The 51,912-nt window shown below is 72.2% G+C and carries 45 protein-coding genes, 2 pseudogenes and 1 riboswitch; of the genes and pseudogenes, 23 read left to right on the plus strand and 24 right to left on the minus strand.

Annotated features, from left to right (window positions below; translation table 11 throughout):
• Positions 1-660 precede the first annotated feature (660 nt).
• Positions 661-786, minus strand: coding sequence for a hypothetical protein (locus tag AB0G35_RS19115; protein WP_360950256.1), 126 nt, complete (start codon positions 784-786; stop codon positions 661-663).
• A 766-nt stretch (positions 787-1,552) separates the two neighbouring features.
• Here AB0G35_RS19115 and AB0G35_RS19120 point away from each other — a divergent pair.
• Both AB0G35_RS19120 and AB0G35_RS19125 read left to right on the plus strand, forming a co-directional pair.
• Positions 1,553-2,656: an aminopeptidase P family protein gene (locus AB0G35_RS19120; RefSeq protein ID WP_360950259.1), complete on the plus strand. Its 1,104-nt coding sequence runs from the start codon at positions 1,553-1,555 to the stop codon at positions 2,654-2,656.
• A gap of 727 nt (positions 2,657-3,383) precedes the next feature.
• Positions 3,384-4,028, plus strand: coding sequence for a pentapeptide repeat-containing protein (locus AB0G35_RS19125; protein ID WP_360950407.1), 645 nt, complete (start codon positions 3,384-3,386; stop codon positions 4,026-4,028).
• A 371-nt stretch (positions 4,029-4,399) separates the two neighbouring features.
• On the opposite strand, the gene AB0G35_RS19130 is transcribed toward AB0G35_RS19125, so the two are convergent.
• The 3 genes from AB0G35_RS19130 to AB0G35_RS19140 all read right to left on the minus strand — a co-directional run bounded on the left by AB0G35_RS19130 (position 4,400) and on the right by AB0G35_RS19140 (position 7,627).
• The gene (locus AB0G35_RS19130) at positions 4,400-4,897 is read right to left on the minus strand and encodes a hypothetical protein (protein WP_360950262.1); all 498 of its coding nucleotides are present in this window, start codon (positions 4,895-4,897) and stop codon (positions 4,400-4,402) included.
• 505 nt (positions 4,898-5,402) lie between these two features.
• Positions 5,403-6,254 (minus strand): response regulator, encoded by an 852-nt coding sequence (locus AB0G35_RS19135; protein WP_360950265.1) that lies wholly within the window; start codon positions 6,252-6,254, stop codon positions 5,403-5,405.
• Complete coding sequence (locus AB0G35_RS19140) at positions 6,251-7,627, minus strand: sensor histidine kinase (RefSeq protein WP_360950410.1); 1,377 nt, start codon at positions 7,625-7,627, stop codon at positions 6,251-6,253. The genes AB0G35_RS19135 and AB0G35_RS19140 overlap by 4 nt, the downstream gene beginning before the upstream one ends.
• Before the next feature lie 543 nt (positions 7,628-8,170).
• Between AB0G35_RS19140 and AB0G35_RS19145 the strand changes: the two genes are divergently transcribed.
• Positions 8,171-8,842 carry a heme-binding protein gene (locus AB0G35_RS19145; protein WP_360950268.1) on the plus strand — a complete coding sequence of 224 codons (672 nt, stop codon included), beginning with the start codon at positions 8,171-8,173 and terminating at the stop codon, positions 8,840-8,842.
• Positions 8,843-9,169: 327 nt separating this feature from the next.
• Here AB0G35_RS19145 and map read toward each other — a convergent pair whose 3' ends face one another.
• Positions 9,170-9,937 (minus strand): type I methionyl aminopeptidase, encoded by a 768-nt coding sequence (gene map / locus AB0G35_RS19150; RefSeq protein ID WP_360950271.1) that lies wholly within the window; start codon positions 9,935-9,937, stop codon positions 9,170-9,172.
• 104 nt (positions 9,938-10,041) lie between these two features.
• Here map and AB0G35_RS19155 point away from each other — a divergent pair, with 104 nt between their 5' ends.
• Complete coding sequence (locus AB0G35_RS19155) at positions 10,042-10,329, plus strand: helix-turn-helix transcriptional regulator (RefSeq protein ID WP_360950274.1); 288 nt, start codon at positions 10,042-10,044, stop codon at positions 10,327-10,329.
• 182 nt (positions 10,330-10,511) lie between these two features.
• Here AB0G35_RS19155 and AB0G35_RS19160 read toward each other — a convergent pair whose 3' ends face one another.
• Complete coding sequence (locus AB0G35_RS19160) at positions 10,512-11,087, minus strand: TerD family protein (protein WP_360950277.1); 576 nt, start codon at positions 11,085-11,087, stop codon at positions 10,512-10,514.
• A 287-nt stretch (positions 11,088-11,374) separates the two neighbouring features.
• Between AB0G35_RS19160 and arfB the strand changes: the two genes are divergently transcribed.
• Positions 11,375-11,803: an alternative ribosome rescue aminoacyl-tRNA hydrolase ArfB gene (arfB, locus tag AB0G35_RS19165; RefSeq protein WP_360950280.1), complete on the plus strand. Its 429-nt coding sequence runs from the start codon at positions 11,375-11,377 to the stop codon at positions 11,801-11,803.
• 282 nt (positions 11,804-12,085) lie between these two features.
• Here the strand turns inward: arfB and AB0G35_RS19170 are convergent, their stop codons facing one another.
• Positions 12,086-12,700, minus strand: a complete 615-nt coding sequence (locus AB0G35_RS19170) for a flavin reductase family protein (RefSeq protein ID WP_360950283.1) — start codon at positions 12,698-12,700, stop codon at positions 12,086-12,088.
• A gap of 323 nt (positions 12,701-13,023) precedes the next feature.
• Here AB0G35_RS19170 and cdgB point away from each other — a divergent pair, with 323 nt between their 5' ends.
• Entirely contained in the window at positions 13,024-14,694 is a 1,671-nt protein-coding gene (gene cdgB, locus AB0G35_RS19175) for a diguanylate cyclase CdgB (protein ID WP_360950286.1), read from the plus strand.
• 428 nt (positions 14,695-15,122) lie between these two features.
• Positions 15,123-16,037 carry a carbohydrate-binding protein gene (locus tag AB0G35_RS19180; protein ID WP_360950289.1) on the plus strand — a complete coding sequence of 305 codons (915 nt, stop codon included), beginning with the start codon at positions 15,123-15,125 and terminating at the stop codon, positions 16,035-16,037.
• 20 nt (positions 16,038-16,057) lie between these two features.
• Here AB0G35_RS19180 and pfkB read toward each other — a convergent pair whose 3' ends face one another.
• From pfkB to AB0G35_RS19195, 3 genes are all read right to left on the minus strand, one after another.
• On the minus strand, positions 16,058-16,984 hold the full coding sequence (gene pfkB, locus AB0G35_RS19185; protein ID WP_360950292.1) for a 1-phosphofructokinase: 927 nt from the start codon (positions 16,982-16,984) through the stop codon (positions 16,058-16,060).
• A gap of 129 nt (positions 16,985-17,113) precedes the next feature.
• Positions 17,114-18,325 carry an N-acetylglucosamine-6-phosphate deacetylase gene (nagA, locus tag AB0G35_RS19190; protein ID WP_360950295.1) on the minus strand — a complete coding sequence of 404 codons (1,212 nt, stop codon included), beginning with the start codon at positions 18,323-18,325 and terminating at the stop codon, positions 17,114-17,116.
• Positions 18,325-19,281 (minus strand): ROK family protein, encoded by a 957-nt coding sequence (locus AB0G35_RS19195; protein WP_360950298.1) that lies wholly within the window; start codon positions 19,279-19,281, stop codon positions 18,325-18,327. Before AB0G35_RS19195 ends, nagA begins: the two co-directional genes overlap by 1 nt.
• A 279-nt stretch (positions 19,282-19,560) precedes the next feature.
• Between AB0G35_RS19195 and AB0G35_RS19200 the strand changes: the two genes are divergently transcribed.
• From AB0G35_RS19200 to otsB, 3 genes are all read left to right on the plus strand, one after another.
• Positions 19,561-20,781, plus strand: a complete 1,221-nt coding sequence (locus AB0G35_RS19200) for an extracellular solute-binding protein (protein WP_360950301.1) — start codon at positions 19,561-19,563, stop codon at positions 20,779-20,781.
• 70 nt (positions 20,782-20,851) lie between these two features.
• A complete protein-coding gene (locus AB0G35_RS19205) occupies positions 20,852-21,133 on the plus strand; it encodes a DUF3263 domain-containing protein (RefSeq protein WP_360950413.1) in 282 nt (93 codons plus the stop codon).
• A gap of 99 nt (positions 21,134-21,232) precedes the next feature.
• Positions 21,233-22,096, plus strand: a complete 864-nt coding sequence (gene otsB / locus AB0G35_RS19210; RefSeq protein WP_360950304.1) for a trehalose-phosphatase — start codon at positions 21,233-21,235, stop codon at positions 22,094-22,096.
• A gap of 231 nt (positions 22,097-22,327) precedes the next feature.
• Here the strand turns inward: otsB and AB0G35_RS19215 are convergent, their stop codons facing one another.
• The 3 genes from AB0G35_RS19215 to AB0G35_RS19225 all read right to left on the minus strand — a co-directional run bounded on the left by AB0G35_RS19215 (position 22,328) and on the right by AB0G35_RS19225 (position 25,584).
• A complete protein-coding gene (locus AB0G35_RS19215; protein ID WP_360950307.1) occupies positions 22,328-23,017 on the minus strand; it encodes a hypothetical protein in 690 nt (229 codons plus the stop codon).
• A gap of 114 nt (positions 23,018-23,131) precedes the next feature.
• Positions 23,132-24,574 (minus strand): trehalose-6-phosphate synthase, encoded by a 1,443-nt coding sequence (locus AB0G35_RS19220; protein ID WP_360950310.1) that lies wholly within the window; start codon positions 24,572-24,574, stop codon positions 23,132-23,134.
• Between the two features lie 47 nt (positions 24,575-24,621).
• On the minus strand, positions 24,622-25,584 hold the full coding sequence (locus AB0G35_RS19225) for a glucosyl-3-phosphoglycerate synthase (protein ID WP_360950313.1): 963 nt from the start codon (positions 25,582-25,584) through the stop codon (positions 24,622-24,624).
• A gap of 186 nt (positions 25,585-25,770) precedes the next feature.
• A riboswitch (SAM riboswitch) is annotated at positions 25,771-25,916 on the plus strand.
• A gap of 17 nt (positions 25,917-25,933) precedes the next feature.
• On the opposite strand from AB0G35_RS19225, the gene thrC reads away from it, so the two are divergent.
• From thrC to AB0G35_RS19255, 6 genes are all read left to right on the plus strand, one after another.
• Positions 25,934-27,226, plus strand: coding sequence for a threonine synthase (gene thrC, locus AB0G35_RS19230; protein WP_360950316.1), 1,293 nt, complete (start codon positions 25,934-25,936; stop codon positions 27,224-27,226).
• A gap of 55 nt (positions 27,227-27,281) precedes the next feature.
• Entirely contained in the window at positions 27,282-27,560 is a 279-nt protein-coding gene (locus AB0G35_RS19235; protein ID WP_360950319.1) for a MoaD/ThiS family protein, read from the plus strand.
• Positions 27,561-28,054: 494 nt separating this feature from the next.
• Positions 28,055-28,258, plus strand: coding sequence for a cold-shock protein (locus tag AB0G35_RS19240; RefSeq protein ID WP_003986833.1), 204 nt, complete (start codon positions 28,055-28,057; stop codon positions 28,256-28,258).
• 389 nt (positions 28,259-28,647) lie between these two features.
• The gene (gene groL / locus AB0G35_RS19245) at positions 28,648-30,270 is read left to right on the plus strand and encodes a chaperonin GroEL (protein ID WP_030810521.1); all 1,623 of its coding nucleotides are present in this window, start codon (positions 28,648-28,650) and stop codon (positions 30,268-30,270) included.
• Positions 30,271-30,802: 532 nt separating this feature from the next.
• Positions 30,803-31,435, plus strand: coding sequence for a DUF998 domain-containing protein (locus AB0G35_RS19250; protein ID WP_360950323.1), 633 nt, complete (start codon positions 30,803-30,805; stop codon positions 31,433-31,435).
• Positions 31,436-31,607: 172 nt separating this feature from the next.
• A complete protein-coding gene (locus tag AB0G35_RS19255) occupies positions 31,608-31,886 on the plus strand; it encodes a hypothetical protein (RefSeq protein WP_360950326.1) in 279 nt (92 codons plus the stop codon).
• Between the two features lie 19 nt (positions 31,887-31,905).
• Here AB0G35_RS19255 and AB0G35_RS19260 read toward each other — a convergent pair whose 3' ends face one another.
• The 3 genes from AB0G35_RS19260 to AB0G35_RS19270 form a co-directional block, all read right to left on the minus strand.
• Complete coding sequence (locus AB0G35_RS19260) at positions 31,906-33,612, minus strand: PTS transporter subunit EIIC (RefSeq protein WP_360950329.1); 1,707 nt, start codon at positions 33,610-33,612, stop codon at positions 31,906-31,908.
• 111 nt (positions 33,613-33,723) lie between these two features.
• The gene (gene murQ, locus AB0G35_RS19265) at positions 33,724-34,671 is read right to left on the minus strand and encodes an N-acetylmuramic acid 6-phosphate etherase (protein WP_360950332.1); all 948 of its coding nucleotides are present in this window, start codon (positions 34,669-34,671) and stop codon (positions 33,724-33,726) included.
• Positions 34,672-34,727: 56 nt separating this feature from the next.
• On the minus strand, positions 34,728-35,660 hold the full coding sequence (locus AB0G35_RS19270; RefSeq protein WP_360950335.1) for a MurR/RpiR family transcriptional regulator: 933 nt from the start codon (positions 35,658-35,660) through the stop codon (positions 34,728-34,730).
• A gap of 123 nt (positions 35,661-35,783) precedes the next feature.
• On the opposite strand from AB0G35_RS19270, the gene AB0G35_RS19275 reads away from it, so the two are divergent.
• Entirely contained in the window at positions 35,784-36,155 is a 372-nt protein-coding gene (locus AB0G35_RS19275; RefSeq protein WP_360950338.1) for a hypothetical protein, read from the plus strand.
• 8 nt (positions 36,156-36,163) lie between these two features.
• Positions 36,164-36,439 (plus strand): DUF4031 domain-containing protein, encoded by a 276-nt coding sequence (locus AB0G35_RS19280; RefSeq protein WP_360950341.1) that lies wholly within the window; start codon positions 36,164-36,166, stop codon positions 36,437-36,439.
• 171 nt (positions 36,440-36,610) lie between these two features.
• Here the strand turns inward: AB0G35_RS19280 and AB0G35_RS19285 are convergent, their stop codons facing one another.
• Positions 36,611-37,891: a Cmx/CmrA family chloramphenicol efflux MFS transporter gene (locus tag AB0G35_RS19285; protein ID WP_360950344.1), complete on the minus strand. Its 1,281-nt coding sequence runs from the start codon at positions 37,889-37,891 to the stop codon at positions 36,611-36,613.
• A 201-nt stretch (positions 37,892-38,092) separates the two neighbouring features.
• Entirely contained in the window at positions 38,093-38,800 is a 708-nt protein-coding gene (locus AB0G35_RS19290; protein WP_360950347.1) for a hypothetical protein, read from the minus strand.
• Positions 38,801-38,920: 120 nt separating this feature from the next.
• Here AB0G35_RS19290 and AB0G35_RS19295 point away from each other — a divergent pair, with 120 nt between their 5' ends.
• Positions 38,921-39,649 (plus strand): copper homeostasis protein CutC, encoded by a 729-nt coding sequence (locus AB0G35_RS19295; RefSeq protein WP_360950350.1) that lies wholly within the window; start codon positions 38,921-38,923, stop codon positions 39,647-39,649.
• Between the two features lie 101 nt (positions 39,650-39,750).
• Here AB0G35_RS19295 and AB0G35_RS19300 read toward each other — a convergent pair whose 3' ends face one another.
• Complete coding sequence (locus AB0G35_RS19300) at positions 39,751-40,965, minus strand: MFS transporter (RefSeq protein WP_360950353.1); 1,215 nt, start codon at positions 40,963-40,965, stop codon at positions 39,751-39,753.
• Positions 40,966-41,155: 190 nt separating this feature from the next.
• On the opposite strand from AB0G35_RS19300, the gene AB0G35_RS19305 reads away from it, so the two are divergent.
• Positions 41,156-41,536 (plus strand): transcriptional regulator, encoded by a 381-nt coding sequence (locus AB0G35_RS19305; protein ID WP_360950356.1) that lies wholly within the window; start codon positions 41,156-41,158, stop codon positions 41,534-41,536.
• 249 nt (positions 41,537-41,785) lie between these two features.
• On the opposite strand, the gene AB0G35_RS19310 is transcribed toward AB0G35_RS19305, so the two are convergent.
• On the minus strand, positions 41,786-43,861 hold the full coding sequence (locus AB0G35_RS19310) for an AAA family ATPase (RefSeq protein ID WP_360950359.1): 2,076 nt from the start codon (positions 43,859-43,861) through the stop codon (positions 41,786-41,788).
• Positions 43,862-44,493: 632 nt separating this feature from the next.
• On the opposite strand from AB0G35_RS19310, the gene AB0G35_RS19315 reads away from it, so the two are divergent.
• On the plus strand, positions 44,494-44,721 hold the full coding sequence (locus AB0G35_RS19315) for a hypothetical protein (RefSeq protein WP_360950362.1): 228 nt from the start codon (positions 44,494-44,496) through the stop codon (positions 44,719-44,721).
• A 431-nt stretch (positions 44,722-45,152) separates the two neighbouring features.
• Positions 45,153-46,457: a glycosyltransferase 87 family protein gene (locus AB0G35_RS19320; protein ID WP_360950416.1), complete on the plus strand. Its 1,305-nt coding sequence runs from the start codon at positions 45,153-45,155 to the stop codon at positions 46,455-46,457.
• Positions 46,458-46,719: 262 nt separating this feature from the next.
• On the opposite strand, the gene AB0G35_RS19325 is transcribed toward AB0G35_RS19320, so the two are convergent.
• Entirely contained in the window at positions 46,720-48,369 is a 1,650-nt protein-coding gene (locus tag AB0G35_RS19325) for a DNA repair helicase XPB (protein ID WP_360950365.1), read from the minus strand.
• A gap of 108 nt (positions 48,370-48,477) precedes the next feature.
• On the opposite strand from AB0G35_RS19325, the gene AB0G35_RS19330 reads away from it, so the two are divergent.
• Positions 48,478-50,037, plus strand: a complete 1,560-nt coding sequence (locus tag AB0G35_RS19330) for a recombinase family protein (RefSeq protein ID WP_360950368.1) — start codon at positions 48,478-48,480, stop codon at positions 50,035-50,037.
• A 76-nt stretch (positions 50,038-50,113) separates the two neighbouring features.
• Here the strand turns inward: AB0G35_RS19330 and AB0G35_RS19335 are convergent, their stop codons facing one another.
• The 3 genes and pseudogenes from AB0G35_RS19335 to AB0G35_RS19345 form a co-directional block, all read right to left on the minus strand.
• Complete coding sequence (locus AB0G35_RS19335) at positions 50,114-50,623, minus strand: hypothetical protein (protein ID WP_360950371.1); 510 nt, start codon at positions 50,621-50,623, stop codon at positions 50,114-50,116.
• Positions 50,620-51,537: pseudogene (locus AB0G35_RS19340) on the minus strand (replication initiator); the annotation flags it as partial. The gene AB0G35_RS19335 and the pseudogene AB0G35_RS19340, both read right to left, overlap by 4 nt.
• 174 nt (positions 51,538-51,711) lie before the next feature.
• Positions 51,712-51,912 (minus strand): annotated as a pseudogene (locus AB0G35_RS19345) (IS5/IS1182 family transposase); the annotation flags it as partial.

Below are 51,912 nucleotides of genomic sequence, written 5' to 3' on the forward strand. Positions count from 1 at the left end.
CCCGGCCGCAGGCCGACCGGCACCGGCACCGGTACCCGCGCCCGAAGCCGACCGCCGGCCGCTCCGCTGCTCCGACATGTCGGGGGACTCGCCCGCCACCGATGCCTCCTCAGAATTCCCGTGCCGTACACCCGGAGCCTTCGGACGCCAACGCGCCCAAAGCCCGGAATTCACTCAACGTCTACCAGTGTCCTCTGTGATCGTCGCGCGACTGCGCACCCGCACCCACAGAGGTCTTCACCTGGGTTCACCCACGTGCTAGACGAGACGACATACCTAGCGGTTCCCACGAAACCACCACACGCTCTCGACAGGCCGATGTGAGAGGGGTCACCTGTCACTCATCCTCGTGGGTGACATGGGTGGGCAGTAGCCGCAGAACGATTCCGGAGGAGCTGCTGCTGCTCGCCCTGGACCCGGCCGCGGGTACCACGGCGCAGTCGCAGTCGCAGTCGCTCGATCTCGGTCTTGCCGGAGTGCGGCTAGCAGGGCTTTGTCAGCCGAGATGGTCCTTGAGTTCGCGGTAGCCGTGTTCAACTCTCCATAGGATCTGGGGTATTCGCACCGGCTCGCGTAGCGGGGTGTCGGCGGGCAGCGTCGAGAGCCGGTATCGGTGGGCTCGGCGCTGTCGGGGCGGCCCCCTCCACCAGCAATCAGCAGTCAGCAGCCGGCAGTCAGCAGCCGGCAGTCGGGCAGCCAGCAGTCGGGGAAGGAGCCGTCGTCGGCGACGCGGCGGATCGTGCGGTTGGCCGGACGGACGCGCAGGGCCAGGAACGGGGAGTGCATCTCGGCGGTGGGGGGAGGTGTGCTTGGTGGCCTTGCTGCCCTGGCGCCAGGTGACGGTGCGGGTGGACGCCTGTCCGGCGGCCAGGGCCGGCGCACGCAGGGTGGTGTACGGCTTCGGTTAGCCGCACGAGGGAGGGCAGCCCCGCCTGGAACACGGCGGGCGCTCGGGTATGGCGTCGCCCGGGTGGGCGGGGGGCCTTGACCGCGACCGCGTAGGCCAGGACCCGGCGGTGGCGGATCGCCTCGGCCAGCAGCGCATCGTCGGTGTTCTCGGCGTCGTCCCAGCTCTCGGGTTGGCTGGGCCCGTGGATCTCCAACGCGCGGCACGGCTGCGCCAGGGACCACGCCCGAGTGCGCCCTCGCCCGCGGCGCTGACGGAATGCGGCGGAGACAGTGAGCCGGGAGCAAGAGGGAGGGGGGCTCTTTGGCGCGGTCGGTGAGGGAAGTTGATGGCGATCAACCGGTACTCCGGTGGGAGGAGCGATATCGGGGTGGACCTCCAGTTCGTCGAGTTCCTCAAGGCCCAGGTCAAACGCCTGCTGCCGCGGTTCGGGCCCGTGGCGCCGGATCAGGTCCGCGCGGAAGCCGACGGCCCGAGGCAGTCGCGCCGAGGTCACGGGGAGGTCCCTCGTTGCGTACCTGATCGGATGGGGGTGCGCGCTGAGGTGCCGGTCGGGTGGGGGAGTCGGAGGCGTGTCGGTGCTGCGGCGGGTTTTGGGCGGGGAGGCGGGGTGGGCGGCGTAAGTTCGCCGGCATGGTGACTTCGATGACGCAAGAGGACTACGAGCAGCGGCTGGAGCGGGCGGGGCGGGCGGCGGCCGATGCCGGGCTGGCCGGGCTGCTCGTGACGCCCGGGCCGGATCTGGTGTGGCTGTGCGGCTACCGGCCGCCCGCGGCCACCGAGCGGCTGACGGCCCTGCTGGTCGAGCCCGGCCGACGCTCGCGGCTGCTGGTGCCCGTATTGGAGCAGCCGGACGCGGAGCACTCCGCCGGGGCGGGCGCGCTGGAGATCTCCGGGTGGAGCGACGGCGCGGACCCGTATGGGGCGATCGCCAAGTGGATGCGTCCTCAGGGGCGTTACGGGGTGTCCGATGCCACCTGGGCGCTGCATCTGCTGGGCCTCCAGCGGGCGGTGCCGGGGGTGGCGTACGCGGGGCTGACGGAGGTGCTGCCGATGCTGCGCGCCGTCAAGGACGCCCACGAGGTGGCGCGGCTGGCGGCGGCGGGGGCGGCCGCGGACGCGACGTACGAGGAGATCCTGCAGGTCCGCTTCGAAGGGCGGCGGGAGTCGGAGGTGGCCGCGGACCTGGCCCGGCTGCTGATCGAGCACGGGCACAGCCAGGTGGACTTCACGGTCGTCGGGTCGGGCCCCAACGGTGCGAACCCGCACCACGAGGCGGGGGAACGGGTCATCGAGGACGGCGACATGGTGGTGCTCGACTTCGGCGGCCTCAAGGACGGCTACGGGTCGGACACGACGCGCACGGTGCACGTCGGGGAACCGGGGGCCGAGGAACGCAAGGTGCACGACATCGTGCGGGAGGCGCAGCAGGCGGCCTTCGAGGCGGTGCGGCCGGGCATCGCCTGCCAGGACGTCGACCGGGTGGCCAGGAGGGTGATCAAGGCGGCGGGGTACGGCGAGTACTTCATCCACCGGACCGGGCACGGCATCGGGGTCACCACGCATGAGCCGCCGTACCTGGTGGAGGGCGAACATCTGCCGCTCGTACCGGGGATGTGCTTCTCGATCGAGCCGGGGATCTATCTGCCGGGGCGGTTCGGGGTGCGGATCGAGGACATCGTGACCTGCACGGAGTCGGGCGGCCGGCGGCTGAACGGGACGGATAGGGAGATGGCCGTGGTTCGGTAGGTGGTGGGCGGTAGGTGGTAGGTGGCGGGCGGTCGGCGGGGCGGCGGGTCGGCGGTGGGCGGGTCCGCTCGGCGGTGAACGGGTGGGCGGGTCGGCGGTCGGCGGTGGGCGGCAGGCCGTAGGCGGTAGGTGGTGGGCCGAGGGCGGGGGCGGGGTCCAACTTGGCTTGCTCGGATTCGGCTTGCCCGTATTACGGCGCCAGGGTCCCCTCGCCCAGGGGGGCGCGGGTCTCCAGGGCGCGGATCAGATCGTCGCCCCCGGCCCGGGCCGGCATCGGCGGGCCGATCACCTGCCGGGAGGTGATGCCGTGGGCCGCCGGCTCGCCGTCGCTGGACCATCGGCGGGCCGTCGGCGGGCCGTCGGGGGTCCAGCCGATGACCAGATGGCGGCCCCCTTCGGCGAGCAGGTCGCCGGTCGCGCGCCACCTTGGCGGGGTCGCCGGCTAGTCCGATGGCCGTCGCGCCGGTGTTCTTGAGCTGCTGGACGAGCGGCGAGCCGGTGCTGACGGCGGCTGTGGGGCGAGGGGCGATGGCGTCGAGCGGTTCGGTCGAGCGGCTGAAGGGGGCTTTCGCGCTGGTCAGGGGGCGTTGTCAGTGGGGTGGTTCAGGATGGGTCGCGACGCTTCCGACGGATTCCGGTGGATGGTTGCGTAGGTGCGGGACGTGCGAGGCGTATGCGGGCCGAGGGTGAAAGGGGTGATCGCGTGGCCGGGCGTGGTGAGGCGACGGTGCGGGCGGTACGGCGGCCGGAGGTGCGACTGCCGGAGCTCGTGGCGTACGACGGCGGGGAGCTGGAGGAGGAGGGGGATTACGACGGGCTGGAGTTCGCGGACGCCGACTGGGCGGGGCAGTCGGCGCGGGGCGCGCGGTTCATGGACTGCGGGCTGCGCCGCTGCGGGCTCGACGAGACGGTGCTCGGCCGGGCCCGGATCATCGACAGTGAGCTGAGCGGGGTGCGCGGGATCGGGACGGACCTGTCCGGGGCGACCCTGCGCGATGTCGAGGTCTCGGACGCCAGGCTCGGTGGGACGCAGCTGCACGGGGCGGTCCTGGAGCGGGTCGTGGTGCGCGGCGGGAAGATCGACTTCCCGAACCTGCGGAGGGCGAAGCTGCGGGACGTTGCCTTCGAGGGGTGCGTGCTGATCGAGGCGGACTTCGCGGGGGCCGAGCTGGAGCGGGTCACGTTCGACGACTGCACCCTGACGCGGATCGATTTCTCCGAGGCGCGGATGAAGGACGTCGATCTGCGCGGCGCGGCGGTCGTGGACATCGCGCGGGGGATCGACCGGCTGTCGGGAGCGGTGATCAGTACGGCCCAACTGATGGATCTGGCACCGGCGTTCGCGGCGCAGATAGGGGTGCGGGTGGAGTAGGGGGAAGGGAGGGGGCGTCCTGGCCTGAACTGGCTTGTACTATCTTGTCGGGTTCCGTCACGTTCCGTCGCGTTTTCCGTCCCGTCCCGTCTCCTCGCGTCCTGTCCCGTCGCGCTATGGGCCGGGCAGGTGGGCGGTTGGCTGACGGCGCGGCGGCCGGTCATCGGCCGGGTGGGCGGCGTTCGGCTTGGGGGGCGACGTTCGGTTCGGTGGGGGGCGGTTCGGGTGGGGGCGTTCGGTTCGGGTGAGGGGCGTTCGGTTCCGGTGGGCGATGTCCGGACAAGGCGTCCGGACCAGGCATCCGGGCCAGGCATCCGGGCGAGGCCGTCCGGAGCAGGCCGTCCGGACCGCTCGGACCGGGCTGGCCGTGGTCAGACGCGGGGGAAGCGGGCCTGGAGGTCCCAGATGACGGGGTTGTCGCCGAGGCCGTCGTGCATGTCCGTGAGGTCGGCGATCAGATCGTGCAGGAAGTCGCGGGCCTCGCGGCGGAGTGCGGCGTGGTTGAAGGTGAGTGGGGGTTCGTCGGCCGGCATCCAGTCGGCCTCGACGTCCACCCAGCCGAAGCGCCGCTCGAAGCGCATCCGGTCGGCGGATTCCGTGAAGTCCAGCTCGGCGTGGATCGGGCGGGCCGAGCGGCTGCCGCGGGGATCGGTGTCGAGCTGCTCGACGATGTCGCACAGCGCCCAGGCGAAGTCGAGCACCGGCACCCAGCCCCAGGCGGTGGACAGTTCGCGGTCCGCCGTGGTGTCCGCGAGGTAGACGTCGCCGCAGAAGAGGTCGTGGCGGAGCGCGTGCACACCCGCGGTCCGGTAGTCGGTCTGCGGGGGGTCCGGGAAGCGGCGGGAGAGGGAGTAGCCGAGGTCGATCACGCCTTGATGGTGTCACGGCGGTCAGCGGACGGATGTCCGCACCGGCTTTGAGCGGAGCCCGCGGCCGAGCTTTGGGCCGCCACGGCCTTGGCCACCGGGCTTTTGGCCGGGGAGGGGGGCTGCCACGGCCTTGGCCGCCGGGCTTTTGGTGGGGGACTCGGGCCGTCACGGGCAGGCTTCGGTCGCCGGGGCTTTTGAGCGGCCTCTGAGCTGCCTCTGAGCGGCGGCCTCTGAGCTGCCTCTGAGCTGCCTTTGAGCGGGGCCTTTGATGGTGGCTTCGGCTGGCGATTTTGACCGGGCGGGCCGCGCGGAGTCCGGAGAGCGTGAGGGAGTGGCAGGCGACGCCGGGCCATTGCGCTGCGTTGCGCGCCTCGTGCTGTCTCGTCGTACCTCGTGCTGTCTCGTCGTACCTCGTGCTGTCTCGTGGTGCCTCTTGCTGTCTCGTGCTACCTCGCGCTGTCTTCGAAGTGCCTCTTGTTGCCTTGGCTCGTGGGGTGGGGCGTGGTCAGGGCAGAAGGCGTTGTTCCTTGGCTACGGAGACCGCGCCGGCCCGGGTGTCCACGGACAGCTTGTCGTAGATGCGGCCGAGGTGGGTCTTGACCGTGGCCTCGCTGATGAACAGGGCGCGGGCGATCTCCCGGTTGCTCAGCCCGCGGGCGAGCTGACCGAGGATGTCGAGTTCGCGGTCGGTGAGGGTGGGGCGCGGGCTGCGCATCTGGGCCAGTACCCGGTGGGCGACCGGCCCGGAGAGCGTGCTGCGCCCCGCGGCCGCGGCCCGGATGGCGGCGAAGAGCTCCTCCGGCCGCTCGGCCTTGAGGAGGTAGCCGGTGGCACCGGCGTCGATGGCGCGGGTGATGTCGGCGTCGGTGTCGTAGGTGGTCAGGACGAGGACGTGGGGGATCGGGCTGGTGGGAGGAGGGGCGGGGCTGGTCGGGCTGCCGTCCTTGGTGTCCTTGGTGCCCCTGCTGTCCTTGGCGCCCCTGCTGACCTTGGTGTCCTTGCCGCGCAGGGCGTCCTGGCCGCGCAGGGCGTCCTTGCCGTTGTTGCCATTCATGGCGTCCTTGCCGTTCTTGGTGTCCTCCCTGGCGTGGGCGGTGATACGGCGGGTGGCTTCGATGCCGTCGATGCCTGAACCGAGTTGGAGGTCCATCAGGACGACGTCGGGGCGGAGCGCGGCGGCCAGTGCCACCGCCTCCTCGCCGTCGCCGGCCTCGGCGATGACCTCGATGCCGGGGGCGCTGCTGAGCAGGGCGAGCAGTCCGGCGCGGACCACCGCGTGGTCGTCGCAGAGCAGGACGCGTACGGGAGTGTGCGGGGCTTCACCTGCGGGGGAGGAGGTGGAGGCGGAGGAGGTCATGGCGTGCGCTCCAGGGGGACGGCGGCGGACAGGACGGTGCCCTCGCCCGGTGCGGATTCAATGGTGAGGGTGCCGCCGAGCTGCCGCATCCGGGCGTGCATGGCGGGCAGGCCGTGGCCGCGCCCTTGCGCGGCAGCGGTGGTGAAGCCCTGGCCGTCGTCGGCGATGTCGAGGACGACCTGGTCGCCCAGGTAGCTGAGGGTGAGGGTGACGGTGCGCGCGGCGGCGTGCTCGCGGACGTTCGCGAGGGCGCCCTGCGCGATGCGCAACAGCGCGGACTGCACCCGGTCCGGGAGCGGTACGGGGGTGCCGTCCTGGTGGAGGCGCACGCTCAGCCGCCCGCCGGCACCGCCGCCGCCCGGCCCGTCCGTAGTGGCGCCGGTCGTGGGGCCGGTTGCCGGACCGGCTGTGGGACCGGCTGTGGGGCCGGTTGCCGGACCGGCTGTGGGAGCGGTTGCCGGGCCGCTCATACGGGTGGCCAGCCGGCGGAGGGCCTCCGGGAGGGGGGTGCCGCCGGCCAGGTCGGCGGGGGCGAGGTCGTGGACGAAGCGGCGGGCCTCGGCGAGGTTGCGGGCGGTGATCTCGGTGGCCGTACGGAGGTGGCCGCGGGCGGTGTCCGGGGCGCTGTCCCAGGTCCGGTCGGCGGCCTGCAGCAGCATCTGCTGGCTGGACAGGCCCTGGGCGAGGGTGTCGTGGATCTCCATCGAGAGCCGCTGCCGCTCGGCGAGCGTGCCCTCGCGCCGCTCGGTCGCGGCCAGTTCGCGGCGGGTACGCAGCAGGTCGTCGATCAGTGCACGCTGGCGGGCCGCCTGCCGCTCCATGTGGACGAAGACGGCGGTGGCGAGCGCGGCGACGGCCGGCGGGGCCAGCACCAGGATCGGGTCGAAGTCGGTGGACAGCCGGAGTTGGGCGGCGACGACGAAGGCGGTGAGCAGGCCGACCAGCACCGATGCGGCGCCGGCCGGCAGCGTCCGCAGGCCCGTGTAGAAGAGCGGCACGGCGCACCAGGCGAAGCTCGGCGCGAGCAGGACCACGACGACCCAGACCGTCACGACCGCAGCCAGCCAGAGCAGCCGGCAGGTATTGGTCTGGTCGGTCTGCCGGGTGTCCTGCGTGTCGGGCCTATGGGGCCTATGGGGCCGACGGGGCCTACGGGGCCTATGGGGGCTACGGGGGACACGCGCCGTATGGGGGCTACGGGGTGCACGGGGGGCACGCGCCGTATGGCGGCCGAGGTGCGGGCCGAGTACGTAGAGCACGGCCAGGGTGATGCTGAGGGCGATGATCCACGGGGTGCGGGGCTCACCCGGGTGCCGGAGCAGGAAGCGGGCGAGCGAGGCGGCGAGCAGCAGGAAGAACGTCAGGTGCAGCACCGGGACGAACCAGCGGGCGTCGGGGTCGCGTCCGGGGACGGCGGCCGGTCCCGTGTCCGGGAAGGTGGCCGGTCCCGTGTCCGGGAAGGCGGTCGAGCCCGCGTCCAGATTGGCGGTCGAGCCCAGGGTCGGGACGGCGGTCGATTCCGCGGCCGGGGCCACGGCCGGTCCCGTGTCCGGGTCGGTCGGTGCTTCCCGGCCCGCGTCCCAGCCCGCGCCCCTGTCCTTGCCCGCGGCCCTTTCCCTGCCCGCGGCCCTTTCCCTGCCCGCGGCCCGGTCCCTGTCCGCGGCCCGGGGCCGGTCCGCGTCCCTCTCTCGGTCCGCGTCCCCGTCCGGGGGCTGCTGAGTGATGTGCACCGTGGTCTCCTCGTAGGCCGACGTCCGTCAGACGGGCCCTGGCCGGGCGCCGACCTCGTAGTCGTAACCCGGGCGGAGCGGCGCCCGCATCAACCGATCGGCCGACACCGGTATCCCCCATCATGCACGGCGATCCCGGCCGGACCGCCGATCCGGCCGGGCCGCTCGCCCTCCGACGATGGGGGCATGAATCCGAGAACTCCGTTCCGCTCCCACAAGGTCTCCCACAAGGTCTCCCGCATGGCCTCCGGCGAGGACTCCCGCAAGGTCTCCGGCGACGCTTCCCGCACGGTCTCTCGTAAGGTCTCCGCGGTCGGTGCCGTCGCCGCGTCCGCCGCCGTCGCGATCGCCCTGGTGGGCGCGGGTGTCCTCGGCGGTGCCTCCGCGACCGCCGCACCCTCGTCCACGAACTCCGTTGCCACGCCCTCGTCCGTGAACGTCGGCAAGGGCCTCACCCGTACCACCACCCACCTCACCCTCGACGCCGCCACCAAGGCCGCCCAAGCCGCGCTGAAGGCGGCCGAGAAGGCCGGACAGCGAGTCTCGGTGGCCGTCGTGGACCGCAACGGCAGCACGCTCGTCGCACTGCGGGGAGACGGCGCCGGGCCGCAGGCGTACGAGTCGGCGGAGCGCAAGGCATTCACCGCGGTCTCCTGGAACGCCCCCACCTCCGAGCTGGTCAAGCGGCTCGACCAGGCGCCCACGCTCAAGGACATTCCCGGCACCCTCTTCCTGGCGGGCGGCGCGCCGGTCCGGGACGAGGACGCGCCGATCGCGGGCATCGGGGTGGCGGGGGCGCCGAGCGGCACCCTCGACGAGCAGTTCGCCCAGGCGGGCGTGAACGCTCTCGACGGGTAACACCCTCCACGGGTACTCGACGGGTAACACCCTCCACGGGTAAACGCCTGCCACAGGTAGCCGAACGGATCGGAGGGACGGACGGACCGCAGGTGCCGGAGAGGCCGTGGGCTGAACGGGCCGACGCGGGCCGCGATCAGCCGCACGGCCCGGCTACGGCAGTGCCAGCACCCGTGCCCCGGCTACCCCGGCTACGGCAGTGCCAGCACCCGCGTTCCGGCTTACGGCAGTGCCAGCACCCGTGCCCCGGCTACCCCGGCTACGGCAGTGCCAGCACCCGCGTTCCGGCTTACGGCAGTGCCAGCACCCGCGCCCCGGCTACCCCGGCTACGGCAGCGTCAGCACCCGCGGCCCGTCTTCCGTCACCGCGACCGTGTGCTCGAAGTGGGCGGCCCGGCCGCCGTCCGCGGTGCGCAGGGTCCAGCCGTCGTCGTCCGTGACGTAGGCGTCCGCGCCGCCGGCGAGGAACATCGGCTCGATGGCGATCACCAGGCCGGGGCGCAGCAGGAAGCCGCGTCCCGGTCGGCCGTCGTTCGGGACCGGCGGGTCCTCGTGCATCTGCCGGCCGATGCCGTGGCCGCCGAAGTCGCGGGGGATGCCGTAGCCGGCGGCGCGTCCGATGCTGCCGATCGCATGGGAGACGTCGCCGATCCGGGCCCCCGGTACGGCGGCCGCGATACCGGCCTCCAGCGCCCGCCGGGTGGTGTCCAAGAGCCGCTCGTCCTCGGGGCGCGGGGTGCCGACCGTGAAGCTGGTGGCGGCGTCGCCGGCCCAGCCGTCCACCACCGCGCCGCAGTCGATGCTCACCAGGTCGCCGTCGCGCAGCCGGTACCCGTCCGGGATGCCGTGCACGATCGCGTCGTTGACGGACGCGCAGATGACGGCCGGGAACGGGGTGGGCGCGAACGACGGGCGGTAGTCGAGGAAGGGCGAGGCGGCGCCGGCCTCGCGCAGCACGGCCCGGGCGACCTCGTCGAGGTCCAGGAGGCGTACGCCCGGCGCGGCGGCCGCGCGCACCGCGGCCAGCGCGTCGGCGACGACCCGGCCGGTCAGCCGCATGGCGTCCACCGCGGGCTCCGTCTTGATTTCCACCATGGATGACCTCCGCAGGGCAGGGGAGCGCCGGTAGTGCTCCACCGGGGTTGCTCCGACCGGTATTTCTTTACCGGTAATTGTTTACCGGTATTAGTATCACGGGCATGGTGCGGACTCCACTGACTCCTTGGGAGCGGGAACGCGGTGAACGGCTCGGCGCGCTGCTGCGGGCGGCGCGTGGCGGGCGGAGCATGGTCGAGGTCGCGGCGGCGGCCGGGCTGTCCGCCGAGACGCTGCGGAAGATCGAGACCGGCCGGGCGCCGACCCCGGCGTTCTTCACGGTCGCGGCGCTGGCCGGCACGCTCGGACTGTCGCTGGACGAGGTGGCGGTGCTGGCCACCCCGCCCGAACCGGCGGACGGGGCGGGGAGCGGGAGCGGCGCCGCCGCCTGACCCTGCCTGCCCCGCCTGACCCCAGCCGACCTCGCCTGACCTCAGCTGATCTCGCCCGGCCCCGCCTGACCCCACCCCACCCTGCTGACCTGAAACGCATGAAGGGCCGGCCCCCCCGAAGGGGACCGGCCCTGAAGCAAGCTTGCGTCCACCGGCCGCACGGGCCGGCGGACCTCGACGACTCAGACGTTGACGCCGAAGTCCTTCGCGATGCCGACCAGGCCCGACGCGTAACCCTGGCCCACCGCGCGGAACTTCCACTCCGCGCCGTTGCGGTACAGCTCGCCGAAGACCATGGCGGTCTCGGTGGCGGCGTCCTCGCTCAGGTCGTAGCGCGCGATCTCCGCGCCACCGGCCTGGTTGACGATGCGGATGAAGGCGTTCCGCACCTGGCCGAAGTTCTGGCTGCGGTTGTCGGCGTCGTAGATGGACACCGGGAACACGATCTTGTCGATGTCGGCAGGCAGCGCCGCCAGGTTGACGTTGATCTGCTCGTCGTCGCCCTCGCCCTGGCCGGTGACGTTGTCACCGGTGTGGACGATCGACTGGTCCGGCGTGCTCTTGTTGTTGAAGAAGACGAAGTGCTGGTCGGAGTAGACCTTGCCGGTCGGGTTCACCGCGATCGCGCTGGCGTCGAGGTCGAAGTCCGTGCCGGTGGTGGTGCGGACGTCCCAGCCGAGGCCCACCGTGACGGCGGTCAGGCCCGGTGCCTCCTTGGTGAGCGAGACGTTGCCGCCCTTGGACAGGCTTACAGCCATGGGGATGTCCCTTTCCTAGTCAACGCGTCGAGTCGTCGGGCTCCGTGCTGGCACGAAGCTACCGTCACCCACCAGAACGTCGTCGGGGGACCGTGAGGTTCCAGCTCCCTTTACTTTCTTTGCCCAATCCTGATGCCGGTGGCCGTGCGGCAATCCGGTGTCCGTGCGGCGGACCGTGCTGTTCGGCCTCCCCGGCGCGGAATCTGATGTGCGGCCAGGTCAACGGCCAGGTCAACGGGCGTGAAAAGCGGGTGACGGTGCGGCCGGATCCGCGGGATCATAGGACCATGTCCGGGCCCCATGTCATCCGCGGTTCGGTCGTCCTTCCCGAGGCCGAGCTCGTCTGGCGATTCTCGCGGTCCTCGGGTCCGGGCGGCCAGCACGTCAACACCAGCGACAGCCAGGTCGAGCTGCGCTTCGACCTCGGCAGCACCCAGGCGCTGCCGCCGGTGTGGAAGGAACGTGCGCTGGAGCGGCTGGCCGGCCGGCTGGTCGACGGCGTGCTGTCCGTACGCGCCTCCGACCACCGTTCCCAGTGGCGCAACCGCGAGACCGCAGCCGTCCGGATGGCCGCGCTGCTCGCCGAGGCCACCGCGCCGCCGCCCAAGGCGCGCCGGAAGTCGCGGATCCCGCGGGGTATCAACGAGCGCCGGCTGCGCGAGAAGAAGCAGCGCAGTGAGACCAAGCGCGGCCGTTCGGGCCGCGACTGGACCTGAGCGAGCCGCGGCCCCAACTGCCTCCCGCCGGGCGCCCACCCCCACCGCCGGCCCCTCAGTCCACTGCCGGCCCCTCATCCCACTGCCCCTGACCGGCCACCGGGCCCGCAGTCCATCCACCCACGACCGGCACCGGCTCAACCACCCACGTCCCACCGGCTCAACCGCCCACGACCGGCACCGGCTAATCCACCCACGGCCAGCCCCAGCCCAACCACCCCCCGCGGCCGGCCCCAACCCAACCACCCACCCGAGGCCGCCCCCGGCCCGACTGGCGTGCCCTCACCTCAACTGCCGGTAACGCCCCCGGAAGTACGTCAGCGGCCCGTCGTCCTCGTTCCGGATCGCGGTGGACAGGACCCGTCCGATGACGAGGGTGTGGTCACCGGCCACGACGCGCTGTTCGGTGCGGCACTCCAGGGTCGCCAGCGCACCGGTGATGAGCGGAGCACCGGACGCTTCGCCCTGTTCGTGTGCGATGTCCTCGAAGAGCAGTCGGTCGCTGATGCGGCCTTTCATGGCGAATCGTCCGGCAATCTGCCGTTGATGCCCCGAGAGCACGGAAACGGCCCACAGCGGCTGCTCCGTCAGCAGGTCGTCCATCCGGGAGCCATTGCGAACGCTCACCATCACGAGCGGCGGATCGAGCGACACGGAAAGGAACGCCGTGGCGGTCATGCCGACACCCTCGCCACGCGGCCCGGCGTCCGGGTCGTGGGCGGTGATCAGTACGACGCCGGCGGCGAGCCGGGACAGGGCGGCGCGGAACTCGTCGTCACTCACCCCCACAGCATGCGGGATCGGCGCGCCACCCGGCGTGGAGGCCGGCGCGACGGTGGGGGCGGCGGTGGCGGCGGGCCCGGTGGCCGCCGCATCGACAGGGGTTTCCGTGAACACGCCATGAACGCTAACTTCCCGCCGTCCCGGCTCGCATCGGGCCCCGGGACCACCCGCGTCCTAGGACCATCGACGGAGGTCGTATACAGGCGGCGAACCCCTCGGAATTTGCGTTCAGAAAGTGTAGAAAGAGTGAAGGCGGGTCTGCTGCGGCAGGATGGTACGGCACGGTCAACGCTCGCTCACCGTCTGTGACTTGAGTCACAGACGCTTCTAATTGTTGACCCTGTGTACCGAGTGAAGAGCTCACTGTGATTCAGTGAGCGTGGAATCGGACGACAAGAATCGTGGAGTCTGCTGTCGAGGTCTCAGGGGAGCGAGCGATGGAGACCGAGTCGGAGCCATACGTCCGTCTTGCGACCCTGCGGCAGCTGCACCAAGTGGTCGCCGAACTGAACACCGCACGCAGCCTGGCGGACACCTTGCAGACGGTCGCCGACGGCGCCGTCAACGGCCTCGGCTACGAGCTGTCCGCGGTCAACCTCGTGCGGCCCGACGGCGATCTCGTGGTGGCCGCCGTCGCCGGCAGCGCGGGCGCCGAGGCCCTGATGGCCGGCCGGGTCGGCTCGCGCGCCTCCTGGGACCGCCGGCTGTCCATGGGGGAGCGGTGGGGCGACCTGTGCTTCATCCCGCACACCGAGGGCTGGGTGCTGGATGACGACGACGTACCCCAGTGGCACACGGCCGGGCCGGCGCCGCGCTTCCCCGACGAGTGGCACCCGATGGACCGCCTCTTCGCGCCCATGTACACCGCGGGCAACGGCGGCGGCGAGCTGCTCGGCGTGATCTCCGTCGACCGGCCGCGCAACGGCCGGCGCCCGGGCCCCTGGGGGCAGGAAGCACTGCAGATGTACGCCTTCCAGTCCGCGATCGCGATCAGCAACGCCCGGCTGCGGGCGAACATGCAGCGTGCCCTGGTCCGGCTGGAGCGCGAGCAGCAGGCCCTGCGCGCCAGCGAGGAGAGCTTCCGCCAGGCCTTCGAATACGCACCCAGCGGGATGGCCGTGGCCGAAATGGGTGGGGACCAGCACGGGCGGCTGCTACGGACCAACGACGCGCTGTGCCGGCTGCTCGGCCGTACGGCCTCCGGGCTGCGCCGGTACTCGTTCTCCGACCTGGTCCACCCCGAGGACATCGGCACCCTGCTGCGCACCTCCGCCGAGGGCGGCCGCGCGGAGCTCCGGCTGGCCCGCCGCGACGGCACGTACGTGTGGGTCTCGCTGCGCAACTCCGTCGTCGCCGACACCGCCGACGGCCCCCGCTATCTGCTCACCCACGTCGAGGACATCGAGGAGCGCAAGCGGCACGAGCTCCAGCTCGCGCACCGGGCCAGCCACGACTCGCTGACCGGCCTGCCCAACAGCGCCGAACTGCGGGCCCGGCTCGGCGCCCGGCTGTGCTCCCGGCCGGCCGGCTCGCTGGCGGACGCCTACGCCTCCTCGGGCGGCGCGGACCCGCGGGACCCGCACGGCTTCCGGCCGGACGGCAAGGAACCCTTCGACGGCGTCGACGGCTTCGAGGGCAACACACCGGTCCCGTTCGACCACCACGTGCACCTCGTCGCCCCTACGGACGGGCCGGCCGACGACGGCTCCAAGGGGCTCGCGGTCCTCTTCTGCGACCTCGACGGCTTCAAGTCGATCAACGACCGCTTCGGGCACAACACCGGGGACGCGGTGCTGATCGAGGTCGCCCGCCGGCTGACCAGCGGCGTGCGGGACGGCGACACGGTCGCCCGGCTCGGCGGCGACGAGTTCGTGGTGCTCGCCGACGGTCTCGGCACGGCCGACGCCCAGGACCTCGCGGTGCGGCTGCGCAACGCGATCATCCCGCCGATCCGCGTCGAGGGCCGGGCGGTCCGGGTGGGCGCCAGCTTCGGCATCGGCTGGGCCAGCTGCGGGATGACCGCCGAGGAGGTCCTGGAGTCGGCGGACCAGCGGATGTACGTAGAGAAGCGCTCCCGGTCGAAGGCGAACCGGCGGGCGGTGGGCTGACACCGGGCGCCGGCCCGGGCGGGAGCTGCGCGGACGGACCGCACGGGTGCTGTGCGGACGGACGACCGCACGGGAGCTGCGCGGCGGACCGCACGGGTGTTGCGCGGACGGACGACCGGACGGGTGCTGTGCGGACGGAGCGCACGGGTGGTGTGCGGCGGGCCGGACGGGAACCGGCCGGGGGGGGCGCGGGCGCCGCGCGGCGCATCTCACATCGGCGGTCCGCCGGGCCCTGCACCAGCAGTTCACCGATCCGTAGCGATCTCGTGGCCCGCCGGGCTCGGTGTGGCCCGGACATGAGGGGGTAGGCTGCGCCGATGCGGCGCGGCGCCGCGGGGGCCCGGACCTGAGATTCGCGCAGACGTCTGCGCACGCGTACCGACCGACGCGTTCACGACGCGCACACATCGCTTTGGGAGTGACACGGAATGACGGCCGGCAACAACGGCGCGGACACGCCGGAGAACGACGACCCCTTCGCCTACCTCTACCGCGCGGAAGGCGGCGAGGGCGGGGCACCGGGCTCGGCGGGCGCCGGCGGGGCGGCCCGGCAGCCGGGGGTGCCGCGCACGTCGTACAACCAGGTGCGGGCGGTCGGCCAGCGCCAGTACGGGCAGCAGGCCCAGCAGCAGGTCACCTACGGGCAGCCGAACGCCACCTACGCCGCGCCGGAGACCCTGCCCGGCGGTGACCGCACCCGGGCCGTGCCGGCGTCCGGCCACGGCGGCGAGCCGGAGCCGCGGCGCCGCAACGGCCTGCTGATCGGCGCGGTCGCGGTGGTCGCGGTGGTCTGCATAGGCATCGGCGTCGCGATGCTCACCAACAACGGCGGTGACGCCAAGGACACCAACGCCGGCAAGTCCGGCCCGACGGCCGGCGACACCGTCAAGCCCAGCGACCGGCCCACCACCAAGCCCAAGCCGGGCGAGCTCCCCAAGGAGGACGCCGGCAGCCTGCGGCTGGACGGCGGCGCGACCACCGCGAAGGACGTCCCGGGGGCGCGCTCGGCCGGCGGGACGTACGTGGCCGGGATGAACACCCCCGGCGCGTCCGCCACTTGGACGCTCGACGTCGAAGCGGCCGGCAAGTACAAGCTCTGGGTCGGCTACGGCGTTCCCGGCAAGGACGCCAACCTCACGCTGAACGTGAACGGCACGGCCGTCCCGCGCCCGGTCAACATGGAGAACTTCGCCCACGCGCCCGAGGGCGCCTGGGACAAGGGCTGGACCAAGACCTGGTCGTACGTCCAGCTCAACAAGGGCACCAACACCGTCAAGCTGTCCTGCGAGAGCGGGAACCAGTGCGACGTGAACCTCGACCAGGTCTGGCTGGCCCGCGACTGAGACCCGCCGGGGCGGCCTCATCAGGCCGCCGGCGGATGGTCCGTCACCACCACGCTCTCCCGCAGCTCCTCGTACGTCCCCGGGTCGAACTCGCCGGCCGCCGGCGCCCGGACCGTGGCGGCCGACAGGGCCACCGCGCGGGCGAGGCGGGCCGGCCACGGCAGGTCCTCCACCAGGCCGGAGAGCAGTCCGGCGACCGCGGAGTCGCCGGCGCCGGTGGGATTGCCGGCGAACCGGCGGGGCGGGGCGGCCTGCCAGGCGCCGTCCGCGGTGACCGCCAGCATCCCGTCCGGGCCCAGTGAGGCGGCCACCGCGTGCGCGCCGCGGCGGCGGGTGTCGCGGGCGGCGCGCAGCGGCTCGGTGCTGCCGGTCAGGGCGGCCAGCTCGTCGGCGTTGGGCTTGGCGAGGTCGGGGCGGGCGGCCAGGCCCCGGCGCAGCGGTTCGCCGCTGGTGTCCAGGAGGACGGGGACGCCGGCGGCGCGGGCGGCGCGGGTGAGGCGGGCGTAGACGTCGACCGGGACGCCCGGCGGCAGGCTGCCGCACAGCGCCACCGCCCGGGCCTCGCCCAGCAGTTCGCGGTAGGTGCCGAGGAAGGTGTCCCATTCGGCGGGGGAGACGGTCGGGCCCGGCTCGTTGAGCTGGGTGGTGTCCCCGGTGGTCTCGTCGACGACGGCGACCGTGCGGCGGGTGGCGCCGCCCACGGGGACCAGCGCGTCGGTGACCGCCGTCTCGGCGAGCAGGGCGCGCAGCGCGTCCCCGGTGCCGCCGCCCGCGAAGCCGGTGGCGACCGTGCGGTGGCCGAGCGCGGCCAGCACCCGGGCGACGTTCACGCCCTTGCCGCCGGGGCGCTCGGACACCTCGGTGATCCGGTTCGTGCGGTGCGGGCGGAGCCGGGGCACGCGGTAGGTGATGTCCAGGGCGGCGTTCAGCGTGACCGTGAGGATCATGGTCGCCCCTCCGGGCAGTCATGGCCGGGCGGCCTGGGGCGGGCAACCGCGCACGGCGGTGGCATGCGGACAAGTGCGCGAGCGATCATGCCATCGTCGGTGGCGGTTGGCCCAGACCCGCAGCTCACCTCACGCGCTCTGCGGGCGCATCACCCACTCGCCCCTGCGCATGACCCCGACCAGCGCGAACGCCGCGTCCAGCACCACCAGGTCGGCGTCCTTGCCGGCCGCCAGCGAGCCGGTCCGGTCGTCGATGCCCAGCAGGCGGGCCGGGGTGGCCGACAGGGCCTGGACGGCCTGGTCCACCGTCAGGCCGTCGACGAGGACGGCCCGTTGGAAGGCGCGGTCCAGGGTGAGCGTGGAGCCCGCGATGGAGCCGGCCGTGGGGCCGTCGCTGATCCGGGCCACCCCGTCCCTGACCTCGACCTGCATGGGCCCGAGCGGATACATCCCGTCGTCCATGCCGGCCGCACCCATGGCGTCCGTGATGAACGCGACCCGGCCGCCTCCCGCCTCGCGGACGGCCAGCTGGAGCATCGCGGGGTGCAGATGGGTGCCGTCGTTGATCAGCTCGACGGTGATCCGCTCGTCCTCCAGGAGCGCGGCGACCGGCCCCGGCGTTCGGTGGCCGAGCGGCGGCATCGCGTTGAAGAGGTGGGTGGCGACGGTGGCGCCCGCGTCGATGGCCTGCCGGGTCACGTCGTAGGGCGAGTCGGTGTGGCCGACGGCGGCGATCACCCCGGCGTCGGAGAGCAGCCGTACGGAGGCCAGGCCGCCGGGGAGTTCGGGGGCGACGGTCATCATCGCGGCGGTGCCGTGCGCCGCGTCGAGGAGCTTGCGGACGTCGGACGGGTCCGGGTCGCGCAGCAGCCCCGGCTGGTGGGCGCCGCAGCGGTTCGGGGAGATGAACGGGCCCTCGAAGTGGATCCCGGCCAGTTCGCCCTGCTGGACGAGCTCGGCCAGCACCCCGGCCTGCCGGGCGAGTTCGGACAGTTCGCCGGTGACGGTGGAGGCGACCATCGAGGTGGTGCCGTGCCGGCGGTGGGCCTCGATGACGGTCATGCACTCCCCGGGGTCGGCGGACGAGAACGAGCCGCCGCCCCCGCCGTGCACATGCATGTCGACGAAGCCGGGCACGACGAGGTGGCCGGTGAGGTCCACGGCGTCGGCGCCGCGGTCCTCGGTCAGGTCGGCGTCGCGGCTGTGGACCGCGGCGATCCGGCTGCCCTCGACGGTGATCCGGCCGCGCTCGACGACACCGGACGGGCGGGCGATCCGGGCGCCGGACAGGACGGTGCGCCGGGGACCCGCGGCCGGCTGCGCCAACTGTTGCTGTGCCATCAGGCGGTTACCTCCGTGGAGAGAAGATCCCAGGCGAGGAGTCCCGCGCCCAGGCACCCGGCGGCGTCCCCGAGAGCCGCCGGAACGATCGAGGGGAGCCGCTGGAACGTAACGCGCCGCCGGACCGCTTCCCGCAGAGGCGCGAACAGCGTGTCGCCCGCCTCGGCCAGTCCGCCGCCGACGATCAGCATCTCCGGGTCGAGCAGGGTCAGCCCGGTGACCAGCCCGTCGGCCAGCGCGTCCACCGCGTCCCGCCACACCGCCCGGGCGCGTTCGTCGCCGGACGCCACGGCCTTGGCCGCGTCCGCCGCGCTGGCCTCGGGATCGCCGCAGGCCGCTGCCCAGTCCCGGCCCACCGCGGCGGCCGAGGCCAGCGTCTCCAGACAGCCCCGTTGGCCGCAGCCGCAGGCCCGCCCGCCGGGCCGTACGACGATGTGGCCGATCTCGCCGGCGCTGCCGTGCGCCCCGGCCTCGATGCGGCCGCCGATGCCGATGGCGCCGGCGATGCCGGTGCCCAGCGGGACGAACAGGAAGCGGCCGGCGTCCCGGCCGGCACCGATCCGTCCCTCGGCCAGGCCGCCGGTGCGCACGTCGTGGCCGAGCGCGACCGGGACCCCGCCGAGCCGCTCGGACAGCAGCGCGCGCAGCGGGACGTCCCGCCAGCCGAGGTTGGCGGCGTAGACGGCGGTGCCGGAGGTCTCGTCGACGATGCCGGGGACGGCGACGCCGGCGGCCTCGGCGGGGGTGCCGAAGCGGGCGGTGCCGAGGTCGCGGAGCTCGGCGGCGAAGCCGAGGATCGTCTCCACCACGGCGTCGGGGCCGCGCTCGCGGCCGGTGGGCCGCCGTGCCTCGTAGAGCAGGGCGGGCGGTGTCTTCCCGGACGGCGCGGGATCGACCCCTACGAGGGCGGCCTTCATCCCGGTGCCGCCCACATCAAGGGCGATGACATGTCTCACGGGAACAGTTTCGCGCGATGCGCCCCGAAAGGTCTAGTCCACTCACCGGCCCTGTCCCGGGTGAAGGAATTGTGGGAGCCCGATACCGAAGAGCAACCGCGGGTGGTGTAGACCTTGTATCGGACGCGGGTGGAAACCCGCTGTTCACGCCGGGCGAGGGCGATCCCCGAAGCGGCGTTGAGGAACCCGGCAGCACGGGAATTCGGGACAGGAAAAGGGCGGTAACAGCGGGTGCAGCGGCGGTACTTGAGCCTGGCGGCGGCGGCAACGGCCACCACCATGACACTGACACTCACCGGCTGCGGCGGCGGACCGGGTGACGACGACGTCACCCTCAAGCTGATCGCCGCGGACTACGGGGACAGCGAGGCCAACAGCTCCCAGCACTACTGGGACCAGCTCGCCCGCGCCTTCGAGAAGAAGAACCCCGGCATCAAGATCGACGTCGAGGTCGACAGCTGGACCAATGTCGACAAGCACGTCGAGGACCTGGTCAAGGACGGCAACGCCCCCGACCTCGCCCAGATAGGCGCCTACGCCGACTACGCGGCCAAGGGCAAGCTCTACAGCGCCGACCAGCTGCTCTCCATACCGGTCCAGGCCGACTTCACGCCCGCCCTCGCCGAGGCCGGCGAATACCACCGCGTCCAGTACGGCATGCCCTTCGGCGCCAGCACCCGGCGGCTCTTCTACAACAAGAAGCTGTTCGCCCAGGCCGGCATCACCAGCCCGCCGAAGACCTGGGACGACATCGCCCACGACGCCGCCCTGCTGAAGGCACACGGCGTCAAGATGCCCTACGCACTGCCGCTCGGCCCCGAGGAGACCCAGGCCGAGACGCTGATGTGGATGCTCAGCGGCGGCGGCAGCTACACCGACAGCATCGGCAAGTACCAGATCAACTCGCCGCAGAACATCAAGACCTTCAACTGGCTGAAGAACGACCTGGTCGGCAAGGACCTGACCGGCAGCGACCCGGCCAAGCTCAACCGCGAGGACGCCTTCGCCGGCTTCGCCGCCGGCGACGTCGGCATGCTCAACGGCCACCCCACCCTCATGAAGCAGGCCGAGGCCAAGGGCATCGACTACGGCACCGTCGACCTGCCCGGCGTGCACGGCCCGGCCAAGGCCACCATGGGCGTCGCCGACTGGATGATGGCGTTCAAGCAGAAGGGCCACCGCAAGGAGGCCGGCAAGTTCCTCGACTTCGTCTACAGCGACAAGAACGTGGTGAAGTTCTCCGGCCAATACGGACTGCTGCCCGTCACCACCTCCGCCTCCCAGCAGATGCTGGCCGACGACCACTACGCCAAGCTGCACAGCTTCCTCAAGCAGCTGGCCGGCGCCGAGTTCTACCCCGCGGACAAGACCTCCTGGCCGATGGTCTCCAAGACCATCAAGGCCAAGATGGGCGCCGTGGTCGGCCCGAACGGCAACCCGTCCGGCGTGCTCACCGACATCCAGAACGCCGCGGACGCCGAGGACAACAGCAGCCAGTGACGCCCGCGCGGGGCCGGGCCACCCGCCCGGCCCCCACCCCGTCCGACCGTGCGCTTATCGTGGGAACGTGATGACGAGCGGCCCCGGCAGTACGGACGACCCGCAGGCCACCGGCGGCGCGGGCGGCTCCGGGCTGTCCGCCCGGGACGAGGCGGTGCTCGCCGTCGAGCGCCGCTCCTGGCCCGGCCCCGGCCCCAAGGAACGCGCCATCCGCGAGCGGCTCGGCCTCTCCCCGACCCGCTACTACCAGCTCCTCAACGCCCTCCTGGACGACCCCCGGGCGCTCGCCCACGACCCCGTCACCGTCAACCGGCTGCGCCGGATCCGCGACGCCCGCCGGGCCCGCCGCTGACCGGGCGCGCTGCCGCGGCACGGGCGGTACCGCGACCCGTCGGCCCGATGCGCCCGTGCACCGGCCGTGCGCCCGCCTGCCGCCGGTAGGGTCGGCGGCATGGGCAGCCCCCCGAACGTGCCGACCCCCGTCACCCCCGCCGGCCGCGACGGCCTCGCCGCGCTGCTGGCCCACCCGGAACGCGCCGTCGTCGCCCTCGACTTCGACGGCACCCTGGCCGACATCGTCCCCGACCCGGAAAAGGCCCGCGCCCACGACGGCGCGGTCACCGCCCTCGGCCGCCTCGTACCGCACCTGCGCGCCGCCGCGGTGATCACCGGCCGCCCGGCCGCCGTCGCGGTCCGCCTCGGCGGTTTCGCCGACGTCCCCGGGCTGGGCCACCTCACCGTCCTCGGCCACTACGGCGCCGAGCGCTGGGAGGCGTCCACCGGCACCGTGCACGCCCCGCCGCCGCACCCCGGGATCGCCGCCATACAGGGCGAACTCCCCGGCGTCCTGGACAGCTCCGGCGTCTGGCACGGCACCTGGGTCGAGACCGCCGTCGAGCGCAAGGGCGGCCGGGCCATCGCCATCCACACCCGCCGCGCCGACGATCCCCAGGGCGCCTTCGAGCGGCTGCGCGCACCGCTCACCGCGCTGGCCGAACGCCACGGCCTGATCGTCGAACCGGGCCGCCTCGTCCTCGAACTCCGCCCGCCCGGGATGGACAAGGGCGTCGCGCTCGCCGACTGGATCCGCGAAACCGGCGCCTCGACGGTCCTCTACGCCGGCGACGACCTCGGCGACCTGGCCGCCTTCGCCGCCGTGGAGAAACTCCGTTCCGAGGGCCTGACCGGGCTCCTGGTGTGCAGCGGCAGCAACGAGGTCACCGAACTCGCCGACCGCGCCGACCTGGTCGTCGCCGGCCCGACCGGCGTCGTCGACCTGCTCGGCGCACTGGCGGCCCGACTCACCAGCCGGTGAGCCCCCCTCAGCGGGAATACCACCCACCCCCGCCACGTTGTGGCCCCGCAGGGGGCCTTCGCGTCCCCTACGGGATCTGTTCGACCCTCCCTAGGGGACGAGCCACCCCCCCGGCCAGCGCATCCACCCCCAGACCAGGGCAGCCCCTGCACCAGGGCAGCCCCCCCCGCACCAGGGCACCCACCCCGCCCCCGGCCCCCCGGCACAGCCACCCCCAGCCGCTGCCTCCCGTTACCTCCCCAGCCCCAGTACCGCCTCCGCCGTCGTCCAGTCCCGTGCGATGGCCTGCTGGGCCTTCGTCAGGTCGGCCTTGCCCGAGCAGATTGCGGCCTTGAGGCGGTTCTCCACCACGTCCTTGGGGTTGTTGGGCCCGGCACCCGGCCGGTGCCCCGGGGACGGCGGTTCGACCCACAGGTTGCGGGGATCGTTGGGGTCGCCGCCCAGCTGGAGGCTGATGAGGTGGTCGTACTCGGCGTCGTGCAGCGGGCCCGTATAGCCGTACGACGCGGCATTGGCCTTCTTCTCGCGGCCGGTGATGTTCACCGGGGGCCGGATGTCCTTGGTGTAGCCGCTCCGGCAGATCGTCGACCTGAGCGTCGCCGGGGTCACCTTCGGATTCGTCGCGCCCGGTGTGCACTTCGGGTCCGGCAGCGGCTGTCTGCCGGCGGTGTGGCGGACGTGGCAGGTACCGGGGGCGGGCTGCCGCTGCACGGTGTACGCACCCTGGGGGCCGGGCCCCACGGCTATCGCCCCCGAGGGCGAGGCGGGGGACGACGTCCCCGAACGGCCCGAACCGCCCTTCGCATCGGGATGGGTCCGGACGGACGAACACCCGCCGGCCGTGAGAGCCAGCACGGCGACGGCCGCCGCCATCGCGGACGTACGGACGGAAAGCGGCAGGGCACGCGCGGAGTTCGGCATGGAGAAGAACTACCCCACCGCGGACCGGAACAGCCCGCGCCCCGGTGGCGCGGACCTGAACGGCGCGGGGCACGCCCAGAGGCACCGCCTCCCCACCGCGCCCGCCCCGCCCCCTCACCCCGCCTGCAACGCCCGCAACTGGTCCAGGAACCAACGCGCCGGCGGCAGCGCGGTGGCCGCCGCGGCCAGGCGCTCGGTGCGCTCCGCCCGTTCACCGGCCTTCATCGTCAGCGCCTCGTGCAGCGCCCGCGCCGTGCCGCCCACGTCGTACGGATTGACCGTCAGCGCCGCAGCGCCCAGCTCCTCATGGGCGCCGGCCTCGCGCGACAGCACGAGCGCACAGCCCTCCTCGGACACCACCGGGATCTCCTTGGCGACGAGGTTCATCCCGTCCCGGATCGGGTTGACCAGCGCCACGTCCGCCAGCCGGTACGCCGCGAGCGACCGCGCGAAGTCGTCCTTCACGTGCAGCACCACCGGCCGCCAGCCCTCGGTGCCGAACTCGGCGTTGATCTCCTCGGCCAGCCGCCCGACCTCCGCGGTGTACTCCCGGTACACCGCAAGGTCCTGCCGCGAGGGGTACGCGAACGCGACGTGCACCACCCGCTCCCGCCACTCCGGCCGCTCCACCAGCAGCTCCCGGTACGCCAGCAGCCCGCGCACGATGTTCTTCGACAGCTCCGTACGGTCCACCCGCACGATGCTCCGGCGCGCCGCCCCGTCCGGGCCGGTGCCGATCTGCTCGCGCAGCGCCGCCAGCCGCTCGTCCACGTCCGCCCGCCGCGACCGCTCCCGCAGGAACCCGGCGTCCGCCCCCAGCCCGTACACCCCGAGCCGGGTGCCGCCGGTGCCGCCCAGCACCTCGGCGCAGCACGCGCTGAACGCGTCCGCCCAGCGGTGCGTCAGGAACCCCAGCTGGTCGGCGCCCGTCATCCCGCGCAGCAGCTGCTCGGCGATCCCGTCCGGCAGCATCCGGAAGTACTCCGGCGGCGCCCAGGGGGTGTGCGAGAAGTGCGCGATCTTCAGGTCCGGCCGCAGCGCCCGCAGCATCCCGGGCACCAGCGCCAGGTGGTAGTCCTGCACCAGCACCGCCGCGCCCCGGCCCGCCTCGCCGGCGAGCGCCTGCGCGAAGGCGTGGTTGTACGCCTCGTACGCCCCCCACTGGCGCCGGAACTCCGCGTCGAAGACCGGTTCCAGCGGCGTCTGGTAGAGCATGTGGTGGACGAACCACAGCACCGAGTTGGCGATGCCGTTGTAGGCGTCGGCGTGCACATGGGACGGAATGTCCAGCATCCGGACGCGCTGTCCGCCGGTGTCGGCCCGGTCCAGCACGTCGCCGGTCCGCCGCACCTTCTCCCGGTCGCCCTCACCGAGCGCGGCACACACCCACACCGCGTCCGTCTCGGGACCGATCGCCGACAGCCCCGACACCAGCCCGCCCCCGCCCCGCTTCGCGGTCAGCGCCCCGCCCTCCCCCACGGCGTACGAGACCGGTCCGCGGTTGGACGCGACGAGAACCTCGGCACCTGCGTTGCCCACACTGCGCTCGGAGACCATGTCGCGAGATTAACCAGTGACAGATCCGTGCAAACGTGCGACGCGGGTCAGGCCGCCCGCCTGGCCGCGTATTCCGGGATGTCGGTCATGGGCGGCCGTTCCTCGGTGTCCACGTCCGTGGTCCGGGGCACGAAGCCCGCCTCGCCGCGGTCGAACTGGGTGAGCCGGGGCCGCACCAAGTGGCCGCGGGCCAGGCGGAGTTGGGCGGTGCGGTAGATCGCGGCGGCCATCCTGCCGAGGGCCTGGCCGTCCTGATGGCGGTGCTTGCGTACGCCGACGTCCACCTGGGCGAGGGCGTCCAGGCCGACGGTGTGCAGTGCGTCGACGAGCAGGCCCAGCTCGACGCCGTAGCCGACCGGGAAGGGCAGCCGCTCCAGCAGCGAACGGCGGGCCGCGTACTCGCCGCCCAGCGGCTGGACGAAGCCGGCCAGCTGCGGCCAGTGGAGGTTGAGCAGCGGACGGGCGACGAGTTCGGTGACCCGGCCGCCCTGGCCCGGCCCCGCACCCTCGCCCCCGGTCTCCAGCGGGCGGTCGTACATCGCCTTGACGAACTGCAGGTCCGGATCGGTCAGCAGCGGCCCGACGATCCCGGCGACGAAGGTCGCGGAGAACTCGCGCAGATCGGCGTCGACGAAGCAGACGATGTCGCCGGTGGTCGCGAGAAGCGAGCGCCACAGCACCTCGCCCTTGCCGGGGACGACGGGGAGCCGCGGCAGCACCGCGTCACGGTGGACGACCTTGGCACCGGCCGCCGCCGCGACGTCGGCCGTCCGGTCCGTGGACCCGGAATCCAGCACCACCAGCTCGTCGACCAGCGGGACGGCGTCGGTCATCAGCTCGGCACGGATCGTCGCCACGATCGCGCCGACCGTGGCCTCCTCGTCCAGCGCGGGCAGGACGACACTGACCGTACGGCCCGTCTGGCGCTTGGCCGCCAGCAGCTGCTCCAATGGGCGATCGGCAGCCGACCACGAGCGACTGCGCAGCCAGCGCTCCACCTCTTCCAGCACGTTTACGACTCCTCGGTGGCCGCCGGTGCAGCGGTCGCTATGTGGTCCATCGTGTGATCCATCTCGCGGTTCGGACGACTATCTCAACTGTCAGTGCCTTCGGTTACAGTCTTGAACAACGCGGATGACCCTCGCATGCCGGGGTCGCCACGCGACAAACGCCTGGGTTTCGTCCCAGCGCCATACCGCTCATCCAGAGGGGCAGAGGGATACGGCCCGTTGAAGCCCCGGCAACCCTCCAGTCGGTCTCCGCGTCCAGCGCGCCGAGGCTCCCGGCTAGGGAAGGTGCCAAATCCGTCTCGCGACGAGATGCGCCGCGAGGAAGATGAGGAGAAAGGGCCTCGCCTCCATGGCTGTGCAAGTCACCGAAACCACCGCAAACCCCACTCCCGTCGCTCTGGGCCCCGCCGTCGCGTTGTCCTGCCGGGAGTGCGGTGAGCGCTTCGACCTCGGCCCGATCTTCGCCTGTGCCAGCTGTTTCGGGCCGCTCGAAGTCGCCTACGACCTGCCGAGCGGCGACCCTGAGGCCCTGAGGAAGCAGATCGAGGCCGGCCCGGACAACATCTGGCGCTACGCCCCGCTGCTCCCGGTCCCCGCCGACGTGGCCGAGAAGCCGAACCTCAACCCCGGCTTCACCAAGCTCGTCAAGGCCGACCGGCTCGCCGCCGAGCTCGGCGTCACCGGCGGCCTGTACGTCAAGGACGACTCCGGCAACCCGACCCACTCCTTCAAGGACCGCGTCGTCGCGATCGCCGTCGAGGCCGCCCGCGCCTTCGGCTTCACGACCCTGTCCTGCTCCTCGACCGGCAACCTCGCCGGTGCGGTCGGCGCCGCGGCGCGCCGCGCGGGCTTCAAGTCCTGCGTCTTCATCCCGCACGACCTGGAGGCCGGCAAGGTCGTCATGGCCGCGATCTACGGCGGTGACCTGGTCGGCATCGAGGGCAACTACGACGACGTCAACCGCTTCTGCTCGGAGCTCATCGGCGACCCGCTCGGCGAGGGCTGGGGCTTCGTCAACGTCAACCTGCGGCCCTACTACGGCGAGGGTTCCAAGACCCTTGCCTACGAGATCTGCGAGCAGCTCGGCTGGCAGCTGCCGGACCAGATCGTCATCCCGATCGCGTCCGGCTCCCAGCTGACGAAGATCGACAAGGGCCTCAAGGAGCTGATCGCCCTCGGGCTGGTCGAGGACAAGCCGTACAAGATCTTCGGTGCCCAGGCGGAGGGCTGCTCGCCGGTGTCGACGGCCTTCAAGGCCGGGCATGACGTCGTGCGCCCGCAGAAGCCGAACACCATCGCCAAGTCGCTGGCGATCGGCAACCCGGCGGACGGTCCGTACGTACTGGACATCGCGCGCCGTACCGGCGGTGCGGTGGAGGACGTCGACGACGAGCAGGTCGTGGACGCGATCAAGCTGCTGGCCCGGACGGAGGGCATCTTCGCGGAGACCGCGGGCGGGGTGACCGTCGGTGTGACCAGGAAGCTCATCGAGGAGGGGCTGCTCGACCCGGCGCTGACCACCGTTGTCCTCAATACGGGTGACGGCCTGAAGACGCTGGACGCGGTCGCGCCGACCACCGGGCCGACGGCCACGATCCGTCCGAACCTGGACGCGTTCCGCGCGGCCGGCCTGGCCGGCTGAGTCCGCGCCGTCCTTCGCACACGTACTCCGTAATCCCTGTCCGGAAGGCAGAACCATGAGCGTCACGGTCCGCATCCCCACCATCCTCCGCACGTACACCGGCGGCGAGGCCGAGGTCACCGCCGAGGGCGCGACCCTCTCCGAGGTGATCGCCGATCTGGAGGAGAACCACCAGGGCATCGCGGCCCGGGTGCTCGACGACGCCGGCAAGCTGCGCCGCTTCGTGAACGTCTACGTCAACGACGACGACGTCCGCTTCGAGCAGGGGCTGGAGACGCCGACGCCGGACGGCGCGGGCGTCTCGATCATCCCCGCGGTCGCCGGAGGCTGCTGACCTTCCGTCCGGGCCGGCCGCGCGTTCTTACGGGCGCGCGGCGTCCGGATGTTGAGAGAACAGGCGCGGATTTGCGCCATCTCTTCCCCTGCTTGACCGGAATTGCCCCGTCCATCAAAAACGGACGGGGCAATTCCGTTTCGTTAAAGGGGATAACATTGTGGCGATCTCCTCGCTGTATATGTCCCCGGGTATGCCGAGCGCATAAGAATCCATGCTGAGTTGTGCTCAAAGTGTGTGCGGCATTTGCCGGTTAGGCACCCCTATGCCCGGCCAGGCTTGCCCGGGAGAATCGCGATTTCGCCGCATATAGCCGATTCTCCGGCGCCAGAATTCTCGTCCGATTGACCTGTTGCGCTGGGCATCGGTCCAGATACATTCAGCGGCGGTCGACGCGTTCCGGCGCACACCCCACGGGCCTTTCGCGGGGTGAGGTCTGACCCGGGTCCGCGGAGTGCGGTCCTGCGCAAGGGCCAGTAATAGGGGAGTTAGGCATGGCTCAGGGCACCGTCAAGTGGTTCAACGCGGAGAAGGGGTACGGCTTCATCGCGGTCGACGGTGGTGCGGATGTATTCGTCCACTACAGCGCGATCCAGATGGACGGCTACCGCACCCTTGAGGAGGGCCAGCGGGTCGAGTTCGAGATCTCGCAGGGCCAGAAGGGGCCGCAGGCGGACATGGTCCGGGTGGCCGGCTGAGGCGCCGACCGACTGCTGCGTTGTGAAGGCCCGTACCCCTGAAGGGGTACGGGCCTTCTGCCGTCGCCCGACTGCCCTCAGTCCTTCGGGCGGCTTGCGCCCACCCGTCGCCCGGCCGCCGCCCCCCAACGACGCCCTTCGGGCGGCTTGCGCCCACCCGTTGCCCGGCCATCACCCCCCAACGTCGCCCCCGGGCGGCTTGCACTCGCATGGCCCGAGTGCTAATCATTGGCGTTAGCACTCTCCGAGTGAGAGTGACAATGAAGGACCGGGTCGGTGAGGCCCGCAGGCCGGGTGGGGCAAGGAACCACAACAGGTCTGCAGGTCGTCCGTCGCGGGCGCCAGCGCGGTCCGGAGCAATCCACCCCAGTCCGGGAGGACCACTTCACATGGCCAAGATCATCGCGTTCGACGAGGAGGCACGGCGCGGTCTCGAGCGCGGGATGAACCAGCTCGCCGACGCCGTCAAGGTCACCCTCGGCCCCAAGGGCCGCAACGTCGTCCTCGAGAAGAAGTGGGGCGCCCCCACGATCACCAACGATGGTGTGTCCATCGCCAAGGAGATCGAGCTCGAGGACCCGTACGAGAAGATCGGCGCCGAGCTGGTCAAGGAGGTCGCGAAGAAGACGGACGACGTCGCCGGTGACGGCACGACGACCGCGACCGTCCTGGCCCAGGCTCTGGTCCGCGAGGGCCTGCGCAACGTCGCCGCCGGCGCCAACCCGATGGCCCTCAAGCGCGGTATCGAGAAGGCCGTCGAGGCCGTCTCCGCCGCCCTGCTGGAGCAGGCCAAGGACGTGGAGACCAAGGAGCAGATCGCCTCCACCGCCTCCATCTCCGCCGCCGACACCCAGATCGGCGAGCTGATCGCCGAGGCCATGGACAAGGTCGGCAAGGAAGGCGTCATCACCGTCGAGGAGTCCCAGACCTTCGGTCTGGAGCTGGAGCTCACCGAGGGTATGCGCTTCGACAAGGGCTACATCTCGGCGTACTTCGCCACCGACATGGAGCGTATGGAGGCGTCGCTCGACGACCCGTACATCCTCATCGTCAACTCCAAGATCGGCAACGTGAAGGACCTGCTGCCGCTCCTGGAGAAGGTCATGCAGTCCGGCAAGCCGCTGCTGATCATCGCCGAGGACGTCGAGGGCGAGGCCCTGTCGACCCTGGTCGTCAACAAGATCCGTGGCACCTTCAAGTCCGTCGCCGTCAAGGCCCCGGGCTTCGGTGACCGCCGCAAGGCCATGCTCGGCGACATCGCCATCCTCACCGGTGGCACCGTCATCTCCGAGGAGGTCGGCCTCAAGCTGGAGAACGCCGGTCTCGACCTGCTCGGCCGCGCCCGCAAGGTCGTCATCACCAAGGACGAGACCACCATCGTCGACGGTGCCGGTGACAGCGAGCAGGTCCAGGGCCGGGTCAACCAGATCCGCGCCGAGATCGAGAACAGCGACTCCGACTACGACCGCGAGAAGCTGCAGGAGCGCCTGGCGAAGCTCGCCGGCGGTGTCGCGGTCATCAAGGCCGGTGCCGCCACCGAGGTCGAGCTCAAGGAGCGCAAGCACCGCATCGAGGACGCCGTCCGCAACGCGAAGGCGGCCGTCGAGGAGGGCATCGTCGCCGGCGGTGGCGTGGCCCTGCTGCAGGCCTCCTCGGTCTTCGAGAAGATCGAGCTGGAGGGCGACGAGGCCACCGGTGCCGCGGCTGTGAAGCTGGCCCTGGAGGCCCCGCTGAAGCAGATCTCGGTCAACGCCGGCCTTGAGGGCGGCGTCGTGGTGGAGAAGGTGCGCAACCTGGCCGTCGGCCACGGTCTGAACGCCGCCACCGGCGAGTACGTCGACATGGTCGCCGAGGGCATCATCGACCCGGCCAAGGTCACCCGCTCCGCGCTGCAGAACGCCGCCTCCATCGCGGCGCTCTTCCTCACCACCGAGGCCGTCATCGCCGACAAGCCGGAGAAGGCCGCCGCGGCCGCTCCGGGCGGCATGCCGGGCGGTGACATGGACTTCTGATCCACCGCGCCGGACCTCCGGCCCGCTGGACCAGAACGTTGATCCTCCCGGATCACCCGTCCTGAACGCCGGGGCGGCACCCTCCTTGCAAGGGGGGTGCCGCCCCGGCGGCGTTTTTCCCTCGGGGCCGCCGCCGTGCCTCTGAGCCTCTCCGGGCGGGGACGGCATCGCGGTTACGCTGTGCACCGGATCGGCTATGGACAGTCACGGTCAAGGGTCTCGGGGTGGCCGCGCCCCCTGTGATCGCAAACGAAGGAGTGTTCGTGCGAGCCAGGGTGCGTAGAGGTCTGATCAGGTCCGATGCGGGCGGCGACTGATCATGTCCGGGCAAGAGCGGAACGCGAACCTGCCGGGGGGACGAGCGCGATGCGATGACCGGGCGGCCCGGCCGCGGTGGGCGGGGGGACGAGCGGGGGAGGCCGAGCCACGGGGAACCGCCCGGCCCGGCGATGCGGGTCGCCGGTACGCGGGCCGGCCCGGTTGTCCGGGGCACCGGGAGGCCTGGGCGGCCCGGCTGCTCGCCGTCGCCGCCGTGCTCTACAACGGCTGGCTGCTGGAGTTCGCGCTGCCGACCGGCCTCGACCCGCGGCACTCGTACGTCAGCGAGCTGTACGCCGCCGACCAGCCGCTACGCGCTCTCTTCGGCGGCATCGAGTGCGTCTGCGCCACCTTCGTCGTCCTGGGCGCGCTGCTGGCGTACGGGTCGGCGGCGGGCGGCTGGTCCCGCGCCGGGTGGGCGGCGCTGGCCGGCCTGGGGCTGTCGTCCCTCGCCGACGTGGCGCTGCCGATGCGCTGCGCGCCCTCGCTGGAGCCCGGGTGCGAGGCCGTACACCCCTGGCACACGGCCACCAGTGCCCTGGCGCACTTCTTCCTCTTCGCGTCGATGGCGCTGCTCAGCCGCGCCGCCGTGGTCGAGCGCCCGCGCCGGCAGCTGATCCGCCGGTGGGGGCCGCGGGTGCTGGCACTGGCCCTGCCGGCCGCCGTGTGCACCGTGGGTCCGCTGTTCGGCCGGCCCGGCTGGCACGGTGTCCCGCAGCGTGTCCATCTGGTCCTGGTGGGCGTGTGGTTCGCCCTGCTGGCCGCCGCCTCACATCGCTCGGCCGCGGCGGCCCGGGCGTCCGCGGCCCCCCGCACGGAGACCCGCTCGCCCGCGGCCACCCCCTGAGCGGCCGTCAGACGGTGACGTCGGGGCCTCGCCCGCTACCACTCCCCGCGGGCGGTGGGCGTCAATCGTGCGGGACCGTCTCACTCCTTCGAGGGTGGCGGGCGTCCGCAGAACCGGGTATTTGACCGAACCGATCGATGACCGCGCGCCGGGCGCGTACGCTGCTCCGACGATGACCGAGTTTGTCGAAGAAGTCCGTTCTCGTGTGGTGCGCCTGCTCCAGATGGCCAACACCACGGACGACCGGCTGCGCAAGCAGATCATCGCCTATGCCGACGCGACCCCCGAGCCGCCGCTGATGGGCGCGGACGGCATCGGCACGACGGGCTGCCCCCGCTGCCGCCGCACCATGTGGCAGCAGCGGGACACCGAAGGGCCCGTCTGGGTCTGCGCGTTCTGCGGTCACGTCGAGGCGGTGACCACCCGCGAGCACGAGGGGTCCGGTGCTTAGCGGACTCCCTTGGCGCACGTCACTGGGTTCCGGCCGATGCCCGGGCGGTGGGGGGTGGCGCGGCGGGGGCCGCTGTCGCCGGTTCCTCTGCCTCTTCCGCCACCTCAGCCGGTTGCGCAGCTTCCGCCGGTTCCGGTGATTCCGCCGGTTCCGCCGGTTCCGGCGATTCCGGTGGGTGCGGTGGGGTGTTGAGGTCGGTACGCAGCTGTCTGCTGAAACCGAAGAAGTACGTGGCCAGAAAGCCGGTCAGATAGCCGACGGCCAGGCCCAGGGCGTAGACCACGAGTGTGGTGACGATGCCGTGGTTGCCCTGGACGAGGGGGAACAGCGCCCAGCCGGAAGGGCCGATGGCGGTGGCGCCGACGGTGTCGCCGAGCTGGTGGAACAGGCCGATGAAGCCGCCGCCGAACGCGCCGCCGAGGCAGGCGGTCACGAAGGGCCGTCCGAGGGGGAGCGACACGCCGTAGATCAGCGGTTCGCCGACGCCCAGGAAGCCCGCGGGCAGCGCGGACTTGATGGTCGTACGGACCGAGCGGTTGCGGGGGAGGCGGACGTAGACGGCGAGGGCGGCGCCGACCTGGCCCGCGCCGGCCATGGCGAGGATCGGCAGCAGGACGGTGTAGCCCTGCTGCTGGATGAGGGTGGTGTGCAGCGGGATCAGGGCCTGATGGAGGCCCAGCATGACGAGGGGGAGGAAGAGCCCGCCCAGGAGGAAGCCGGCCGCCGCGCCGCCGTGCGCGAGCAGCCAGGTGGCGAAGGAGCCGATGGCGGTGGCGGCCGCACCGGCGACGTACATCAGGCCGAAGAGCGTGACCAGGCCGGTGGTCAGGACCGTCAGGGTGGGGGTGAGGAGGACGTCGAGGGCCTCGGGGATTCTTTTGCGGCAGTGCTTCTCCACCTGGACGGCGAGGAGTGCGGCGGCCAGTGCGCCCAGTACGCCGCCCTGGCCCGGGGAGAGGTGGCGGCCGAAGGCGGTGATGTGGCTGACGCCGGGGAAGACGACGACCGCGGCGACCGCACCGCCGAGGACCGGTGTTCCGCCGAATTCCTTGGCGGTGTGGTGGCCCACGAACACCGCGATCAGCGACATGAAGCCGGAGGCGATGGCGGTGAGCGCGGGGACGACGGACGGCAGCCAGCCGAGGTTGGTGAGCAGGCCGTTGATGCCGGCGACGATGCCGCAGCCGATCAGCGCGGGGATCAACGGGACGAAGATGTTCGCCACCCGGCGCAGGAACAGCTTGACCGGGGTGGCGTTCCGGGCCTTCTGGCGGGCCTTGAGCGCGGTGCCCCGGGCGGCGAGCTGCTCGGCGGTGGTGGGCGGAGCAGTGGTGGAGGGCCGTGCGGTGCGGGGCGGCGGTGCGTCGGCGGGCGGCTGTGCGGTGGTGGCCGGCTGCGCGGCGGTCGGGGGCCGGGCGGTCTCGGGCGCGGTCTCCGGCGGGGCTTCCGGTTCCGCGGTGCTGCGGGCCCGATCCAGCAGGGTCTCGAAGGCGGGGGTGACCCGGGCGACCGCGCCGGGGCCCAGCACGATCTGGTAGGCGGACCCGTCGTCGACGACCCCCATGACGGCGGGCAGCGCCTTGAGGTCCTCGTTCCGGACCAGGGAGCGGTCCCGGATGCCGAGGCGGAGCCGGGTCATGCAGTGGGCGACGGAGGTGACGTTGGGGGCGCCGCCGACCAGCGGGAGGAGCGCGGCGGCGGTGGCGCGGTGGGTGTCTTCGGACATGTGCGGTGCCTTGCTGTGCGGACAATCCGGGGCAGGGGGCGGCGGCGGGCAGGGCGGAGGGACGGCAGGGGAGGAGACGGGGAGCGAGCCGGGCAAGGGCGGCCGGCGGTGTCAGCGGGATCCGGCGGCTTCCAGAGCTGCGCGCAGATGGCCGTCCGAGGCGGCGAGGAGGCGGGCGGCGGTCGGGCCGTCGACGCCGGCGAGCAGGGTGAGGATGGCGTTCTTCACCTCGCCGTCCGTTATGGCCAGCGCGGTCTCGATCTCGGTGTCGGTGGCGCCGGTGGCGAGCGCGACGATCCGCCGCGAGCGGGCCCGCAGCTTGTCGTTGGAGGCGCGGACGTCGACCATCAGGTTCCCGTAGGTCTTGCCCAGCCGGATCATGGTGATGGTCGAGAGCATGTTCAGCACCAGCTTCTGCGCGGTGCCCGCCTTGAGCCGGGTGGAGCCGGTCAGCAGCTCGGGGCCCACCACGATCTCGATGCCGTGCTCGGCGGCCGCGGCCAGCGCCGAACCGGCATTGCAGGACAGGCCGATGGTCAGCGCGCCGCGGGCCCGGGCGTGCTCGACCGCGCCGATCGCGTAGGGGGTGCGGCCGGAGGCCGAGATGCCGACGACGGTGTCCCGCTCGGTCAGCCCGATCGCGATCAGGTCCTCGGCCGCCAACTGCTTGCTGTCCTCGGCCCCTTCGACGGCCGTGACCAGCGCGGACGGGCCGCCGGCGATCAGGCCCAGGACCTCGGAGGGATCGGTGTTGAAGGTCGGCGGGCATTCGCTGGCGTCCAGCACCCCGAGCCGGCCGGCCGTACCGGCGCCGGCGTAGACCAGCCGGCCGCCGCGGGCCATCCGGGCGGCGGTGGCGTCGATGGCGGCGGCGATCTCGGGGAGCCGCCGGGCGACCGCGGCGGGGACGGTGGCGTCCTCGTCGTTCATCGTGCGGGCGATGTCGAGGGTGGAGCGGCGGTCGATCTCGGCGAGGTCGGGACGGAACGCCTCGGTGGTGAGGCCGTCCAACTCGGCGCGCAGATCGGCATAGTGGGGGTGGCCGGCGGTGGAGGTCATGGCTCGGTGGCTCTTTCCGGGTCGGGCGCACGCCGCCCCCGTGCGGCGGGCGGCGGTCAGGGCTGGTGGCGGTGGGCCAGCGCCTCGTAGGAGGCGGAGAGGGCGGGCGCGGCGGTCTCGTACGTCCGCTGCGCGACGCCTATGAACAGGCAGTCCACGACCAGCAGTTGGCTCGTCCGGGAGGACATCGCCGCCGGGCGCAGTTCGCTCTCGCGCGCGGTGGAGGTGGTCAGGATGTGGTCGGCGTACGCGGCGACCTCGCCGTCCGGGCGGCCGGTGATGGCGATCGTCGTCGCGCCGTGGTCGAAGGCCACCCGCAGTGGCTCTATGACGTCGGTGGTCCGGCCGGAGTGGGTGATCGCGAGGGCGACGTCACCGGCCCGCATCTGCACGGCGTTCGTCACCGCGAGGTGCGGGTCGGCGTGCGCATGCGCGATCAGGCCGATGCGCAGCAGCTTCTGGGCGAGGTCCTGGCCGACGAGGTTGGACGCGCCGATGCCGTACACGTCGATCCGGCGGGCGGACGCGAGGGCGGCGACCGCCGCTTCGAGCTGGGTGACGTCCAGGGCGGCCGCGGTGTCGGCCAGGCACTGCTGCTCTTCCTGCGCCAGCTTGGCGACGACGTCGACGAGGGAGTCGTCGACCGCTATGTCGGCCGTCACCGCGGGCGCGCCGCCGGCCGCCTGCTGCGCGGCGAGCGCGGCGAGCGCAAGTCGGAGGTCGCGGTAGCCCGGATAGCCGAGCAGCCGCGACGTACGTACGACGGTGGCTTCGCTGGTGCCGGTGCGCTCCGCGAGGCCGGTGACAGTCAGTGCGGCGCAGCCGGCCGGGTCGCTCGCGACGGTCTCGGCGACCCGCTGCATGGAGCGGGTCATCGTCGGCGCGAGGGTGCGGACCTTGGCGGCCAGCGCCGCGGGGGCGGGTGGGGCCGGGGCCGGTCGGGTCTCGACGGCCACGTCCTTGAAAGTTTCCTTCAGGCTGCTGCTCACGCTTGAAAAGTAATTTCATCTCCCGCATCGCGTCAATACCCTCCGTGAGGGCTGTGGACAACGCACCGCCTCCGCCGCCCGGCCTGTGGACAACGCCGAGCGGCGTCGGGCGGCCGGGAGACAATGGAGGGCATGGAGCTGGAGCAGGCATTGCATGCCGCGCGGGCGCTGGTGCTCGCCGACCTGATGGCGGACGAGGTGGCGGACGCCGACATCGTCTCGCTCGTCGAGGACGCGGTCGTCCACCGCCGGTGGTGGGTGGAGCAGTGGCCTGAAGGCGCGGCGTTCGTCGCGGGACTGATCGCGCAGGACGTCCAGGACGCCCTCCTGGACCGGTACGGCCGTTGGCCGCTGTGCCCGGTGTGTGGGGAGTCGGGCGACCCCCATTCCCTCGATGTGGAGCCGGAGTTGGGGCCCGACCCGCACTGGGTCTGCCCGAAGACGGCGGTCGCGGTCGCCCGCGTCGGCCGGCTCCGCGCCCCGGCGGAAGGCTGAGGTGGCCGTTGGCGATCTACATAGACCCGCCGATCTGGCCAGGGCACGGCCGTATGTGGTCGCACCTGGTCAGCGATGTGTCCTTCGCCGAGCTGCACGCCTTCGCCGCGCGCATCGGCGTGCCCCGGGGCGCCTTCGAGCGCGACCACTACGACCTGCCGGCCGAGCGGTACGGCGATGCGGTGCGCGCCGGGGCGGTGGAGGTCGGCAGCAAGGAACTGCTGCGCCGGCTGACGGCCGCCGGCCTGCGCCGGCCCAAGCACCGGCCGGCACGGACCCAGTAGGCCGCGGGTGTTACGGACGTGAGCGGTGGGGCGCGAGTGTTACGGACGTGGGGCGTGAGGCGGGTGAACGGACACGAGCCGTGTGTGGCGTGATCGCTGTGGAAGTGGCCCGGCGCGGCCTGTCGGCGCGCCGGGCCGTGGTCGCGGCAGCTTGGAGCTGCCGTGCGGTCCCTAGAGCTGCTTCGCGGTTTCCGGAGTGGTCGTCGTGGCGGCCGCCGGGCCCGTCGGAGCCGCCGTCCCCGACGAGGCGATCAGCCGTGAGCGGTTCGTTGTGCGGTGCAGCCGGAAGGCGACGGCGGTGGTGAGGACCGCGACCGCGGCCAGCGCCGCACCGGTCCAGGCCACGGACGGGTAGCCCCAGCCCGCGCCGATGGCCAGGCCGCCCAGCCAGGGTCCTACGGTGTTGCCGATGTTGAAGGCCGCGGTGGTGGTCGCGCCGGCCAGCGTGGGCGCGGCGTTCGCCACGTTGAACATCCGGGCGTTCAGGGCCGGGGCCGTGGCGAACGCGGTCACCCCGAGCATCAGCGACAGCGCAATCGCGGCCACCGGGCTGTGGGCGGTCAGTGCCAGGACGGCGAGGACGACCGTGGAGGCGGAGATGCCGCAGAACAGCGTGGCGAAGAGATGGGCATCGGCGACTCGGCCGCCGATGAACGTCCCGATCAGCGCGCCGACGCCGAACAGCGCCAGCACCGTGGGCACCCAGCTCTCGGCGAGCCCGGCGGTGTCGGTCAGCAGCGGCGAGAGGTAGGAGAACAGCGCGAAGACCGCGGCGCCGTTCATGGCCGTCGCGGTCAGCGCCAGCCACACCTGCTTGTCCTTGTAGATGGTCAGCTCGCGGCGCAGCTGCGGGCGGTCGTCGCCGGTCGGCACGCTCGTCCGCGGCACCAGCGCGACGACGCCCAGCAGGCCCACCGCGGCGAGCCCGGCCACGGCCCAGAAGGCCGCGCGCCACCCGGCGTGCTGCCCGAGCAGGGCGCCGGCCGGCACGCCCGCGATGTTGGCGATGCTCAACCCGCCGACCATCACGGCCATCGCCCGGGCCCGCGCGGTCACCGGGACCAGCGAGACCGCCACCGCCGCACCGACCGCCCAGAAGCCGGCGCAGGCGAGCGCGCTGACCACCCGGGAGGCGAACAGCACGCCGTACGTCGGGGCCAGCGCGCCCGCCACCTGGCCGAGGCCGAAGACCGCGAGCAGCGCGATCAACGTCGTACGGCGCGGCAGGCGGAGCGTGGCGGCGGCGAGCACGGGTGCACCCACCACCATGCCGATCGCGAAGGCGGACACCAGGAGGCCGGCCTGCGGAATGGAGACACTCAGATCACGGGCCAGGGGCTGGAGGATCCCGGACAACATGAACTCGGAGGTGCCGAGGGCGAAGACCGAGAGGCCGAGAACGTAGACGGCAAGGGGCAGACGGGCGCGGTCGGACGGTGCGGGAGCTGGCATGTCAGCTACTAACAGCAATAGGAGGCCTTACATTCCCGCCGCCGGGATCGACTGCGTGACGGCCCGACGATGCCGACCTTGCGGTCCTGCGCCGCCGCAGCCGTTCGGTCATCCGCCGCAGCCGTCCCGCCATCCGCCGCAGCCGTCCGGTAGTCCGCCGCAGCCTTTCGACGCCGGCCCGGGCCGGCGCGGCCCGTCCGGTCATCCGCCGCCGGTCAGCAGGTCCAGTTCCGTCGCCAGGTTGCGGCGGGCCAGGTGTTCCCAGCGGTCGTAGCCCCGCGGGGTCCTGAACAGGCGGGGCAGCGCCAGGAGTTGACGCAGGACGGCGGAGCGGCCGGCGGCGAAGTCCGCGTCGGGCACGAAGGAGTACTCGTCGCGGACCTCGGCGGCGTAGGCGGCGTACGCGTCGGGCGAACCGGCGAGCACCGCGAGATCGGCGTCACACAGCACCTCGCCGTCCGGGTCGTCGGGTGCCGGGTCGTGGGTGACGGTGAGCCGCACCAGCCGGGCCACCTCGGCCGTACGGGCCGCGCCGACGCCCAGTTCGGGCAGCGCCCGCTCGGCCAGGGCCGCGCTGCGCTCCTCGTTCTCCGAGCGGTCCGGCCGGTAGACCGCGTCGTGGAACCACGCCGCCAACTGGACGACGGGCAGATCGTCGGCGTGCTCGGCGAGTTCGTCGATCCGGTCGAGGACCGCGGCCAGGTGCGCCACGGTGTGGTACCGCCGCTGCGGCTCGCTCCAACGGGAGAGCAGGTTCTCCGCGTACGGGGCGGGGTCGGGCGCCGGGGCTCCTCCGGGCGCGGCGGCCTTCCTCGTGCTGCGGGCCGCGGCGACCGTGGCGGCCCAGCGCGTGCGCAGCTCCGGTACCGGGTCGATGGTGCTGCCTGCCGTACGGGACACGGACGTCATGCGCATCATTGTGCCCTGTGCCCGGCGACCCCGTAGGCTGGGAATATTGGACTAGACCTGTTGGGTGGTGTGGGGACGCAGGTGCTTCCGCGCCACCTGTCGCCGGAGGATTGGGGTCATATGAGGAAGCGCGCGCTCCTGGAGGTGATCGCGCTCGGCCCGGAGGACGCGGTCGCCGCCCAGGAAGGCGGTGCCGACCGCCTGGAGCTCGTCACCGACATGGCGGCCGACGGGCTCACGCCCGCGACGGCCGCCTTCGCGGCGGTCCGGGCGGCGGTCGATCTGCCGCTGCGGGTGATGCTGCGGTCCGCCGACGGGTTCGCGGCCGGTGATCTCCCGGCGCTGTGCGGGCGGGCGGCGGCCCTGCGGGAGGCCGGGGCCGAGGAGTTCGTCCTCGGGTTCCTGACGCCGGACGGGCGGCCCGACCGTGCCGCGGTGTTGGCGCTGGCCGACGTGATCGACGGCTGCCCCTGGACCTTCCACCGGGCCATCGACCGGGCCGCCGACCGGGACGCGCTGCGCAAGGAACTGGCCGCCCTGACGAGCGCCGGGCTCGACACGTATCTGACCGCCGGCGATCCCCAGGGGGTGGCGGCCGGCCGGGCGGTCCTGGTGGCCGAGCAGGCCCGCACCGCGGCGGGCGAGCCCGGGTACGCGCCGCGCATCCTGGTGGGCGGCGGTCTCGGCCTCGACCACGTCCCGGCGTTGCGCGCGGCCGGCCTCGACGCCTTCCACATCGGCGGCGCCGCCCGCCCCGGCGGCTGGTCCGCACCGGTGGACGCGGCCGCGGTACGGCGGTGGCGCGAGGCACTGGACCAGGAGGCGGAGCAGCCGGTTCCGTTGGGGTGACGGGGGCTGGGGCTCCTCGCGGAGACAGTCCTCGGGGGGCGTTGCTCCTTGGAGGTGCTTCTTGCGGGTCCTCCTTGGGGGTGCTCCCTGGGGTGTGTTCCTTACGGACGTGCCGCCGGAGCCCGGGTCCCGGATACGGAGGCGGAACGGGCGGAGGGAACGGGCGCGTCCGCCCCGGCCGTCCGCCGGCGGGTCGTGACCGCCGCAAGGATGACCGCCACCAGGGCCAGTGGCGTGGAGGCGAGGGGGAACCAGCGGTCGCCCAGCACGGTGAGGGCGAGGCTGCCGACGCCGCCCGCGGCGGCCATGCCCAGATAGAGCGCACTGCTGTTGAGGGAGATCAGCAGCGGCGCGTTGGGCGGGTCCAGGGAGGCGAGGCGGTGCGGCAGTGCCACCGCGACCGCCCATCCGGCGAGCGGTGAGAGGGCCGCGTACACCAGTGCGCCGGGCATCGTCATCGAGATCCACGGCAGCGCGAGGAAGGCGAGCGCGGCCAGCGAACCGCCGGTGAGCAGCACGGCCCGGACGCCCAGCCGGTCGACCGCCCGGCCGCCCAGCCAGTTGCCGACGACCGAGGCGAGGCCGGACACCAGCATGATCAGGCTGAGTCGGCCCGCGTCGCCCCCGGTGGCGGGGCGTACCGCGGTGCCGAGGTAGATGTAGACGGCGTTGAAGGCCACGAAGAACACCAGCGTGGTGGCAGCCGCGGCCAGGACGCCGCCGTTGCGCAGCGGGGCGAGGCGGGCGCGCAGGCCGGGCGCGGTGGCCGGCGCCGGCAGGTCGCGCAGCAGCAGGGAGAGGCCCAGGAACGCCGCGGCGCCCAGGGCGACCACCAGCCACATGGTCAGCCGCCAGTCCGTGCGCCCCAGGTAGGTGCCGAGGGGGACGCCGAGCGCGGTGGCCACCGTCATGCCGCCGAGCACGGTCGCCAGCGCCCGGCCGCGCCGCTCGGCCGGGACGAGCCCGGTGGCCACGGCGTTGGCCGTCGGGGTGTACAGGGCGGCTCCGGCCGCGGCCAGCACCCGGGTGGCCAGCAGGACGGGGTAGTTGGGGGCCAGGGCGCTCAGCGCGTTGGCGGCCGTGAAGACGGCGAGGGCGGTCAGCAGGACCCGGCGGCGCGGCCACCGGGCGGCGGCGGTGGCGAGCACGGGGGCGAGGACGGCGTAGGAGAGGGCGAAGACGGTCACCATCTGGCCGGCGGCCGGAACGGAGACGCCCAGGTCACGGGCGATCAGTCCGAGGATGCCGGCCATCACCATGGAATCGGTGCCCATGGCGAAGGTGCCGAGGGCGAGCAGGAGCAGGCGGAGACGCACGGGTGTCCTTCCCGGTACGAGCGGGGACGAGGCAAGGCGCAACTACGCGGCGACCCGGCGCGGTGGGCGCGTGGGTGCGACGTGCGTTTGATGTACGTCAAACAATATGGACTGTTTGGTGGATGTCAAACAGTTTCCGCGGCGAAATACAGTGGGGCATGAGCGAGCGACGGAAGGAGGCCGGACGGCCGTGGTGAGTGGCGTCGGTACGGACGGCGGTGACGGGGCGCTTCTGGCGCAACCGGACACCGAGGACATCCAGCTGGTGAAGGTGCTGCACGCGCTCGGGGACCCGACCCGGCTGCATCTGCTGCGGATCTACGCCAGCGGGCAGCAGTACGACTGCTCGTCGGAACGGCTGGGCCTCGGCCATCTGCACAAGTCGACCGTCTCGCACCACATGCGGACCATGCGCGAGGCCGGGATCACCTCCACCCGGGTCGTCGGCCGCAACCGCTACGTGCAACTACGGCGCGCCGACCTCGACGCGCGATTCCCCGGCCTCCTGGACGCACTGCTCAACTCGGTCGAGCGGGAGGAGCTGTCGGGGGCGGGGGGCGGCGAAGCCTGACCGGAGCCCGGGGCTTGGCCAGGGGCACGGGCCTGGCGGAGTCCGGGGCTTGGCCAGGGGCACGGGCCTGGCGGAGTCCGGGGCTTGGCCAGGGGGGCGGGTCTGGCGGGGGCAGGGGTCTGGCTGAGGGTGCGGGCCTGGTGGGGGCTGCTGCAGGCGGCGCGGCGGGGCGGTACGCCGACGCCGCGGGTGGCCTGACCGGTGCTGCGGCGGCCGGCCCGCGATCGCCCGGGCCGGCCCTCGGGCCGTCTAGGCCGCCCCGTCCGACAGTTGCTCCGGCAGGGGCGCCGCGTGGACCACCGTCAGACCGGAGACCGGGCGGGTCAGGCAGACGTACAGGCGCCGCAGGCCGGTTCGTTCGTCCGGTTCGCCGTCGACGATCGCGGCCGGCTCGTCCAGCACCACGTAGTCGTACTCCAGGCCCTTGGCGAGCGTGGCCGGCACCAGCGTCAGCCGGGACCCGGCCGAGGTCTCCTCACCCGGGGCCAGCGCCGTCACCCCGGCCGCCTCCAGCGCCGCACGCAGCTCCGGAATGCGCGCCTCCGCCGCGATCAGACCGATCGAGCCCTCCTTCGTCAGCGCATCGTCGCAGGCCGCGAGGGTCGCCGCGGTCAGCTCCGCGGCCTCGACCCGGCGGATCGCGAAATCCCCCGCCGCCTCACGGATCGAGGTGGCCTCCGTCAGATCCGGCGCGATGGCCGGCAGCAGCCGGGACGCGTACGCGATCACCTCGTGCGGCACCCGGAACCCCTGCGTGAGCTCCTCCACCGCCGCACCCGGCTTGCCCAGATGGGCCAGCGCCTCCTCCCAGGTGTCGGTCGCCCACGGCGTCGTCCCCTGGGCGATGTCGCCGAGGACCGTCGCCGAACCCGTCGTACAGCGCCGGCCGACCGCCCGGTACTGCATCGGGGAGAGGTCCTGCGCCTCGTCCAGCACCACATGACCGAGCGAAGGGGTGCGCTCCACCAGGTCCGTCGCCTCGTCGATCAACACCGCGTCCGCCGCGGACCACTTGGCGCTCTTCACACTGCGCGCCGGTTTGGTCCACAGGATCGTCTTCTGCTCCTCGGGCGACAGGATCCCGTCGGCCTGCTCCGCGAGGAACTCGGCGTCGCCCAGCAGCCGCAGCACCAGCTTCGCCGGATCGACCGGCGGCCAGACCTCCTTGACCACGGCCTTCACGGCGGCGTTCCGGGCCACCGCGTTCTGCACCCGGTCGTCCGGCGCCTCCCCGGCCTGCTCCATCCGCACCAGCACGGCATGCGCGATCCGCTGCGGCAGCGCCTCGCGGGCCGCGCCGTAGCGGATGTCGCGCGCCATCAACTCCTGCACCATCTCCTGCAGTTCGTACGCCGGTACGCGCCAGCGGCGGGAGCCGCGGACCACCACACAGGGCTCCTGCGGCAGCGTGATGTGCGAGCGGACGGCCCGCCGCAGCACCTCCGCCATCCGCGCATCCCCCTTGACCGTCGCCGCGGCCGCCTCGTCCGTACCGCGGACCTCGACGTGCGCCACCAGGTCGTCGACCGTGGCCTGCTTGACCTCCAGCTCGCCCAGCGCCGGCAGCACCTGCTCGATGTACTGCAGGAAGGAGCGGTTCGGGCCGATGACGAGGGTGCCCGCCCGCGCCAGCCGCTCGCGGTGCGCGTAGAGCAGATACGCCACACGGTGCAGACCGACCGCCGTCTTTCCGGTGCCCGGCGCCCCCTGCACACACACCGAACCGGCGAGGCCGGCACGCACGATCTCGTCCTGCTCGGGCTGGATCGTCGCGACGATGTCCCGCATCGGGCCGACGCGCGGCCGCTCGATCTCGGACTGGAGGAGCCGGCTGGTCTGCTCCAGTTCTGCGGGATCGGTGAGGCGCTCGTCCTCGTAGGCGGTCAACTCGCCGCCGGTGTAACCGAAGCGGCGGCGCAGCCTGAGATCCATCGGGTCCTTCTTGGAAGCCCGGTAGAACGGCTGGGAGACGGGCGCGCGCCAGTCGATGACCATCGGGTCGCCGTCGGCGTCGTGGACATGCCGTCGGCCGATGTAGAAGTTCTCCCCGTCCGCGCCCTCGGCGAGGTCGAGGCCCGGCGCGTGGAGGTAGTCGAGGCGGCCGAAGAACAGCGGCGTGTGCGAGAGATCGGCGAGCGCCTTGATCCGGGCGTCGATCTCGCCCTGGAGCACCTCGGCGTTGACCCAGTTCGCGGTGACGTCCGCGATGTTCAACGACTCGGCGTCGGCGCGCATGGCGCGGAGCGCGGCGCGGGAAGCGGCGAGATGGGCGCGTTCGCGCTGGAGGGGCTCGGCGTCGGACAGGTCAGGGGCGTGCGAGGGCACGGCATTGCCTCCGGTGGCGGTACTGCGGCGGGCGCGCCGTGGTGCGCGGGCGCGGCGGGCCGGTGTCGGTGCGTAGCGCAGGTCGTGCGATGCGCGGGTCAGCGGCGTGAAGCGAAGGCCGGCCGGTTTCCGACCGGGCGGCGGCACTCCCCGGCGGGAGGCAGGCAGACGCGCGATTGTAGTCAGGGGTGGATGGCGGCGCCAACGAATTATGGCGGGCGGGAGGGAGGGAGGGAGGGAGAGAGGAAGGCGGGGGGAGAGAGGAGGGAAGGCAGGAGGAAGGCGGGCGGGCGGGAGGGGCGAGGGCGCGGGGCGCTCATGCTGCACGCAGGGTTGGGCGCCGGGCGGTGCGCAAGGCCGGGCGCCGGACTGTAGGCAAGGCCGGGTGCTGAGCTGTAGGCGAGGCTGGGTGCCGGACTGTAGGCAAGGCTGGGTGCCGGGCCGGATCCAGGGTGGTCCGCGCCGTACGCCGGACCGTGTGCCGGGCGCCCCCGCCGTACCGCGGGTTGACGACCCCTACAACCGTAGGTCTCCCGTAGGGGACGGAGTGGGTCTGGAGGTTGACGTCCAGCCCGCCGAGGATCGACCCGTGGACCGATGTGCGGCAATCGCGTGAAATTCATCATTGACCCATGAGCAGCGCAACGATTCCACCCACCTCGATCCCGACCGTCCCGTCCATCCACCCGGCCAAGGGCGCCACGGCCCTCGGCGCGGCCCCGGCCGCCGGCACCGCCTCGGCTCCCGGGCACCGTCATCTGGTGGGCAACGCCCTTCGCGCGATAAAGGTCTTCGCCGCCGCGGCCTTCAGCGTCGTCGTCCTCGGTGAGTACGCGGACGACCGGCGGGCCGAGGGCTGAGTCCCGAGAGCCGAGCCACGCGGGCCGAGCGCCGCCCGGCTGTGCCTGGGCGACTCCGTAACGACATCCGGATGACCGGAAACCGTTACGGCCGGCCGGCCCCGATCCACTAGCGTCGGCGCCGGAGTGCGCGCTCAGGGCGACGAGGCGCGCGCTCAGGGCGACGAGGCGAGGCGATGAGGAGGGGACGACGGGTGTCTTCCGCCGACGGTACGCGGACGGAGAACGAAGAGACCGACACGAAGGGGGAGGGGTGGGGGAGGGGGAGGGGCCCCCGAACCAGAAGCGACGAAACCCCGCCCCCCGCCCCCGACACCACGCCCAATCCCGCCGCCGACACCACGCCCAAACCCACCCCCAGCGCCACGCCCACCCCCAGCGCTACGCCGTCTTCCGCCCGCGCCCGCCGCAATCTCCTCTACGCCGCCGCCCTGCTGCTCGTCTCGTTCGTCGGGTTGTGGCTGCTCTATCAGGTGCAGCCGCTGCCGATGTCCGACATAGAGGTGTATCGGGCCGAGGGGGAGGCCGCTGCGAGTGGCGGTGATCTGTACGGCTTCACGGTCACCAAGTGGGACCTACCGGCCACCTACCCGCCCTTCGCCGCGCTTCTCTTCATCCCGACGACCTGGGTCTCCCTCGGCACCCTCAAGGTGCTCTGCGTGCTCGTCAATGCCGGGCTGCTCGCCCTGCTGATCCATCTCTCCTGCCAGGCTGCCGGACCGGCCGAGGTCGAAGGGGCGTCCCCGGTTGCCGGAGCGGCCGAGGGCGACGGACCGGGCCCGGCCGCCGCCCCCCGTCGGGCTGCGCACACCGTGCCGGCCGTGATGGTCGCCACTGCGCTGGGGCTCTGGCTCGAACCGGTCTTCCAGACGTTTGTCTTCGGCCAGGTCAATCTCGCCCTGGCCTGCCTCGTCCTATGGGACCTCGCCCGTCCGGACGGCGCCCGCGGCAAGGGGTTCGCCACCGGTATCGCGGCGGGCATCAAGCTCACCCCCGCGATCTTCGCCGTCTACCTCCTCATCACCGGCCGGGTGAAGGCCGCCTGCACCGCCCTCACCGGGTTCCTGGTCTCGGTGCTGCTGGGGTGGCTGGTGCTGCCGGACGCCAGCGTCGAGTTCTGGACCCGGCGGATGTTCGAGACCGACCGGGTGGGCAAGGTCTGGATCATCGACAATCAGTCCCTCCAGGGCCTGATCAGTCGCGTGCTGCACAACCCCGCACCGGGGCTGCTGTGGGCGGTGCCGGCACTGCTGACCGCGGCCGCCGGACTCTACGCGGCGCGCCGGGTCTATCTCCGCCGAGGCCTCGACACCTGGGGCGTGCTGTGTACGGCCGTGACGGCGCTGCTGGTTTCGCCGATCAGCTGGTCGCACCACTGGGTCTGGTGCGTACCGCTGCTGATCGGGCTAGCCGCCCGTGTCCGGCGCCGCCCCTGGCGGCGCGCCCTGCTGGCGGCCGTAGTCCTCACCTTCACGGCCCGCACGATGTGGATCGTGCCGCACCGTGGGGACCTCGATCTGCACTTCTCCTGGTGGCAGCAGCCGCTCGCCGCGCCGTATCCGCTGCTCGGGCTGGCGCTGCTGGCGGCCCTGATCTGGTGGACCCGGCGTACTGTGAGCGCACCGGGACGGCCGGGTGAGTCGGGAGAGCCCGGGCAGTCGGGAGTGCCCGTGCCCCGCCGTATTCCGTCCCCGCGCCCTGACCAGGACCTGACCGCCCGGACCCGCCCCGCGTGAGCCCGGGCGGGCCGAACCACGGAACAACAACGGTCCCGAATCACGTGCCGGATCACGTCCCCATCCAAGTCCCCAACCGCGTCCCCAACCACGTCCCCAACCAAGTCCACAACCACGTGCCGAACCCCTCCGGGGGCCTGCACGATGACGTCGAAGCCGAAGCCGAAGCCGAAGCCGAAGCCGAAGCCGAAGCCGAAGCCGAAGCCGGGTTCGGAGTCGCGTGTGGGGTTCGGGTCGGTCGTCTAGTAGTCGGCTCGGTCGTCTACGCGTCCTCGTCCGCCGCCAGCAGTTCGTCCGCGTCCACGATCCGGTACGCGTAGCCCTGCTCGGCCAGGAAGCGCTGGCGGTGGGCGGCGAAGTCCTGGTCGATGGTGTCGCGGGCGACGACGGAGTAGAAGCGCGCCTCGTGGCCGTCGGCCTTCGGGCGGAGCACCCGGCCGAGCCGCTGCGCCTCCTCCTGGCGGGAGCCGAAGGTGCCGGACACCTGGATCGCCACCGTTGCCTCGGGCAGGTCGATGGAGAAGTTCGCGACCTTCGAGACGACCAGTACCGAGATCTCGCCCTCCCGGAACGCGTCGAAGAGCTTCTCCCGCTGTGCGTTGGTGGTCTCGCCCTTGATCACCGGGGCGTTCAGGTGCTCGCCCAGCTCGTCCAGCTGGTCGATGTACTGCCCGATGACCAGGGTCTGGTCGCCCTGATGGCGGCGTACCAGCGCCTCGGTCACGTGCTGCTTGCTGGCCGTGGTGGCGCAGAAGCGGTACTTCTCCTCGGTCTCGGCGGTGGCGTACGCCAGCCGTTCCGACTCGGTGAGATTGACCCGTACCTCGACGCAGTCGGCCGGGGCGATGTACCCCTGCGCCTCGATCTCCTTCCAGGGAGCGTCGAACCGCTTCGGGCCGATCAGGGAGAAGACGTCCGACTCCCGGCCGTCCTCGCGGACCAGCGTCGCGGTCAGCCCCAGCCGGCGGCGGGCCTGCAGATCGGCGGTGAACTTGAAGACCGGCGCGGGCAGCAGATGCACCTCGTCGTAGACGATCAGGCCCCAGTCCCGGGAGTCGAACAGCTCCAGGTGCGGGTAGACGCCCTTCCGCTTGGTCGTCAGTACCTGGTACGTGGCGATGGTGACCGGCCGGATCTCCTTCCTCGTCCCGCTGTACTCGCCGATCTCGTCCTCGGTCAGCGAGGTGCGGCGGACCAGTTCGTGCTTCCACTGCCGCGCCGAGACCGTATTGGTGACGAGGATGAGCGTGGTGGCCTTGGCGCGTGCCATGGCACCCGCCCCGACCAGCGTCTTGCCCGCGCCGCACGGCAGGACGACGACGCCCGAGCCGCCGTGCCAGAAGCCTTCGACGGCCTGCTGCTGGTACGGGCGCAGCGCCCAGCCGTCCTCGCGCAGGTCGATGGGGTGCGCCTCACCGTCGACGTAGCCCGCGAGGTCCTCGGCGGGCCAGCCCAGCTTGAGCAGCGTCTGCTTGATCTGGCCGCGCTCGGAGGGGTGGACGACCACGCTGTCCGGGTCCAGCCGGGCGCCGACCAGCGGCTGCACCTTCTTGGAGCGGAGGATCTCCTCCAGCACCGGGCGGTCGGTGGTGGTCAGTACCAGCCCGTGCGTGGGGTGCTTGATCAGCGTGAGCCGGCCGTAACGGGCCATCGTCTCGGCGACGTCGACGAGCAGCGCGTGCGGCACCGGGTACCGCGAGTACTGCACCAGCGCGTCCACGACCTGCTCGGCGTCGTGCCCGGCGGCCCGTGCGTTCCAGAGCCCCAGCGGCGTCACCCGGTACGTGTGGATGTGCTCCGGCGCCCGCTCCAGTTCGGCGAAGGGCGCGATGGCCCGCCGGCAGGCGTCCGCCAGCTCGTGGTCCACCTCCAGCAGCAGCGTCTTGTCGCTCTGGACGATTAGGCAGGACACGCATACCTCCGGAGATAAGGTCGTCTCATGACAGAACCAACGCCTGTCACAGCACGGGCTATGCCCCGTGCCCGACGCCGGAAGGGCGTCCCGGCCAGCGCGCCGGGGATGCGCGCCGCTATCTATGTTCGCCTATCGCGCGAAACCGACGAGACGACTTCGCCGGAACGCCAGCGCGCGGCCTGTGAAGCGCTGTGCGAGGCACGCGGCTGGGAGGTCGTGGCTGCCGAGGAGGACATCGACGTCTCGGGCTTCTCACGCGGGCTCGACCGGCCGGGACTGCAACGCATCCTGACCAGGCTCGCCGAACTGGACGTGATCGTTTTCTTCAAGATCGACCGGCTTGCGCGCTCGACGGTCGACTTCGCGGAGATCATGCGACTTGCCGAGCACCAGAGCGTTGCGCTCGCGTCGGCGACAGAACCGCTCGACCTCACGTCGTCCATGGGCCGGGCCATGGCGAAGGTGATCGCGGTCTTCGCCGAGCTGGAGTCCGACACCATTGGCATGCGGGTGTCCAGCGCGCACGAGCACCTGCGCCGCGAGGGGCGCTACACCGGCGGTCGGGTCCCGTACGGGTACATGGTCGTCCCCAACCCCAACGGGGCGGGCAAGGTCCTTGCGGTCAACGAGGACGAGGCCAAGACGATCAAGCGGATCGTGGAGCGGGTCCTGTCCAAGGACTCGCTCATGCAGATCATCAACGACCTCAACAAGGAGGGCATCCCGTCTCCGGGACACACCTCACGCCAGACCACGGGCAAGCGCAGCGACTCCAAGCAGTGGTACACGACGACGCTGCGCAGCCTCCTGGGCAATCCCCAGTTGCTCGGCCAGGTCATCGAGGACGGAAAGCCGATCCTGCGGACGGACGGCCTGCCGCTGGTCAATCGGCCGCCGATCCTCGACACGGACACCTGGCAAGCGCTCCAGGACGAGTTGCAGCGCCGGGCCAACCCCGGGGAGAAGCGCCGGGAGGCTACGTCGCTGCTGCGCGGCATCATGCACTGCGGAGTCTGCGGTGAGCGCATGTACACCTTCAGCGGGCGCAACGGTCAGCTTCGGTACCGGTGCATCGGCCCGCTGAAGTACCGCCAGCGGGCGGCCAAGGGGGAGGAGAAGCAGGGCGTGAAGTGCTACGGGCCGACCGTGGCCGGGGTGACCACCGAGGAGCACGTCACCGAGCAGTTCCTCGCGAAGTACGGGCACCTTTCCGTGATGCGGATGGTCCAGGAGGTGGGCGAGGACTTCCGCCCGCAGATCAGGCAGGCCGAGGAAGCGTTGGCCGACTTGCAGAAGGATCGCTACGACCGGGGCTTGTTCAGGGGCGACGACGGAGCGATCCGGTACGCGGAGCAGTACGCCAAGCTGGAAGAGCGCTTGGCGACCCTGAAGGAGAGGCAGCGAACGGCGAAGCCGGGCGGCGTGAAGGCCGAGCCGACCGGCGAGACGCACGCCGAGCAGTGGAAGCGCTCGGACGTGGCCGGCAAGCGAGATCTGCTGTTGAACGCGGGCGGCTACGTGGAGGTGGCACCCGCGCGGCGTGGCGGCAAGAAGCTGGACACGTCGCGTCTGTCGGTGTACTTCGGTGAGGAGGGGCACATGCGGCGGGCGGCAGCGGCGAAGGAGAGCGAAAGGGAGACCGAGGCGGCTGACAGCCAGGGCTGACGCCGAAGTCACCCGACACACGCAGCGGCGCCCCCACCTCGTCCGTCAGGTGGGGGCGTCGCTGTCTGCGTTCAGGTCAGGCGGCGTGCTGGTCGGGGTTGTGCCAAGGGCCGATGACCTTGATAGAAGGGCGGCAATACGACAGCGCCGCACCGTCGCGGGTTGTGAACTCGACTGTTTCTGCGACGAGTTCGCAGAGGGCGTCCCCGTCCGTCTCGGACAGTGCCTTCCTGAGCGTGGGGACGGACTCTGCCAGGTCCCAAGAGGGGGAACTGAGGCGGAAGCCGCCAAGGGCGTGTGCGTCGGCGAGGCGGAACGAGAGTCGAGTACTGGGCTGGGGTTCAAAGCGGGGTGCGGCTGTCAGCAGGCCGGCCTTGATGGATTCGGGGCCGGAGATGACGACCCGCATGGAGGTTGATCGGGGCAGCACCTCGAAGTGGTCGGCTTCGTGGCTGTCGTGGGACGGCGATTGCCTGCCGAAGAGCTGCCCGATGACCGTGGCGACTTCCGCAGTCCCAGTGGAGACACGCCAGGAGCCTTGGCCGCAGTGGAAGCGGCCGACGAACGTCGTCTTGCGGTTGATCATGAGAAATCCCCCTCCCGCTTGAGGCGTTGCGTATGGGCTATGTCGTGGCGGACCTGGGCAGCGAGGAACTCCTCACCGGGGCGGTAGCCGCTGCTGAGGTAGGTCCAGGAGGAGGCGGTGACGAGTGTGGTCGCGTCGGTGGCGGGGAGGCCGGCGCGGGCGCGGGCGGCGTCGGCCTGGGCGAGACGCCAGGCGCGGCGTACGTCGCGGAGTGCGCCGAGGGTCGTGGAGTAGGCGCGGGACTTGGTGGAGAAGTGGCCGCGGAAGCCGAGCATGTGGGCCCACTTCCAGAGCTTGAGGTGGGCGAGCTCCGGCAGGTGGCCGAGGTCCCAGGCAGTGCGGATCATCTGCCGTACGTGCTGCTGTACGGGCAGGGCCTTGATGGGTTCGGCCTGTCCGGTGCCGTCGCAGTCGACGCACACGTCGTGGAAGCCGTCAGGGCCGCGTACGTAGCCGCGTCCGGCACAGGGGCGGCACATCAGGGTGCGGTCCACGGTGCCGGTGCCTTCGGCGTTCTTGGTGGCGTACTTGGCGACGTATCCGGCGACCTTGGCGTCTGTGTACTCGGCAACGCGGGCGTCTGTGAGTTCGCCGTCGCCCAGGGCGGTGATGGGGTCGACCTTGTACCGGCCGCCCCAGGCGATGACGCGTTCGCCGATGGCGTCAGACTCGATGGTGAGCCGAGCGCTCTTCACGGCCAGGCCCACGGCGGCGCTCAGGGCGTCGAAGGTGGCCCAGGCCGGGGGCGGGCTGGTGTGTCCGTCGGGGCCGTCGAAGCGGATCACGGCGTGGAAGTGGACCAGGCCGCGCTTTTGGTACTCGGCGACCTTGGCGAAGGAGACGCGCAGGGCCTGGTTCAGGGCCTTCTGTGTCATGCCGAAGTGCTTGGCCAGGGCCCGGCGCAGGTAGGTGGTACCGGCAACTCATGGCGACGTTGCCCGTGACCTCTTCGACATGACGTATGACGGCCAGGCGCCGCTTGGCCTCACGATCGAGCGGGGGTGTCTTCGACATGTGGATCTCCGTAGTGATCAGAGACCCAGGTGTCAACGATGATCGGCAGTTTTAGGGCGCGTATCGAGTCGTGATCACCGGGTGCTCCGGATGAGGTCTGTAACCCAGATCATCGAGGCGCGCAGGTGGAGGCCGGCGAGGAAGCTCTCTGGGGTCTTGTCGTAGCGAGTCGCTATGCCCCGCCATGCCTTCATCCTGTTGATCGCGCGTTCGACGGTGTTCCGTTCCTTGTAGGGCTCGGTGTCGTGGCTGACGGGCCTGCCGCCCCCGCTGCC

The organism is Streptomyces sp. NPDC021749, from assembly GCF_040640655.1.
GTDB lineage: Bacteria > Actinomycetota > Actinomycetes > Streptomycetales > Streptomycetaceae > Streptomyces.

Excerpts from the sequence above, each read along its gene's own strand:
- thrC (WP_360950316.1), top strand. The coding sequence starts at position 25,934 with ATGGCTGTGCAAGTCACCGAAACCACCGCAAACCCCACTCCCGTCGCT.
- AB0G35_RS19115 (WP_360950256.1), bottom strand. The coding sequence starts at position 786 with ATGCACTCCCCGTTCCTGGCCCTGCGCGTCCGTCCGGCCAACCGCACG.
- AB0G35_RS19135 (WP_360950265.1), bottom strand. The coding sequence starts at position 6,254 with ATGACCTCCTCCGCCTCCACCTCCTCCCCCGCAGGTGAAGCCCCGCAC.
- AB0G35_RS19315 (WP_360950362.1), top strand. The coding sequence starts at position 44,494 with ATGAGCAGCGCAACGATTCCACCCACCTCGATCCCGACCGTCCCGTCC.
- cdgB (WP_360950286.1), top strand. The coding sequence starts at position 13,024 with ATGGAGACCGAGTCGGAGCCATACGTCCGTCTTGCGACCCTGCGGCAG.
- AB0G35_RS19235 (WP_360950319.1), top strand. The coding sequence starts at position 27,282 with ATGAGCGTCACGGTCCGCATCCCCACCATCCTCCGCACGTACACCGGC.
- groL (WP_030810521.1), top strand. The coding sequence starts at position 28,648 with ATGGCCAAGATCATCGCGTTCGACGAGGAGGCACGGCGCGGTCTCGAG.
- arfB (WP_360950280.1), top strand. The coding sequence starts at position 11,375 with ATGTCCGGGCCCCATGTCATCCGCGGTTCGGTCGTCCTTCCCGAGGCC.
- AB0G35_RS19145 (WP_360950268.1), top strand. The coding sequence starts at position 8,171 with ATGAATCCGAGAACTCCGTTCCGCTCCCACAAGGTCTCCCACAAGGTC.
- AB0G35_RS19285 (WP_360950344.1), bottom strand. The coding sequence starts at position 37,891 with ATGCCAGCTCCCGCACCGTCCGACCGCGCCCGTCTGCCCCTTGCCGTC.
- map (WP_360950271.1), bottom strand. The coding sequence starts at position 9,937 with ATGGTGGAAATCAAGACGGAGCCCGCGGTGGACGCCATGCGGCTGACC.
- AB0G35_RS19155 (WP_360950274.1), top strand. The coding sequence starts at position 10,042 with ATGGTGCGGACTCCACTGACTCCTTGGGAGCGGGAACGCGGTGAACGG.
- AB0G35_RS19205 (WP_360950413.1), top strand. The coding sequence starts at position 20,852 with ATGACGAGCGGCCCCGGCAGTACGGACGACCCGCAGGCCACCGGCGGC.
- AB0G35_RS19255 (WP_360950326.1), top strand. The coding sequence starts at position 31,608 with ATGACCGAGTTTGTCGAAGAAGTCCGTTCTCGTGTGGTGCGCCTGCTC.
- AB0G35_RS19295 (WP_360950350.1), top strand. The coding sequence starts at position 38,921 with ATGAGGAAGCGCGCGCTCCTGGAGGTGATCGCGCTCGGCCCGGAGGAC.
- AB0G35_RS19275 (WP_360950338.1), top strand. The coding sequence starts at position 35,784 with ATGGAGGGCATGGAGCTGGAGCAGGCATTGCATGCCGCGCGGGCGCTG.
- AB0G35_RS19180 (WP_360950289.1), top strand. The coding sequence starts at position 15,123 with ATGACGGCCGGCAACAACGGCGCGGACACGCCGGAGAACGACGACCCC.
- AB0G35_RS19160 (WP_360950277.1), bottom strand. The coding sequence starts at position 11,087 with ATGGCTGTAAGCCTGTCCAAGGGCGGCAACGTCTCGCTCACCAAGGAG.
- AB0G35_RS19220 (WP_360950310.1), bottom strand. The coding sequence starts at position 24,574 with ATGGTCTCCGAGCGCAGTGTGGGCAACGCAGGTGCCGAGGTTCTCGTC.
- AB0G35_RS19260 (WP_360950329.1), bottom strand. The coding sequence starts at position 33,612 with ATGTCCGAAGACACCCACCGCGCCACCGCCGCCGCGCTCCTCCCGCTG.
- AB0G35_RS19120 (WP_360950259.1), top strand. The coding sequence starts at position 1,553 with ATGACGCAAGAGGACTACGAGCAGCGGCTGGAGCGGGCGGGGCGGGCG.
- AB0G35_RS19240 (WP_003986833.1), top strand. The coding sequence starts at position 28,055 with ATGGCTCAGGGCACCGTCAAGTGGTTCAACGCGGAGAAGGGGTACGGC.
- nagA (WP_360950295.1), bottom strand. The coding sequence starts at position 18,325 with ATGGCACAGCAACAGTTGGCGCAGCCGGCCGCGGGTCCCCGGCGCACC.
- AB0G35_RS19215 (WP_360950307.1), bottom strand. The coding sequence starts at position 23,017 with ATGCCGAACTCCGCGCGTGCCCTGCCGCTTTCCGTCCGTACGTCCGCG.
- AB0G35_RS19335 (WP_360950371.1), bottom strand. The coding sequence starts at position 50,623 with ATGATCAACCGCAAGACGACGTTCGTCGGCCGCTTCCACTGCGGCCAA.
- AB0G35_RS19290 (WP_360950347.1), bottom strand. The coding sequence starts at position 38,800 with ATGACGTCCGTGTCCCGTACGGCAGGCAGCACCATCGACCCGGTACCG.
- AB0G35_RS19330 (WP_360950368.1), top strand. The coding sequence starts at position 48,478 with ATGCGCGCCGCTATCTATGTTCGCCTATCGCGCGAAACCGACGAGACG.
- AB0G35_RS19200 (WP_360950301.1), top strand. The coding sequence starts at position 19,561 with ATGACACTGACACTCACCGGCTGCGGCGGCGGACCGGGTGACGACGAC.
- pfkB (WP_360950292.1), bottom strand. The coding sequence starts at position 16,984 with ATGATCCTCACGGTCACGCTGAACGCCGCCCTGGACATCACCTACCGC.
- murQ (WP_360950332.1), bottom strand. The coding sequence starts at position 34,671 with ATGACCTCCACCGCCGGCCACCCCCACTATGCCGATCTGCGCGCCGAG.
- otsB (WP_360950304.1), top strand. The coding sequence starts at position 21,233 with ATGGGCAGCCCCCCGAACGTGCCGACCCCCGTCACCCCCGCCGGCCGC.